The organism is Gammaproteobacteria bacterium, assembly GCA_019748175.1.
Taxonomy (GTDB): domain Bacteria; phylum Pseudomonadota; class Gammaproteobacteria; order JAIEPX01; family JAIEPX01; genus JAIEPX01.
Genome location: JAIEPX010000005.1, coordinates 1 through 57671 on the forward strand (window position 1 = coordinate 1; position 57671 = coordinate 57671).

Annotated in this window: 35 protein-coding genes (1 of these 35 running past the window's edge); 22 read left to right on the forward strand and 13 right to left on the reverse strand. The window is 38.0% G+C overall.

What is annotated here, in order from left to right; translation table 11 throughout:
- Nucleotides 1-123 precede the first annotated feature (123 nt).
- Complete coding sequence (locus K2X50_02590; GenBank protein ID MBX9586124.1) at nt 124-1491, reverse strand: L-serine ammonia-lyase; 1368 nt, start codon at nt 1489-1491, stop codon at nt 124-126.
- A 258-nt stretch (nt 1492-1749) separates the two neighbouring features.
- Between K2X50_02590 and K2X50_02595 the strand changes: the two genes are divergently transcribed.
- The gene (locus tag K2X50_02595; GenBank protein ID MBX9586125.1) at nt 1750-2631 is read left to right on the forward strand and encodes a nucleoside phosphorylase; all 882 of its coding nucleotides are present in this window, start codon (nt 1750-1752) and stop codon (nt 2629-2631) included.
- Here the strand turns inward: K2X50_02595 and rsmD are convergent.
- The 3 genes from rsmD to K2X50_02610 are packed head-to-tail and all read right to left on the reverse strand — an operon-like array spanning nt 2573 to nt 5839.
- Nucleotides 2573-3154, reverse strand: a complete 582-nt coding sequence (gene rsmD / locus K2X50_02600; GenBank protein ID MBX9586126.1) for a 16S rRNA (guanine(966)-N(2))-methyltransferase RsmD — start codon at nt 3152-3154, stop codon at nt 2573-2575. The two genes, K2X50_02595 and rsmD, sit on opposite strands and share 59 nt — an antisense overlap.
- Entirely contained in the window at nt 3151-4476 is a 1326-nt protein-coding gene (locus tag K2X50_02605; GenBank protein MBX9586127.1) for an insulinase family protein, read from the reverse strand. The genes rsmD and K2X50_02605 overlap by 4 nt, the downstream gene beginning before the upstream one ends.
- Entirely contained in the window at nt 4466-5839 is a 1374-nt protein-coding gene (locus tag K2X50_02610; protein ID MBX9586128.1) for an insulinase family protein, read from the reverse strand. Before K2X50_02610 ends, K2X50_02605 begins: the two co-directional genes overlap by 11 nt.
- A 196-nt stretch (nt 5840-6035) precedes the next feature.
- Between K2X50_02610 and ftsY the strand changes: the two genes are divergently transcribed.
- From ftsY to ftsX, 3 genes are read left to right on the forward strand one after another with little or no spacing between them, the layout of a single operon-like run.
- Complete coding sequence (ftsY, locus tag K2X50_02615; protein MBX9586129.1) at nt 6036-7034, forward strand: signal recognition particle-docking protein FtsY; 999 nt, start codon at nt 6036-6038, stop codon at nt 7032-7034.
- Nucleotides 7021-7680 (forward strand): ATP-binding cassette domain-containing protein, encoded by a 660-nt coding sequence (locus K2X50_02620; protein ID MBX9586130.1) that lies wholly within the window; start codon nt 7021-7023, stop codon nt 7678-7680. Before ftsY ends, K2X50_02620 begins: the two co-directional genes overlap by 14 nt.
- Before the next feature lie 20 nt (nt 7681-7700).
- Nucleotides 7701-8600 (forward strand): permease-like cell division protein FtsX, encoded by a 900-nt coding sequence (ftsX, locus tag K2X50_02625; GenBank protein MBX9586131.1) that lies wholly within the window; start codon nt 7701-7703, stop codon nt 8598-8600.
- A 14-nt stretch (nt 8601-8614) separates the two neighbouring features.
- On the opposite strand, the gene rpoH is transcribed toward ftsX, so the two are convergent.
- The 3 genes from rpoH to K2X50_02640 form a co-directional block, all read right to left on the reverse strand.
- Nucleotides 8615-9469 (reverse strand): RNA polymerase sigma factor RpoH, encoded by an 855-nt coding sequence (rpoH, locus tag K2X50_02630; GenBank protein ID MBX9586132.1) that lies wholly within the window; start codon nt 9467-9469, stop codon nt 8615-8617.
- A gap of 162 nt (nt 9470-9631) precedes the next feature.
- Nucleotides 9632-10144 carry a hypothetical protein gene (locus K2X50_02635; protein ID MBX9586133.1) on the reverse strand — a complete coding sequence of 171 codons (513 nt, stop codon included), beginning with the start codon at nt 10142-10144 and terminating at the stop codon, nt 9632-9634.
- 149 nt (nt 10145-10293) lie between these two features.
- The gene (locus K2X50_02640; protein ID MBX9586134.1) at nt 10294-14394 is read right to left on the reverse strand and encodes a hypothetical protein; all 4101 of its coding nucleotides are present in this window, start codon (nt 14392-14394) and stop codon (nt 10294-10296) included.
- Nucleotides 14395-14635: 241 nt separating this feature from the next.
- Here K2X50_02640 and K2X50_02645 point away from each other — a divergent pair, with 241 nt between their 5' ends.
- The 4 genes from K2X50_02645 to K2X50_02660 all read left to right on the forward strand — a co-directional run bounded on the left by K2X50_02645 (nt 14636) and on the right by K2X50_02660 (nt 19123).
- Complete coding sequence (locus K2X50_02645; GenBank protein MBX9586135.1) at nt 14636-15445, forward strand: DsbA family protein; 810 nt, start codon at nt 14636-14638, stop codon at nt 15443-15445.
- 77 nt (nt 15446-15522) lie between these two features.
- Nucleotides 15523-16431 (forward strand): glycine--tRNA ligase subunit alpha, encoded by a 909-nt coding sequence (gene glyQ, locus K2X50_02650; GenBank protein ID MBX9586136.1) that lies wholly within the window; start codon nt 15523-15525, stop codon nt 16429-16431.
- Nucleotide 16432: 1 nt separating this feature from the next.
- A complete protein-coding gene (gene glyS / locus K2X50_02655; protein MBX9586137.1) occupies nt 16433-18523 on the forward strand; it encodes a glycine--tRNA ligase subunit beta in 2091 nt (696 codons plus the stop codon).
- Nucleotides 18524-18544: 21 nt separating this feature from the next.
- Complete coding sequence (locus tag K2X50_02660) at nt 18545-19123, forward strand: hypothetical protein (protein ID MBX9586138.1); 579 nt, start codon at nt 18545-18547, stop codon at nt 19121-19123.
- 25 nt (nt 19124-19148) lie between these two features.
- On the opposite strand, the gene K2X50_02665 is transcribed toward K2X50_02660, so the two are convergent.
- Nucleotides 19149-19703 (reverse strand): thioredoxin family protein, encoded by a 555-nt coding sequence (locus K2X50_02665; protein ID MBX9586139.1) that lies wholly within the window; start codon nt 19701-19703, stop codon nt 19149-19151.
- Between the two features lie 108 nt (nt 19704-19811).
- Between K2X50_02665 and K2X50_02670 the strand changes: the two genes are divergently transcribed.
- The 3 genes from K2X50_02670 to K2X50_02680 all read left to right on the forward strand — a co-directional run bounded on the left by K2X50_02670 (nt 19812) and on the right by K2X50_02680 (nt 24117).
- Complete coding sequence (locus K2X50_02670; GenBank protein MBX9586140.1) at nt 19812-22283, forward strand: hypothetical protein; 2472 nt, start codon at nt 19812-19814, stop codon at nt 22281-22283.
- A gap of 91 nt (nt 22284-22374) precedes the next feature.
- Complete coding sequence (blaOXA, locus tag K2X50_02675; GenBank protein ID MBX9586141.1) at nt 22375-23145, forward strand: class D beta-lactamase; 771 nt, start codon at nt 22375-22377, stop codon at nt 23143-23145.
- Between the two features lie 120 nt (nt 23146-23265).
- Entirely contained in the window at nt 23266-24117 is an 852-nt protein-coding gene (locus K2X50_02680; GenBank protein MBX9586142.1) for a hypothetical protein, read from the forward strand.
- On the opposite strand, the gene bioA is transcribed toward K2X50_02680, so the two are convergent.
- On the reverse strand, nt 24114-25433 hold the full coding sequence (gene bioA / locus K2X50_02685; GenBank protein MBX9586143.1) for an adenosylmethionine--8-amino-7-oxononanoate transaminase: 1320 nt from the start codon (nt 25431-25433) through the stop codon (nt 24114-24116). The two genes, K2X50_02680 and bioA, sit on opposite strands and share 4 nt — an antisense overlap.
- 84 nt (nt 25434-25517) lie before the next feature.
- Between bioA and bioB the strand changes: the two genes are divergently transcribed.
- Genes bioB through bioD form a run of 4 tightly spaced genes read left to right on the forward strand, consistent with a single transcriptional unit; the run spans nt 25518 to nt 29068 of the window.
- On the forward strand, nt 25518-26462 hold the full coding sequence (gene bioB, locus K2X50_02690; protein MBX9586144.1) for a biotin synthase BioB: 945 nt from the start codon (nt 25518-25520) through the stop codon (nt 26460-26462).
- An 11-nt stretch (nt 26463-26473) separates the two neighbouring features.
- Nucleotides 26474-27628, forward strand: coding sequence for an 8-amino-7-oxononanoate synthase (locus K2X50_02695; GenBank protein ID MBX9586145.1), 1155 nt, complete (start codon nt 26474-26476; stop codon nt 27626-27628).
- The gene (locus K2X50_02700) at nt 27625-28383 is read left to right on the forward strand and encodes a methyltransferase domain-containing protein (GenBank protein MBX9586146.1); all 759 of its coding nucleotides are present in this window, start codon (nt 27625-27627) and stop codon (nt 28381-28383) included. The genes K2X50_02695 and K2X50_02700 overlap by 4 nt, the downstream gene beginning before the upstream one ends.
- Before the next feature lies 1 nt (nt 28384).
- On the forward strand, nt 28385-29068 hold the full coding sequence (gene bioD, locus K2X50_02705) for a dethiobiotin synthase (protein ID MBX9586147.1): 684 nt from the start codon (nt 28385-28387) through the stop codon (nt 29066-29068).
- Here the strand turns inward: bioD and K2X50_02710 are convergent.
- The 4 genes from K2X50_02710 to K2X50_02725 form a co-directional block, all read right to left on the reverse strand.
- A complete protein-coding gene (locus K2X50_02710) occupies nt 29060-29980 on the reverse strand; it encodes an aspartate carbamoyltransferase catalytic subunit (GenBank protein ID MBX9586148.1) in 921 nt (306 codons plus the stop codon). The genes bioD and K2X50_02710 overlap by 9 nt on opposite strands.
- A gap of 103 nt (nt 29981-30083) precedes the next feature.
- A complete protein-coding gene (locus tag K2X50_02715; protein ID MBX9586149.1) occupies nt 30084-30869 on the reverse strand; it encodes a helix-turn-helix transcriptional regulator in 786 nt (261 codons plus the stop codon).
- 285 nt (nt 30870-31154) lie between these two features.
- Entirely contained in the window at nt 31155-32126 is a 972-nt protein-coding gene (locus tag K2X50_02720) for an acyltransferase domain-containing protein (GenBank protein ID MBX9586150.1), read from the reverse strand.
- Nucleotides 32127-32284: 158 nt separating this feature from the next.
- Nucleotides 32285-33352 carry an MC/SLC25 family protein gene (locus tag K2X50_02725; GenBank protein MBX9586151.1) on the reverse strand — a complete coding sequence of 356 codons (1068 nt, stop codon included), beginning with the start codon at nt 33350-33352 and terminating at the stop codon, nt 32285-32287.
- 82 nt (nt 33353-33434) lie between these two features.
- On the opposite strand from K2X50_02725, the gene K2X50_02730 reads away from it, so the two are divergent.
- From K2X50_02730 to K2X50_02760, 7 genes are all read left to right on the forward strand, one after another.
- The gene (locus K2X50_02730; GenBank protein ID MBX9586152.1) at nt 33435-34331 is read left to right on the forward strand and encodes a hypothetical protein; all 897 of its coding nucleotides are present in this window, start codon (nt 33435-33437) and stop codon (nt 34329-34331) included.
- Between the two features lie 12 nt (nt 34332-34343).
- Nucleotides 34344-35660, forward strand: coding sequence for an MFS transporter (locus K2X50_02735; GenBank protein ID MBX9586153.1), 1317 nt, complete (start codon nt 34344-34346; stop codon nt 35658-35660).
- 46 nt (nt 35661-35706) lie between these two features.
- Nucleotides 35707-36183 carry a hypothetical protein gene (locus K2X50_02740; GenBank protein MBX9586154.1) on the forward strand — a complete coding sequence of 159 codons (477 nt, stop codon included), beginning with the start codon at nt 35707-35709 and terminating at the stop codon, nt 36181-36183.
- A 119-nt stretch (nt 36184-36302) separates the two neighbouring features.
- Nucleotides 36303-38099 (forward strand): ABC transporter ATP-binding protein/permease, encoded by a 1797-nt coding sequence (locus tag K2X50_02745; GenBank protein MBX9586155.1) that lies wholly within the window; start codon nt 36303-36305, stop codon nt 38097-38099.
- 136 nt (nt 38100-38235) lie between these two features.
- Nucleotides 38236-38505 carry an acyl carrier protein gene (locus K2X50_02750; GenBank protein MBX9586156.1) on the forward strand — a complete coding sequence of 90 codons (270 nt, stop codon included), beginning with the start codon at nt 38236-38238 and terminating at the stop codon, nt 38503-38505.
- Nucleotides 38502-54317 (forward strand): amino acid adenylation domain-containing protein, encoded by a 15816-nt coding sequence (locus K2X50_02755; protein ID MBX9586157.1) that lies wholly within the window; start codon nt 38502-38504, stop codon nt 54315-54317. Before K2X50_02750 ends, K2X50_02755 begins: the two co-directional genes overlap by 4 nt.
- Nucleotides 54310-57671 carry the 5' portion of an AMP-binding protein gene (locus K2X50_02760; GenBank protein ID MBX9586158.1) on the forward strand. 877 nt of this gene lie beyond the right edge of the window, so 3362 of the gene's 4239 nt are visible here — the first part of the coding sequence; it begins with the start codon at nt 54310-54312; its stop codon lies beyond the right edge, outside the window. The genes K2X50_02755 and K2X50_02760 overlap by 8 nt, the downstream gene beginning before the upstream one ends.

Genomic DNA, 57671 nt, shown 5'->3' on the forward strand with positions numbered 1-57671 from the left:
AGCTTCCTTTCACGATGAGGGGTTTTAGGGGAGAGAATCGTGATTCTCCCCCCTAAATATAAAAAAGGAAGCATCTCGCGACAGCCTTTTCGGAATTTGTTTTTGTATAAGGCTAGAGCCAGGCTAACACTCAGGTACATTCACAGCCAGACCGCCTTTGGCGGTCTCTTTATAAATGCTTAACATGTCTTTACCTGTTTGTTTCATGGTGGCAATGACTTTGTCGAGTGATACTAAATTTGCACCTGTTTCTGCGAGTGCGAGTCCTGAGGCATTGATTGCTTTAACTGCACCCATCGCATTTCTTTCTATGCAAGGAATTTGTACTAATCCATGAACGGGATCACAAGTCAGACCTAGATTGTGTTCCATCCCAATTTCCGCCGCATTTTCAACTTGAATGACAGAACCACCGCGTACCGCCGTTAAAGCTGCAGCAGCCATCGAACAAGCCACACCCACTTCACCTTGGCAACCCACTTCTGCACCCGAAATCGATGCGCGTTTTTTATATAATATAGCAATGGCACCCGCTGTGAGTAAAAAATCAATGATATTTTTTTCTGACACATCTTCAAAAAAAACGCGGTAATATTCTAAAACGGCTGGAATAATTCCTGCAGCACCGTTTGTCGGTGCCGTGACGATACGACCACCCGCCGCATTTTCTTCATTAACAGCCATGGCATAAACATTGATCCAGTTCATCATTTCAGGGTGATGATGATGAGGCTTTCCTTTATTAGATATTCGTTCATAAAGGTCCGCAGCTCTACGTTTCACATTAAGACCGCCCGGTAATATTCCTCTTGTTTCACAGCCTTTTTGAATGCAGTTATGCATAATTTCAGCGATAGAAAGTAATCGTTCACGAATTTCATTTTCAGAGCGCCAAACAGATTCGTTGGCCATCATTAATTCAGCGATAGTAATATTTTCTTTTTGGCAATGTGAGAGTAATTGTGCGCCCGTATCGAAAGAATAAGGTGTTTTATTATTGTGAGAAGGTTCGTGATCAAATTCCGCATCCGTAACAATAAAACCACCGCCCACTGAGTAATAAATTTCGCTCGATAAAACAGAATTATTTTGATCCTTCGCTGTAAATTGCAAACCATTAGGATGTTTAGGAAGAGGGTCGTCATGGAAAAGCATATCCGCGTTTTTTGAAAATTTTATTTTTTTTGTATTATTTAAATTGAGATGTTCTTCATTACAAATTGTAAGGAAACGAGGCACGATATACGCAGGATCGACGAGATCAGGAGAATATCCTTCAAGGCCGAGTAATACAGCCTTATCGGTGCCGTGGCCTTCGCCCGTAAGCGCCAATGAACCAAAAAGTTCAATTTGAATCGATTGTACTTGCTCGAGCTTATTTTCAGCGCTAAGTTTTTTTACAAATGCATTGGCGGCCGACATGGGGCCAACCGTATGTGAGCTCGAAGGGCCAATCCCAATCGAAAATAAATCAAATACACTGATATCCATCACTTGCCTCAATCAACAATTAATTAAAAGGAGACAAGAGCGTACCACGCTCTATTGTCTATGCCTACCCTGCTGACTTCGAGACATTGTCAGATGCTCGATAACGCAAAATATTGCCCACTAGGCCGAGGCGTATGTGGTGATCAATGATTGCCATACTCAAGATGTGCCCCTATCATTGGAAGCCTTGGTATTTTATGCTAAGTTGGACTGGAAATTTTGGGTGAATAGGTAACCGCTAACACTAGAGGACATTTTATGCGCATTTCTGAATCCGAACTCATATTAAACAAGGATGGTAGTATCTATCATTTGAATTTGTTGCCGGAAGATTTAGCTGATTGTGTGATCCTTGTCGGTGATCCTGACAGAGTCCCTCTAGTATCACGCTATTTTGATCGCATTGAAATCAGAAAACAAAAACGGGAACTAGTAACGCACACCGGTTACGTAGGCAACAAACGCATTAGCGTTATTTCCAGCGGGATGGGCGTTGGTGGAGTCGATATCGCCATGAATGAATTGGATGCGTTGGCCAATATTGATTTTAAAACTCGCACCGTCAAGTCTGATATCAGAAGTCTTCAAATTATTCGTCTTGGCACTTGTGGTTCACTTCAAAAAAATACTCCTATTGATAGTATTGTTGTTTCAGAACGAGCATTAGGTTTGGATGGGCTGGCAAATTTTTACGATATCAACTACAACAACGATGAAACACGTTTCAGGCAAGCTATTATCGATAAATTTGAAGGCCATCCTGCTATTCAACAGTGCTACGTCGTTGAGGGTGATGCCGCATTAACAAATTTATTTAGAGGAAGCGAAGCTATTATCGGAACCACAGTAACCACGGGCGGTTTCTATGCGGCACAAGGTCGAGTAATTCGCGCTCAGCTTAAAATAAAGGATTTTATCGAAAAATTACAACAACTCAACATGACAAATTTTGAAATGGAAACTGCGGCGATTTTTGCTTTAGCAAAAGTATTAGGGCACCGCGCATCTTCTGCCTGCGTAGTGGTTGCCAATCGTGCTGCACAAGAATACAGCAAAACCCCAGAAGAGTCCGTTGATAAAACTATTCGTTTTTTAATTGAAAAACTGAGCGAACCAAATGGTATCCCACCTGCCCAGTGAATTTAGATTTTAGAACTTCCCAATCAGCCGGGATGGGGAGAGGGGAAAGCTCACGCTCGGCTTCAATGTAAACTAAGGCGTTTTTGGATAATAGATTCGACTCGATTAACCAGGCACAGCATTTTTCAATGAGACCCTGATGAAAAGGTGAATCAATAAACACAATAGAAAATTGATGGTTAGCTAATTTTTTGCTGAGTGACTGAGAAGGCGCTGCATCATGAATCAAGTTAATATTTTTTGCGGATAATTTTTCAGCTGTGGAATGCAAGTATTTAATCACTTCAGCATTTTGATCAACGAAAGTAACAGAAGCTGCACTGCGAGATAAGGCTTCAAATCCAAGCGCACCGCTTCCTGAAAATAAATCTAAACAATGAGCATCTTGAATATCGTTTTGTAGCCAATTGAAAAGGGTTTCGCGAATTCGATCACCGGTTGGACGCAAACCTGCACTATCAGGAAAAGAAATGCGACGGCCACGCCAGCGACCGCCGATTATGCGAAGTTGATTGTCGTTCAAAAGATGCTATTTCCAACGGTAATTGTCACTAGGTTTTTAGGGTTAATGTGACGCTGAAACGAAGCTTTGATGTCCTGCGCAGAAACTTTGCGCACATGATCACGATAGGTATCTAAATAATCGAGCGGCAAACCATAGGTTGTGATATTGACAACATTGGCCAAAATGGCTTTATTGCTCGCTAATCGAAGCGCAAATCCATTGATAAGATTATTTTTGGCTTCATCAAGTTCTTCTTCTGAAGGGCCGTGAGAAATATAATCAGCTAGAGTTTCACGCGCAATTTTGATTGCATTTTTGGCTTGTTCATTGCGAGTTTGTAATCCAATCATAAAGGGACCTTGCAATTTCGTGGCATCAAAATAGCTATAAACACTATACGCTAGCCCGCCTTTTTCACGCACAGTTTTGTATAATCGTGATGTTAAAATTCCACCCCCAAGAATTTGATTGCCTACACTGAGCGGAAAATAATCGGGCGACAGTCTAGGTATCGCACGTTGGCCAATAAGAATATGAGTTTGAGCGGAAGGGAAGCGAATATTTTTTACAGATGAACTATGAGATAAATCTGATAAGTTCAGAACGTTTTTCTTATCGCCGTGTGCTAAATCTCCGACAATTTTTTGAGCTAATTTTTCAGCTTCTGGACGGCTGATGTCACCGACTAAAACGATGTGTGCATTCGTAGCGGTATAATAATGTTTGTAAAAACGAATGAGATCTTCAGCTGATAATTGGCGTACGGTTTCAACAGTACCTAAAGAAGGTTCTGAATAGGGGCCGTTATTGTAAAGTGCTGAATAAAAAGCATGTTCCGCGATAGTTCCAGGTTCTTGCTCTTGTTCTTGCAAAGCACGTAGAACTTGTTGTTGTAATCGTTTGAAATCTTGATGAGGAAAAGTCGGGTTATTGATCACATCAGTGAATACATTGACGGCAGGATCTAGAAATTTTTTGTCAGACATACTGCGCAGAGAGACAGTCGCATAATCTAATTCGACACCGGATCTAAATTGAGCCCCGACATCTTCGAATGCTTGAGCAATTTCATCTGAACTATGAAGTTTAGTGCCTTCATCCAGCATCGCATTAGTTAATGTAGCAATGCCACCATGTTCGCCATCAAATGATGAGCCTGCGGAAAAAACAACGCTCACATCAATGATAGGAATTTCATGCATAGACACAAAATAAACAGGGATTCCATTTTTTGTTTGCCAATGTTCAATGGGAACAACTTGTCGATTTGTCGGTTGTGCTGAAACAATTGTAGTCATAATAGTCATCCAAATTACCGTTAATACTCGTTTAGTGAACATGACCTTCTCCGGCAGTTGAAGGTGCTTGCGATTCTTTACCTGTTAGTGGTAAAGGTTCTAGAACAGCGATCGTCAGTCTATCTTCAATCAAATATTTTTTAGCCACTTTTTGAATTTGTGCTGGAGTTACAGCCTGAATATTTTTAACGTAGTCTTCGCTTAAACGCCAAGATAATCCTACTGATTCTAGGCCCCCAATTTCATAGGCCTGATCAGCAATTGAATCTTTTTTGTAAATTTTTTGCGCCACAACTTGTGCTTTTACACGTGCTAATTCACTGGGCGTGACTAACTCTTTTTTGAGTTTTTCAATTTGATTTAAGATCGCGAGTTTTACATCAGCAGCGTTATGTTTTGCTGCAGGGGTTGCGCTGATTGTTAGTAATGAATCGAGACGATCAAAAGGTGAATAACCTGCGCTAATGGAGCTAGCGATTTCTTTTTCTCGTACTATTTCTTTTTCAAATCGTGCGCTACGACCACCATCTAAAATCCCTGTTACCACGTCCAATGCATAAACTTCCCAAAGTTCTTTTGCAGTTTTTGCTGTGGGGACATTATAGCCCATGACAAGCCAAGGTAATTTAGCAGGTGTTTTAACGACAATTTCACGCTTCCCTAGAGGCACAATTTCAGGTGTCTCTTTTACGGGTGTGAAATTTTTAGCGGGTATTGAACCAAAATGGCGTTTGGCTAATTCAAAAACCTCATCAGGAACAACATCGCCTACTACGACAACCGTTGCATTATTGGGTGCGTACCAATTTTCGTACCACGATTTGAGATCGGCAAGCGTAAGCTGATTAATATCACTCATCCAACCAATGATGGGATGATGATAAGGACTCGAAATGTGAGCTGCCGCCATAAATCGTTCGAGGGTGAGTGATTGTGGATCATCGTCTGTGCGTAAGCGGCGTTCTTCCATCACAACTTGATGTTCTTTAGTAAACTCTGCTTGATCAAAAATGAGATTTTGCATGCGATCGGCTTCTAATTCAAAACTGATGGGTAATTTGCTTTTTTCAAATAACTGATAATAACCCGTGTAATCATCGGCAGTGAAAGCATTTTGTTGACCGCCATTATTTGAGACAATCGTAGAAAGTTGTCCAGGGCCAAATTTTTTGGTGCCCTTAAACATCATGTGCTCAAGCATGTGAGAAATTCCGGTGATGCCTAACGGTTCGTAACTTGATCCAACTTTGTACCAGACCTCAGAGATTACAACAGGGGCACGATGATCTTCTTTTACGAGAATGCGAAGGCCATTGTCTAATTGATATTCGTGAACCTTGGCGTCTGCTCCGAGTGATAATGCGCATAAAGTTGCTAAACCAGTATACTGTAAAAAGCTTTTCATAATTCCTCGCTAAACTTGAGAATTGCATAAACATTGAGACTTAAGGCCGGACAGTGTAGCATCACAGGCACTTGTAAGAAAGTCCAGCCAGACCTCTCTCTACGTGCAATGCGACCCACCCGGGGGTGGAGCTTTCACCCAAGGGTGAGTCTCTGTGAAAATATACTCTTGTAGAACGGTGTTGAGGCAAAACACGATGCTAAGATTTTTAAAATCAAATAAAGATCAAAATGATGCGAATCCGGAAAAAACGGGACTTTTTGCACGTTTGCGATCGGGACTTAAAAGAACACGTCATCAACTGACGGACGGGTTATCCACGCTTTTTTTGGGCAAAAAAGTTATCGATGCCACTCTTCTCACCGATATCGAAACTCAGTTGTTGCTTGCAGACGTGGGTATGGAAGTATGCACATCAGTTATTAAACAATTGACGCAACAAATTGCGAGAGAAGATCTTAATGATCCTCAACAATTATTACTTCATCTCAAAAATATTCTTGCGGATGTGCTTAAACCCTGTTCGGCTCCGCTGATTTTGAATGAAACCCAAAAGCCGACGGTAATTTTAATGGTGGGCGTGAATGGTTCGGGTAAGACAACCACCATCGGTAAGCTGGCGAAAAAATTTACGGATGAAGGTAAACAAGTGATGCTTGCTGCAGGAGATACGTTTCGTGCGGCTGCAGTAGAACAATTGCAAGTATGGGGACAGCGCAATAATGTGCCAGTGATTTCACAGCAGCCGGGTGCTGATAGCGCTTCGGTCATTTTTGATGCTCTTCAAGCAGCGCAAGCGCGCGGAGTCGATATTTTAATCGCGGATACAGCGGGACGTTTGCAATCACAAACTCACTTGATGGAAGAACTCAAAAAAATTAAACGTGTATTAACGAAGCTGGATCCTAATGCGCCTCATGAAGTCATGCTTGTGCTTGATGCAACGGTAGGACAAAATGGTCTGCAACAAGCAAAGCTTTTTTTTGAAGCAGTCAAAGTGTCGGGAATTACTCTGACAAAATTAGATGGTACCGCAAAAGGCGGAATTATTTTTGCCATTGCAAAGCAATTAGCGACGCCCATTCGTTTTATTGGCGTTGGTGAATCGGCGGAAGATCTTCAGGTTTTTGACAGTAATGCCTTTATTGAGGCATTATTCACACCTCAATCGGAGGAAAAACATGATTCGGTTTGAACATGTAACTAAAGAGTATCCTAATGGGCATGTTGCCTTAAAGCAGGTCTCTTTTGAGCTCAAGGATGGCGAGATGGCTTATGTGACAGGGCATTCCGGTGCCGGCAAAAGCACATTATTAAAAATTATCGCCTTGTTAGAAGATTGTTCAGTGGGTAAAGTATGGTTAGGTCATCATGCTATTGCCAATCTTCATCGTCAGACCAAGCCACTCCTACGTCGTAGGATGGGCGTTATTTTACAATCCCCAATGCTTTTTCTTGATCAGACTGCTTTTCAAAACGTTGCTTTACCTTTAGTGATTAATGGTGCTCCCACCAAAGAAATTCCGCGCCGTGTTCGAGCTGCGTTAGATAAAGTGGGTTTGTTAAATAAAGAAAAAGTACTTTGTAGTAATTTATCGTTGGGAGAACAACAACGAACTAATATTGCACGGGCTGTTGTTAATCGCCCAACAATTTTATTGGCCGATGAACCCACAGGAAATCTTGATCCAGATCTTGCTAATGAAATTATAAATTTATTTACTGAATTTAATCGTATCGGAACAAACGTATTAATCGCTACACACAATTTATCGTTGATTGATGAAAATCAGTACCGCGTATTGCATTTAAATCAAGGTAGATTGGTCAGTTGTGATTAAATTATTAATGGAGTGTATTGATGAAACATCAAGGCTTAAAACAACTGTATAATATTCTCACAATTTGCCTTGACCGTATTGCTCAATATCGATTGGCGAATTTGGTGACAGTGTTGTTGCTGACAGCTACGCTGAGTTTACCGGCATTATTTTGGTTAGTGACGGCTAATTTAAATAAGGTCAGTCATCAATGGTACAATAGTACGGAAGTGAGTGTTTATTTAAAATCTGAAACAAAAAAAAGCGATATCGAAAATCTCATGGCGCAACTGCATAAAGATCTCAGTGTGGCCGAAATTCATTATATTTCACCTGAAGAGGGGTTAAAAGAAATGGCTCAGCAATCTAATTTGCAGAGCGTTTTGCAAACACTCCCGAATAATCCGTTGCCGGGTGTTATTGCGGTTAAACTCAAACCTACTGAAAATTTGAGTGAAACAGCAAAAAAACTTCAAGCGACCCTTGCCCCTAATCCTATTATAGAGACAGTGCAAATTGATAGTTTGTGGTTGCAACGATTGCAAGGCATGTTGTCCACTTTAAAGAAACTCAGTTTTATTTTGGGCATTTTATTGATAGTCGGAGGAATTCTCATCGTCAGTAATAGCATTCAATTAACGTTAGAAAAACATCGACATGAAATTGAGATTTATCAATTGGTCGGTGCCAATAGTCTTTTTATTCGCGCACCTTTTTTAATTTCAGGATTATTTATCGGACTTACTGCAGGAATGTTAACATGGGTTGTCGTCAATTCGATTTTGTTGTGGTTATTGCCGAATGTCGATAATTTAGCAGCATTATATCAAAGTACTTTTCAATTAACCGATTTTGGTTTTGTACAAGGTATCGTTTTATGCTTGGCCAGTGGAGTATTGGGAACTGTTGGCGCTGTTGTCGCATCACGAGATTTCGGATAAAAGGGCAGATCTAGTTAAGCCGCTTCTTCGATCACTTTTTTCACTTTCATCATGGCATGTTTTTCAAGCTGTCGAATGCGTTCTGCTGAAACATTATATTTTGCAGCCAAATCGTGCAGAGTCAACTTGCTATCATTTAACCAACGATGTTGTAAAATGTCCAAACTGCGCGGATCTAATTCAGCTAAGGCTGAGTGAAGTGATTGCTCCCGTTGTGATGACCAATCACGTGACTCAGCAGCGTGGGCTGGGTCGAATTGATGAGACTCTAGAAATTCAGCGGGCGCTGATATGTCGTCGTCATCATTAGAAGCGCGATCAAAAGCGACATCGCGGCCATGAAGTCTTTCCTCCATACGAGACACTTCGATTTCTTTAACGTCGTGTTTATGCGCAAGCAGTTTCACTTCACTACAACTTAACCAATCGCGTACTTTATTAGCTTTGCGCAGATTGAAGAAAAGTTTGCGTTGAGCTTTGGTGGTAGCTACTTTGACAATACGCCAGTTGCGTAAGATGAATTCGTGAATTTCGGCTTTGACCCAATGCATAGCAAACGAAACTAATCGTACGCCTTTGGTGGGGTCAAAACGTTTTACGGCTTTCATTAAGCCAATCGCGCCTTCCTGGATAAGATCTGATAAAGCGAGGCCATAGCCTAGATAACCGCGAGCCACACTGATAACATATCGCATGTGGGACATAATCATACGTCGAGCGGCTTCGTGGTCGCCAGTTTTAGCAAAATGAAGCGCCAGCTCTATCTCTTCTTCAGCGGTCAGCAAAGGGATTTGTTGGGCCCAATGAATATAGCTTTCTAGGCTCCCCATTGGGACCGCTAACTCCAATTTCTGTAGACTATTTGACATAGACTTCTCCAGGACTCTAATTGAATTGACCCATTTTAGCAGTCTTTGCTGGAGAGTGCTAGCTTTTTATTGCTGTAAAAGTGCGTATTTTTACCTAGTAAAGGTAGAATGAACAGGTGAGGGTAAGGGGTCACATCAAGCTTAGATCTGACCCCTTCAGGACTATTTACCAGGAGCGCTGGGCGGAGCACATTTGCAATCGAAGATATTGCTAGTGCCAATGGTTTCAATGACTCGGCCAGACAACGTGGTTTGAGTGCTTCTTGGAGGCGGAGTAAAGGTTGGAGCTTTATTGACGTTTACAGAACCCTTTTCATCAGTTTGTGACTGAAGTGTGTCGCTACCCATTTTGTCTAGGTCACCTTGTGTAGGCATGACCGATAATTTATTCCAACTTTTGTCCGCATCTGCCTCTGCGAATGAGCTATAGGGTTTTTCTGATGTGCCGTCTCCACCGGGAGGAACGCAGCATCTCGCATACGCGACTTTTTGTGGTTTTTGGGCTGGAGGCTCATCTTTAGCTGGTCCAGATTGGCTTTTGCCGGCATTTACGGTTGAACTTGGACTAGCTCCTGAGCTTGAACCCCCACTTGAACTGCTTCCCGTAGACTGTTGAGCCTGTACAGAGACAGTACATACTGCAAGCAGCACTGCTAATGCTAATTGAGTTTTCATAATTCCCTCCTTAAAGTGATAGTTACAGAAGAACACACCAAAGCTAGGTGTGAACATCTCCCTACCCTAAATTATAGCTTACTACCGAGGATTTTGCCGGGTTCCCCAATGCAGTGAAGTAGGGATTTAATCGCGCCTATCAGTTAAAGCTATTTCCTTGAAGTGTATACGGTAGAGGTAGGCTGTATGGCTGTGGCATCTTGACTTAAAATTTGATTGTTTGGATACGCTCTAATGTCGATCACAGTGTTTTCGTGTTCGTCGGCAGATTTTCGAGGTTGTTTATAATTTTGTTGCGCACTAAAAAGTGTAATTGAACGAAGAGGACTTTTAAGGGGGAATACGCAACCAATATCACGAAGCTCAGTTTTTAATGATTTAAAAAATTCACCTTGTTTTGTATTCTGAAAACCCATCGTTGCGACCATACAATCAGGGCATAGGTAATTTTTTGAAAAGGCATTGAGCACAACTGCGTATATTTTGCAGCCTCTGGAAAACTGTATATTAGCGTGAAGAGCATCTAGAATATGTTTTATAATGTGGGGTTGTTGCAAATGATCAAATAATGCCGGCTCAGAATGATGAAAATGTTTTTCAAAATCGTATTCGTCAGCAGAAGAATCTTCTGATCGAAATAATTTTTCGATACCTTCTTTGCTTAGTGGTCGCCCAGCGTTATTAACATTGTCAACTGCGGTACTTTTTATGTCCTCTGGTGCCGCATCAAATCGCGCAAGAATTCGGTCCCGCGCATCCGGACTACGCTTAAATTTTTTAAATGTTGAAGTGGAATTGGGTTTTTCGATAATTTCTTCGGATTGCCACGCATGTGTGGGATGATATTTCGGTGTGAATGTCATATTCACTTTAACGGCTACTCGAGGCAAGTCACTGCCTGGTTGGTGTTCCCCTTTTGAAACTATGAAGGTAAGGCTTGCGCTAAGATAATTACCTTCGCTTTTCATTTGTGCGCGAACCTCATTTTGTAAAAGCGCATGTTCTTCGTTGAATGATTGAACTAACTCTTGATTTCGCCCAAAACGGCAACCGAATCGTATGGTGAGGTTTTTTACCCAGTGCACATCACTTGCAAGAGAAAATAATCGTTGTTGAGAGCGGGCTTCAAATAATGCTTCGATTTGTCCTTTTAGGGATGCGCTATTTTTTTGGCCGGGTGCAAATTGATGATCGCGCGCCATTTGACGCGGAGTTCTCCCTTCAATGTTAGTGCTATTGAAATCAACATTGGGTTGAATCAGAAGTCGAGCTAAGATCTCAATTTGGCCGAAAAATACAGCATAATGCAATGCACTCCAACCAGCAGAATCAACATGTGCTAAATTACACTGAGGTGAGGTCATTATTACTTTTCCAAGTTTGTATAATCCACGAGAGATTGCTTTTTGCAAAATTGAACATTGAGCCCGTTGATTGTTGAGATCGTCAACAATGTGATTTGGGTTAGCGCCATGTGATAATAATATTACGGCTGCTTCAGCGCGAATTCGATCAGCATGAGGATTATAGTTTGAATCTTTAAATCCACCTGTCAGACAAAATAATGGAGTTTGATCAAAGGCGTCGACAGCATTAGCAGCTTGTGGATTGGCGGATAAAACAAAATCTACTAATTCAATGGATCCAGCAATATCAATGTGTAAGCAGGCGAGATGAAGAGGTAATTGTAAAAATAAATTAGTGATTTTTGCAGATTCTTTGTGACGATATACTACATGGAGACAATCATATGCACTGTGTGTTACTGCGATATGCCAAAGAGAATTGCCATCTTGGTATCGATGTAATGGATCCATATCTTTTATACATTGTCCTAATAAACCGCTCTGATTATTTAATGTGGCAAAATAGGCAGTTTTAATTGCTTGAGATTGATTATAGAGAGAGGTTTCAATGGTATTTGGAGTTATTTTTGCTTGTTTAATTTCGCCCGGCTTCTCCAAGGCTTGTTCACCTGCTTCATCGTTAGAGTCAAGAGTTCTTTTAGGTGCTGCTTTTGATTGTGAATTTTGTGGCGCTAAAAATTGATCCATTCGCATATTTCCTTTTGGAGGAGCAGCTTCTTTTTTTATTTTTTTGAGATCGGATTCACCGCCTTTGGTTGGCGTTTTTGAAGAAAAATAAAATTGTGGGTTTTGAAAAAGTTGAACTAATTCAGCAGAAGAATCGGCGGGAAGTAAGTCGATGGATGCAATCCCAGCTTTATTGACTAACAGAGGATGACAGCCACATTTTATAAGGCACTCGACTAATTCAAAACTAAAAGGTTGTTGTACTAGTGCAACGTGTAGTGAGGTATCGCCGTTGTCGTCAGTACACAGTGGGCTTACTCGATTAGCAAACATTTTTCGAACTTGAGGTATTTCGTTTCGTCTGACATGTGTGAATAATTTAGCGCGTTCTTCAGCGTTTCGAGCAACAAATTTGTCTATCATATCAGTAAATTGTTTTTTATAGGCTGTTACAACCTGTTGACCATTATAGCCGCCTACCTTATAAGTATTTTTATAGGTATGGTGGCTAATTTTAAGATCAACAATTGAATAATTGCTTTTTTTAAGAGTGTCGATAAATGATTTAACATCATTTTCGAGTAAACAACTAGATTGCAAATTTAAACGGGCGATATAACTGTTTTGTGATAATAAGCGTGTAATTGCAGGTAAAGCCGTCGTATCAAATCGGTTTCCGCCGAGGTAAAGGCTTGAAACCCGTTTGTTCGTTTCTAATGTTTGACACAAGGAATTAATGCCGTCGTTACCGATGAGGTTGCCGTGTAAATTTAGCACAGTCAGGGGAGGATTGTTTTTTAGCCACTGAGTCAATAACGGTATGTCAGAATCACCGAAACCAACTGAAATGAGTTGAAGTATTGTAAAATTGGGATGATTGCTAACAATATCAATAATCTTTTTAATCACACGAGGTGAGAGTTGCATGTCAGAAATTATTAGTGATCTTAATGAAGAGCATCCACTTCTTTCAAGAGCGCAAAAAATCTCAAATAATTCAGGTTCAGGCATTGTTAATTTTTGAAAGTGAATATGCCTTACAGCTCGGCATGTTTCCAGTTTCCTAACAAATATATTCGATTTGAAAGGATTAAATGTGAGATCTTCGGCGAGAATTCTTTGAGTAGTACCGCCTTCTTCAAACGAGTGTAAGAATTTATTAACCTTTAATTGGTTGGGAATTCCTGCATTATACGTAGAGTCTTGGTTTGATAGCTTCTCAACATAACTCGGTTGTGTGCCATGGGAGACTTCTTGAATACTGAGATTATTTTCTAGAAGTTCGGCAATAGGCTTATATTCTTTGCGCTCGATATCACATGAAAAATGTAATTGAGTTATTGTGCAGTTTGGTAGGACGCGCTGAAAAATTTCTGGTTGTATTTCACTTAGCTCTAGTTTCTCAATTTTATAAGGAGATTGTAAGCAACTTATAAGAGCACTAATTTGCTCGGAGGAGATATTAGGCGGTACCTTTAGACAGTTAGTTCTTCCCTGATTAACTTCGACCAGTGAAGCATTGAACTTTAATGAAGAAAACAGCCTTGCCACAGTAGATTGTAATGTATCATCGGATCCTCTAGTGCCAAATAATTGAGATTTTGATTCTTCTTCATGTTCCCATCCGAATTCCGCAAATTTGTGTAAGGAAATTTTCAAAATACGTGTGTTGATAGCTAGAATTCTTGCTAGGCGAGTTATTTGATAATAATGGGTTAAATAGTTAGTAAGGATTATTGTGGTGATGTTTTGATGGGAGGCCAATTCCGCGAAATAGCTATCAAACAATAATATTCGTGGGTTTTCAATAACGACATTCTGTTGGGCTGGATCAAACAATTGTTTGTTTTGTGGGTTAGCCATTAATGCATTTTGTTCCAAACTCGCAGATATACTACTTTCTTTTGTAGTGTTTGTTTTTGCCTTTAAAGGTAAGGTTTTATTGTAAAGGGCGACTTTTACAAGCCTTGGGTTAGACTCTACCAGATCGCATAATCTGACCATTTCTCCTTCTGATAAGGGTGTTTTAATATGCAAAGCCGTAATACTGTTGTTATTTTGAAAGGCTTCTGCGAGTCGGGCGTCTTTGAGTAAATTTGGATAATCCTGAAGTTGACAGATTGGGTTAGAATGATTTCTCAGCTTCTGAATAGCTGTAAGCGCCTCAGCATTCCTTTGCCCGCTTTGTTGGCTTTTGTCAGCAGTCCATTTTTGCATATTTGCCTCTTATAATGTCAGAAAAAAACAGAATTTTCGATTGCATGCGTGATGATCCTAGCATTAAACATTGTTTTAAGGCAAAGAAAGCTTAATCAATGACCGTAGAGGAGATCTTTATCCGGGTTACATACAATAGCTTTTGAGCGCTTCAATCTCTATTAGGATAAGTGTTTCGCACTTGACTTAAATGCACAGCGTGATAGGGTACCATTTTACCAACTTAACCGAGGAACTGACCGTGAAGACATCCAAAATTGCTATTAGTGCCGCATCTACGCTTGGACTAGGGTGCATTACTATTCTATTTTTATGGTTAGCAGATGCTACAGCGACGCCGACGGCTACACCTGCTCCAGCAGCTAATTTCAGCGCTGATCAAAAGCAACAAATCGAGCAAGTCGTGCATGATTACCTCGTTAATAAACCTGAAGTTTTGATAGAAGCGTCCAAAGCACTTCAACAAAAACAAATGGCTGAAGTGTCAACAAAAGCGAAAGATGCGATCGCAAAAAATGCGGTGGCATTATTTAATGCTGCTCAAGCACCGACATTAGGTAATACTAACGGTGACGTAACAATCGTAGAATTTTTGGATTACCAATGTGGCCATTGCAAATCAATGTCACCTGTTATTGGTGAGCTCATTAAAGCAGATCCAAAAGTTCAAGTAGTCATTCGTGGTCTTCCGATTTTTGGTGAATCTTCAAAAATTGCAACGAAAGCAGTGATAGCAGCTAACAAACAAGGCGCAGAAAAGTTTGCAAAATTTAATGATGCACTGTTAGCAAGCACTGGTCCATTAAACGAAAAGAGTATTTTTGCAGTCGCTAAAAAATCTGGATTGGATGTTACCAAGCTCAAAAAAGATATGTCATCTAAAGAAGTGGAAGATCAAATCAATGAAAATTTTCGTTTAGCACGTGAACTGGGCTTGATGGGAACACCCGCATTTATTTTAAGTAATCGTAGTTACAGTAAAACAGAATTTGTTCCAGGTGCGACATCTAAAGATGAGTTGGTAGCGCTCATTGCAAAATTACGTAGTTAATCGCTAATTCTTTTGAGGGGAAGATCCATATTCTTCCCCTTCAATTGTTCTAGGATCCCTTTTTAATCGAGTGACCGATGCCAACACTAAAAGCCTTACCAAAAACCTTCCAAGAACTTATTTCAAGACTCAATGAGTTTTGGTCTAAACAAGGTTGTGTGATTGTTCAGCCTCTGGATCTTGAAGTAGGAGCGGGTACTTTTCATCCGGCTACTTTTTTACGTGCTATTGGTCCTGAGCCTTGGTCCGCAGCGTTTGTTCAGCCGTGCCGTCGTCCGACGGATGGACGTTATGGTGCCAATCCCAATCGCGCGCAACATTATTATCAGTACCAAGTCATTTTAAAACCATCACCTAACGATATTCAGGAAATTTACTTAGATTCGTTGCGTGAATTAGGCATTGATCCTCTCGAACACGATATTCGTTTTGTTGAAGATAATTGGGAGTCACCTACACTGGGCGCATGGGGTTTGGGTTGGGAAGTGTGGCAAAATGGTATGGAGATTACACAGTTTACTTACTTCCAACAGGTCGGAGGTTTGGAGTGCAAACCTGTGACGGGAGAAATTACTTACGGTCTCGAACGAATTGCGATGTATCTTCAAGGTGTTGAAAGTATGTATGATGTTTTGTGGACTGAAAGCAATGGCCGACGAGTGACTTACGGCGATGTTTTCCATCAAAACGAAGTTGAAATGTCTAAATATAATTTTGAACACGCCGATATCGAACATTTAAAACACTTATTTTCAAATTATGAGAAACAATGTCACGAATTAATTGCATTGAGTTTACCATTGCCCGCTTATGAAATGGCTTTAAAAGCATCGCATACTTTTAACTTATTGGATGCGCGGCGTGCGATCAGTGTGACTGAACGTCAGCGATTTATTCTGCAAGTGCGGAAATTAACGCAAGCCGTTGCGCAAAGTTATTATGAAGCTAGGGAAAAATTAGGCTTTCCATTATTGCAGGAAAAATAAAATGCCAATCTTTAAACATGACAAAAAACCGCTAGATTTTCTCGTTGAAATTGGTACCGAAGAATTGCCCGCGAAAATGCTGCCCATTTTAGCCAGTAGTTTTTGCGAAGGAATTAAAAACGGCTTGATTCAAGCTGAATTACAGCATGAATCTGTTGCGTGGTATGCGACTCCTCGTCGTATGGCTGTTATCGTCAGCGCATTAATCAATCAACAACCGACTCGCCACATAGTGCGATTTGGCCCTGCAAAACAAGCTGCTTTTAATCAAGAAGGAGAGCCAACGCCGGCTGCTCTTGGATTTGCACGATCCTGTGGCGTTGATTTGAAAGACATTTCATTTAAAGAAACCGATCAGGGTGAGCGATTGTATTTTGAACAGCAACAACCGGGTGCTGCCACGCAGTCTTTACTTGCGTCTATTGTTAATGAGGCATTAAAAAAATTACCGATTCCAAAACCGATGCGTTGGGGCGCGAACGAGACGCAATTTATTCGGCCTATTCAATGGGTTTTGATGTTGTTTGGTCAAGAGGTGATTCAAGATCCTGTAATGAGCGTGATACCGACACAGCAAAGCTATGGTCATCGGTTTCATCATCCTGGTAGCATTGCTATAAAAGAGCCTTCTACTTACCAAAAGCAATTGTTGGAAGCGAAGGTGGTTGTCGATTTTAATGACCGCAGAAATGCTATACGAGAAAAAATTCAAGCGAGCGCGACTAGCCTTGGTAATCCCATTATTGATGAGGCGCTGCTGGATGAGGTCACAGGATTAGTTGAATGGCCCGTCGCATTATTAGGAAAATTTGATCCAAAATTTCTTGTGGTGCCACAAGAAGCTTTGATTTGTGCAATGCAAGTGCACCAAAAAAGTTTCGCAGTACAAGATAAAGAGGGGAAATTACTCCCACATTTTATTACGATTAGTAATATTGAAAGTACTAATAAAAATTCTGTAATCGTGGGTAATGAGCGAGTGATTCGTGCACGATTATCTGACGCTGAATTTTTCTTTCAAGAAGATATTAAGCACAGTCTTGAGCTTTTTGTAGAGCAATTAAAATCAGTTGTTTTCCAAGCAAAATTAGGTAGCCTTTTTGAAAAGACCGAGCGAAATAAACAATTGGCTCGGGCCATTGCGCAGCTTATTAAGGCGGATCCTTCACAAGCAGAACGTGCAGCGCATCTCGCCAAAGCTGATTTAGTGACGAAAATGGTCGGTGAATTTCCGGAGCTTCAAGGGATCATGGGGCATTATTACGCTCTTTTGGCTAAAGAACCTCAACATGTTGCGTTGGCGATTCGTGAACATTATTTGCCACGATTTGCCGGCGATGTTTTGCCGGAAACACTCGAAGGGTGTGCGCTTTCTTTAGCGGATAAATTAGATACCTTAGTGGGAATTTTTGGCGTGAATCAGGCTCCTACTGGCGATAAAGATCCTTTTGGATTGCGTCGTGCTGCCCTCGGAATTTTGCGCATCACAATTGAAAAAAAATTATCGCTAGATCTGCGTCAATTGTTGGAAGTTGCTGTTAGTCATTATCATGTTAAACTGCCAAATGAAAATGTTTTAGAAGAGACATTGAATTTCATTGTGGAACGTTTAAGAACATGGTACAGCGCACAAGGTGTTTCTGCGGATATTTTTGCTGCTGTACATGCGCGATTCCCTACCAATCCTTTGGATTTTGATGGACGCATTAAAGCGGTTCAACATTTTAAAACCTTGCCGGAAGCTAAATCGCTTGCCGCAGCGAATAAGCGTGTAAGTAATATTTTAAAAAATCAAACGAACAATCTCGAAAAAGTGAATCCACAGCTTTTTGAAAACGATGCTGAAAAAAATCTTGCTCATTTGATGAACACAAAACAATCTGAAATTACCTCCCTTTATCAATCAGGTAATTATGATCAAGCTCTTACAGAATTAGCCTCATTACAAACACCTGTGGATCAATTTTTTGATCAAGTGCTGGTGATGGCTGAAAACCCAAGCCTACGTGATAATAGACTTTTGCTTCTTTCACAGCTTCGCAATATGTTCTTACAAATAGCAGATATATCCTTGCTCTCAGAGCAGGGATGATTGAAGATTGGGGCTGTTGATATGAAGAAGAATGTGGATGCTGCAGGGAATGAAAATTACGATAATCGAATCAATAAGCTTCAAAATTCAGCTTTACAAGAAGCGGTTCAAAACGCTCTGCATGCTTTGGGTTCAGTGCATAAATTGTTACCTGCAAATGAAATTCATGCAAAAGTTGATATTTCAGACGATGAAAACGAAACGCTGATTGCTTATGCTGAAAAGCCTTTAGATAAAAAAAGGGAAAATAAATTTAATCTGATGCTAAAGAAATACTGTGAAAATTCTTATCCTACAACACATGAACTCGGTCAGATGCTGGTTATCGTTGGAATTTTAGCCATTTTTACGAGTTTCATTTTATTATCTGTTACAATTCCAGTCGTTGCGAGTACTTTGTTCGTTAGTTCTGTGGTAAATAGTTTGTTAATTGCCGCTGTTATTACAGGTACCTTGGGCAAGGCCGCAATCAGCGTGGGAATGGGTATGACATTATGGTCTCGTCCTGATATGAATGGGCGTGCCTTATTAGATGTTCGTGAAGAATTGCATCCAGGATCTTATGATGCAGATCCGTTTGGGTCCTGTGATTTTGCTTGAAGTGATAGGGTGACCCAGCACTCCTTTACTTCCACTTAATGTTGCATCCGATCGAAGATTTTTGATCAGAATTAATGGGTGTATTGGATAGTAAATGATCTAGTGCTGCTGTTAAATCTTTTCCTGTGACTGGTGATTTATTGCTAGGTGTTGCATCATCAAATCGTCCGCGATACACGCAAGCTAATTTTTTGTCAAACACGAAAAATTCTGGAGTGCATGCAGCATCATAGGATTTGGCTACGTCTTGATTTTCATCATATAAATACGGGAATGTAAACCCAAGATCAATTGCATTTTCTTTCATTTTGTTCGGCGCGTCAGCAGGATAATTTTGAGCATCATTAGAGTTGATTGCAATAAAAGCGATGCCTTTTTTTTGATAATTTTTTGCGACTTCTACTACGTGAGAAATAATATGTTGCACATATGGACAGTGATTACAAATAAACATTACTACTGTTCCTTTGTCCGATTTTAAAGAATCCAGTGATATTGTTTTTCCAGAAATAGTATCTTTTAAAGAAAAGCTGGGGGCTGAGGTGCCTAAAGGCATCATGTTTGATGGCGTTAGTGACATAGTATTCTCCTGTAAATCAATCCTTTCCTCACTATTCTACCTTCAGCGGCAGAATCTAGCCAATAGTCTATAATTGTAATTGTGAAGAACACTGTATGGGGGTAGCGTATGAAACAGCGTAGACAATGGTCTGGAGATCTAGAAGAACTGTGGTACATGGCCAACAGGCGCTTAAGAACTTGGGAGTGGGCAGCTAAACTAGGCATAATCCCACTAGATAAGAATTATCGAAACTTCAAAGAAAGGTTAACAAAAGTCCGTGAGAATTTGGATAATAACGCAGCTAAAGAAATGTTAAAAGCGTTTCTAAACGATGTTGATCTTCATTTAAAAGGACGCCTAACAAATTATTTGGGGAAAGTTGAAAAAATCAACAAAGGAATTGTTAGCGGTGCTGTTAAGAAATTATTAGAGGATGCCAAAAATAAAGAAAATGATCCGATTATTTTGATATATCTGGCTAATGCATTCCATAAAATTGCATTGTCTGAAAAAAAGGATGTTACGGTCAGTGAAAATCTTAATTCGATAAAATCGGATGTTGAAGCAATGCTCTATCTATTTAAAGATGGAAACCTCGGTGGGGCGTTGGCCAATTTGAGAACAATTATTGCTCAAATCGAACATCTGGGATTTACTGGAATTGATTCCGCTGTGACATTGGCGGCAGTGATGTATGATCAAGAAATACCACCAGATATGTTTGATACCTTATTTGCAAAGGCACGTCAGCTTGGATCAATAAGCGGTAATGATCCGATATTTTTATATCTGCTTGATCTGAGAGAGGGTGCGAAATATGCCAGTCTGGTTAAAAAGTATTTTCCAAAAGACAAACTTGACAAGGGTAATGTTGCAGAAGTTGAGCTTGATATTGCTGAAATCGAATCATTGTTGACCTCTTCGGGACAAAAATTACAACATTTAGCTCCAGAGAAGATTATTTCAGAGATTCTGCCCGAGCTTGAAAACCCTATTGATAAATTGATTTTTATTCAAGATGAAATACAGATGCGTGCTGATTCGTTATCCAAAGATCCCGAAGGGCTAATTTTATTGCGAAATGAAATGCGGAAGATAATCAGAGAAAATCCAAATGACGAAGAGGTAAAAAAATGGGTTCTTGCTACACCTCTTGATAAGGGTAATGATTCAGAGGATGAAATTGATTTTCCTGTGTCTGGTGAAATTGAATTAAAACTGGTGGGTAAGAATTCTTTGGGAACAGGATTACAAGATTTAACTCCAGAGTTACTTGTTTCAGAGATATTGCCAGGAATTGAACGCCCTGTTATGAAATTGGAATATATTCAAGAACAGGCAACATTATTTTTTGATTCATTATCTAAAGATCCCAAGTGGCTAATTTTATTGCAAAATGAAATGCTGAAGGTAATAAGAGAAAGCTCAAAGGATGAAGATGTAAAAAAATGGATTCTTAGTTCACCTAGAGAAAAAAATAGCTTATTGGATTGGAATGCGTCACGTTTTTTACTTGATCCTCGCTCTAAGGTCCAGCGTGAGCTCATGAATATTTATTCAGGTGATAATCAAATGCTTTTAGGATTAATATTCAGAGATTCAGGCGGTGGTGATCCGTTTAAAGTGAACGGTCCTGTAGATGCTTTAAAGAAAATACTTTTCGGTGCTAATACGCAAATTAATAATATGCCGATTGAAGATATTAAAACCTATATGATTGCTCACCCTGAGCATGCTGGATATTTTTTGAAAGAAAGATCGGGGGTTTTAAGTGGTAGGGATTTTAGAAAAGAATTAGAGGGAAGTTATGGGATTCAAGGTAAAGCAGCTAAATCTGGAATCTCAACCAAAGAACAGATTCAGAGAGTTCAAGTAAGTCAGTCAGGATCAGCAGAAGTTCGCGAAAATAAAAATGAAGCCATGTCAGAATCGGCGGGTAGGTCGGAAGGAATTGAATTGCAAGAAGTTCAAGGAAAGAAGCGCGCGGAAAAAGAGATGCCTGTAAAAGATATAAGAGATAAACTCCCTGAGCCGACTATTCCAGAAGTTGTTCCAATGGAAACGCAGGAGGTTCAGGTTGCGCAATCTGAGGAATCAGATAATGATAAAGCCTTTCAAATTATCAAGGACATTGAAGATATTTTAGAAAAAAATTCAAATATAGATTCTGGAAGACGTAAAGAAGTGGCGGTTCAAATAGGTTTCTTTAAAAATCTGATCCAAAATCCCGGTCAAGCTAAAAAAATTAGTTCGGCGTTAGATGGGATAAAAAAAATGTTAATTGATGAGAGTGCTGATCAAGCGGTGCGAGTGAGTCGAGTTTTGACAAAAGATAGATATTTTAAACGTCGTATGGATGTTAATGATATTACGGGTTCAACTGCAGCACTTGATGCAATTGAAAAGATTAATGAAGTGCTAGATCAGGGAACTAATTTAGATGTCGATAGAGTCAAAGAAATAAAAACGCAGATAGATTTTTTATATAAAGTGATAAAAAATCGACAATGGCATGAGGATGATCATGCGCCGTTATTAGAATCGATTGAGAAAGAAGTGAGCGAAGCAAAAATTTCGGGTGGCGATTTAAAAAAGTGACCATAACATATTATAATATTGTTGACTTCATAATGCAGTTGGGTCAGTATTATTCAGTGTAAAATTCATGCAATAATCTATTGAGGATACTATGAAAAAAGCCATTTTATTTTTCAGCCTTTTATGCGTTTCAAATGGTGCTGCACTTGCGGAAACCAAATGTTTTATGGCAACAGAAAATAAACATATTATGCAGAAAATCGGTCATTGTCAGGAACGTCAGTCTCCGTGTTCAACATTTAAAGTGGCCATTAGCTTGATGGGTTATGATAGTGGAATTTTACTCAATGAACTTCAACCTGTTTATCCCTATAAAGTAGGCGCGCCCACGGTCGTGGAAGCGTGTAAACAATCGCAATCCCCTTCTAGTTGGATGAAAAATAGTTGTGTATGGTATTCTCAGGAAGTCACTCAAAAACTGGGGATGAAAAAATTTCAAAATTATTTAGAAAAATTTAATTATGGTAATCAAGATGCTTCTGGAGAAAAAGGCAAGAATAATGGTCTCACACATGCTTGGTTGGTAAGTTCGTTAGAAATTTCTCCTGACGAACAAGTTCAATTTTTGAAAAAGTTATCAGAAAACAAATTACCTATTTCTAAAAAATCTCAAACCCTTACAAAGCAAATTATGTTTGTAGACAATTTGGATGATGGTTGGAAGCTGTATGGAAAAACCGGCAGCAAAGATACTCAGGCCGGTTGGTTTGTGGGTTGGATAGAAAAAGGTAATCGTAAAATTATTTTTGCGCATTATATTGAAGACAGCAAAAAAATGGATTCCTGGGGTGGGCGAAGAGCGAAAGAAGAAGCCCTTCCTAAACTGAAGCAGTTGATCAAAGCTCAGCATCTCCCGGGTTAGGATTTTGGGTATTTTGGCGCTCAATGCTCTGTATTTATGGAGGTCCCAAGCGGTAGTCTGAATTGTAGGCTATAATGTAGGTGATAGAGCTAATAGATGACCATAAGGGAGTGCTGTGTCATGAGGTTATTTACCACAATATTGATCGTTGGAGCAGCGATTTTGGGGAATTCCTATGCTGAAGATCGCGATCAAGATAGGGGGCGACACGGTGGACAGAGAGGGCAAGATCAATCCTCACAAATTCGGCAAAATCAAACTGTTGTTGCACCGCGAGTTCAAACCAATCAGCCCGTTGTTGTTCCGCAAGTTCAACAATTTCAGCAGACAAGTTCGACTGTTGTGCGAGAAAGGCAGCGACCTGTTGTGCGGAAAGTACAAGAATTTCGTCAGTCAGTCAGACCTCAAAGAACTGAAATTCGAAGAAATGAAGTGTCTAGAGTTCGTCAACAACGTGAACCTATAGCACAGCAGTTTCAAAGACCTGTTCAACCGACAATAATACAGTCTTCACAACAAGATCGTCGCGATTTTTCAAGAGCTGACCGAGAAAGACATCGTCAAGACAGAGGACATGGGTGGAGACATAACCAACGTGATAATACTAACAACTACTATTACGGAGGTAGTAGTGGTACTTCCACCGTTTATCCATATTTCGGTTATCCCTATTTATCCACACCGTACACCGGATTTTCCTCTGGAGCTTACCCAAATCGGTATTTTATTTGTTATACGATAGATCAAGCTGACGAAGACAGTGTTCATGTTTCTTGCCCGTATGGAACTGGTTGGTACAGCACTTCACCTCGATATGATACGTATCAATATCGAAGTGCTTATAGACCTGAATACGTTTGTCCTCAATACGGAGCGGATCAATTTATTGAGTTTAGTTCAAGTTCTGAGGCGAATAACTGGTGGAATCAAAATTGCGATGAATGGATAGATAATCCAAGCAGTGATTATTAAGCAGTTACAGACTGAATCGCTTCTAGAGTGATTAATTTTAATTCGTGTAAAATTTTTTCATCGATATTTAAGGGTGGAAACCAGTAGAGAGTATTGCCTAATGGGCGCAATAAAGCGCCTCGTTTTATGGCCTCTTGAAATATTTTGAACCCTTGCCTTGGTATATTTTTTTCTTCAATTAAATCTGCGGCGACAATAGCTCCAATACCACGAAGATTTTTTAGTTTACCTGTTTGATCAGCGATGTCTTGAAAATCTTTCATCATAATTTTCTGTAAATAATTAGCACGTTCACAAAGAGCTTGTTCTTTAATGACTTCTAAGGTTGCCAGTGCAACACTTGCAGCTAGGGCATTTCCTGAATAAGTGTGTGAGTGTAAAAAAGCTTTCCCAGTTTCATAATCGTCATAAAAATAGTTATATATTGTATCCGTTGTGATTACTGCACTAAATGGCAACCATCCTGATGTGAGACCTTTAGAAACACATACAAAATCAGGTTGAATGTTGGTGTGGTCGCAAGCAAGCATTTTTCCTGTACGTCCAATGCCAGTCATAATTTCATCGGCAATAATGTGAATATCGTGAGCTTTTGCCCAAACAGCTAATTTTTCTAAAAAATCTTTGCTAATAATTTTCATGCCCGCTGCACCTTGAACGATGGGTTCGATGATCAAAGCAGTTGCCGTATCGCAGTAATGTTCTAAACTTTTTTCCGTTTCAATCCAAAAACTGTGAGCATCATTCCAAATGGGATCGTCAGTGTTTGCAACATAGGCTGGTTCTATAAAAGGAGTTTTTAATAATGCTGATTGATAAGGAGCGCGATAAATTCCTAGATCACTAACGCTCAAAGCGCCTAGCGTTTCACCGTGATAAGCATTTTTTAAGGCAATAAAATGTGTTTTTTTAAAATTACCTTCATTAACTCGAGCATGCAAACTCATTTTGAGTGCAATTTCAACTGCTGATGAGCCATCACTTGCGTAAAATACTTTGCTCAGATGTGGCATCAGTTGAGATAATTTTTCGGATAAGCGTGTGATGAGATGGTTTGTAGTATTTGCGAGATCAATATGTTCGAAGCAATCTAGCTGTTTTAGCAAAGCATTTTTGAGAATTGGATGATTATGTCCAAGCGATTTACACCACCAACTTGATATAGCATCAATAATTATTTCACCATTGGATAATTCTAAATAACTTCCGTAGGCGCGCTCAATCACTAAAGGCTTATATAGCTCGTGGTCTTTCATTTGGGAGCAGGGGTGCCAGATAAACTGGGCGTCTTGAGGGATGTCGCTATTTTTATTCATTAGTAAACTCAATAATAATATATGGTTGACTAAAAAGAGATTAGCATATACGATGCTTTCGGTGCAACATATTAGGAAAAACAAATGAGCAGTATCAGTTGGAGTAAGAGCTCTGTACTAGAATTATTTGAGATGCCAATTTTTGAATTGGTGCACCAGGCCTACTCTGTACATAAAGAATATTTTGATCCACAAAATATGGAATATTGTACACTATCGAATATTAAAACAGGCGGGTGTCCTGAAGATTGTACCTACTGCCCTCAAAGTGCGCATTATAAAACAGATCTAAAACGAGAAAAATTGCTTGATCGAAATACTATTATTGAACAGGCAAAAAAAGCTAAAAAAAATGGAGCTAAACGATTTTGCATGGGGGCTGCTTGGAGAAGTCCTCCAAAAAAAGGTTTTCAAGAAGTGTTGCAAATAATCAAGGATATTAAATCACTTGAATTAGAAACTTGTGTTACATTAGGTTTATTAAATGAATCGCAAGCCAATGAGTTGAAATCAGTAGGTTTAGATTTCTATAATCACAATTTGGACACGTCTGAGAAATTTTACCCCACAATTATTACCACGAGAACCTATCAAGATCGTTTAGATACTATCAATCATGTTATTAATGCTGGGATAAATGTGTGTTGTGGAGGAATATTAGGGCTTGGGGAGACTAGGGAAGATCGAATAGAAATGCTAATGCAATTAGCCAGTTTTAATGAACCGCCGAAAAGTATACCGATAAATAAATTAATACCCATAAAAGGAACCCCGCTCGAAAATAACAATGAAATAGGGAATTTTGATTTTATAAAAACAATTGCTGTAACACGCATCATGTTCCCACGCTCTATGATTCGCTTGTCAGCAGGTCGAGAAAATATGAGTGATGAGTTTCAGGCTTGGTGTTTTATGTCCGGGGCGAATTCAATATTTATCGGCGATGTATTATTGACAGCGCCCAATCCCAGTTACTATAAAGATTGTGACTTGATGAAAAATCTAGGCATGAAGCTACCACAAATTTGAAAAGGACGAGTATTTTGTTAGGTAAAAACAAGCTTAAGCTTGAGAAATGGAAAGCAAATGCTCTATTAAGAACAAGACATTCAATTCGTAAATCAGAACGAAATACTGTGATCGTGGAGAATAATTCCATGATAAATTTCTGCAGTAATGATTACCTAGGGTTATCAAAAAACCCACAAATTATTGAAGCCTATTCAAGAGGAATTGATGAATATGGATTGGGCAGTGGTGCTTCAGCCTTTATTTCAGGATATTATTCAGCGCAGAATGAATTTGAAATTGAATTTGCAAATTGGTTGGGAGTTGAAAAGGCAATATTGTTCAGTTCAGGGTACCTGGCAAATATAGGTACAATAACAGCACTGGTCGATAGAAAAAATAGTATTTTGTCGGATAAATTTTGTCATGCATCAATATTAGATGGAATACAATTATCAAGGGCTAAGCATTTTCGATATCAACATAATTCTTTGATAGATTTAATACGATTGGCACAGTTAAAAAAACCAGATTTAATAATCACTGAAAGTGTTTTTAGTATGAAAGGCAGTATTTCGCCTATTTCAGAAATTACTTCATTGGCGAATTATCATCAATCAATGGTTGTAGTAGATGATGCACACGGTATAGGTGTATTAGGAAAATGGGGCAGGGGGATATGTGAACATGCAAAGATCAATCCTAATCAAATTGATTGTTTAGTGGCGCCCTTAGGAAAAGCCTTTAATGCGATGGGGGCTATGGTTGCTGGAAAAAAAGAAGTTATTGAAACTGTGTTGCAGTTCGCGCGTACCTATCGTTACACTACGGCGCTTCCCCCAGCGATAGCATGCGCATTGTTGATAACATTAAGGATTGTTAACGAACAGATATGGCGACGTGAAAAGCTAATAGAATTAACAGAATTTTTTATTAGCAAAGCACTAGCTAGAGGTTTGAATCTATCCTCGCTAGATCCAACCCCGATAAAGTCAATCATAATTGGTAATAATATTAAAGTGTTGGAACTTCAGAAAATAATGCTAACTAAGGGATTTTTTGTTTCATGCATACGGCCGCCTACAGTTCCTGATAATCAAGCGTGTATTCGAATATCGCTCAATTGTATGCATCAAGAGTCAGATATTGTTCGTTTGATAGATAGTATTTGCGAGTCCATCATATGACAACGTTGATTAAAGATCGTATCAAGCGAACATTCAATAAGGCATTTAAAACATATGATATTCATGACTGTGTTCAGAAGAAAATTTGTGAGAAGTCAATTGAATTGCTATGTCAAAATAATAGAGAATTTCAGGGCATAGCGGATTTTGCAAGTGGCACAGGAAATAGCACATTAGCTCTGATAGAAAAAATCCGATATAAAAAAATGTATTCCATAGATATTTCAGAGAATTTGATGGAGATCGCAAGAATGAAACTTGAAGGTAAAGATATAGAGTTTATTGTGGGCGATTTCGATGAAAGATTATTGCCTGAAAATACTCTGGATCTAATTTTTTGTAATATGGGCCTGCAGTGGTCTTTGAATATTAATAATGCCCTCTCTTTATTTTATTCAATTCTGAGAAAAAATGGCATATTAATATTTTCGATTCCCCTAGAAGGTACATTTATTGAGCTTAATCAGTGTTATAGAAATAAACAACGATTTGGATGGGAAGTGAAAACAATTTTAAGGGATTTAAACTTACAGTCGATCCAATGCCATCATTTCAACTATATTCAAGTTTTTGATACGCATCTTGACGCTTTAAAATCTATAAAAGGAGTTGGAGCGAATTGTATATTAGATCGAACCGGTATAAATCAGATAAACCATCTCGGTAAAAGAATGAAAAACTTTTTTCTCGAAAAAGAAAATATCTCATTAACGTACCACATTGGCATTTTCATTGCTAAAAAAGGAAGTGTCTAATATGGCTAATGTATTTATAACTGGAACAGATACCAATGTAGGTAAAACGTTTTGTACTGTTGCACTGCTTCATCAGTTGAATATGAAAGGCTATAAAACCTTTGGATTAAAACCCGTCGCGTCTGGTTGCTTTCTAAATGAAGAGGGTCAGCTTGTAAATGAAGATGCGCTCGCGATACAAAAAGCAGCATCGATAAAGAGAGGCTATCAAATAATTAACCCCATTTCATTTCAGGAACCCATCGCTCCGCATATTGCAGCCAAGAAAGTGGGGGGGTATCTTTCTTCTAGACTCATTATTGACGTAATTACGCGTTCGATTCAACAAGAAGCGGATATCAATATCATTGAAGGTGTTGGGGGGTGGTCAGTGCCTATTAATGATAACGAACTTATGTCAGACGTTGTTATTAAATTGAATTTTCCGATTATTTTGGTAGTGGGCATTCGACTGGGTTGCGTGAATCATGCAATTTTAACGGCTCAGAAAATCATGCAAAACAAAGTAACTTTTTTAGGATGGATAGCAAATTGTATTGATAATTCGATGTTGGAACTGGATGAAAATATTCAATCAATTGCTGAATGGATACCGGCGCCATGTTTGGGAATTATACCATACTGTATAGAGTCTGATAGTATCCCTAAAATTGAAACCGATTTAATTTTATCGCAACTATTGTAGAAAATGATTTAGAACGGCCATCCTAATTGCCACCCCATTCGTGATTTGTTTTAGAATGACAGATTGAGATCCATCAGCTACTTGGCTTGCTATATCGATTTCACGATTGATAGGGCCTGGATGCATAACAATGGCGCCTTTTTTAGCGTGTAGTAAATTTTCTGGTTTGATGCCGTAATGCTGAAAATAGTCGGAAAAATTTGGCATATCGGCATCTTGCATTCTTTCTTTTTGGATGCGTAAAACAATAATTACATCCACGTCTTGTAGCCCTTCATTTAATTGACTGAACTGAGAAAATTCCTTTCCGATGAATTCAGAAGGTATAAGTGCAGCTGGTGCGATGAGTCGAATATCTTTAATACCCAATTTTCTAAATAACGCTATTTGTGATCGTGCAACGCGAGAGTGGCTAATATCGCCAACGATGGCAATGCTCAAAGTCATAAAATTTGGATTATGTTGTTGAATTGTCATAACATCTAATAGAGCCTGCGTTGGGTGAGCATGATGGCCATCGCCTGCATTGATGATTGAAATAGTCGGCGGCAGATTTTCAGCCAGAAATTTCGGAATCCCCACTTCGTGATGACGCACCACAAAGGCATCGATTTTCATTGCTGTAAGTGCTCTAAAGGTATCGAGCAGTGATTCACCTTTTAACGTTGATGACGTACTAACGTCAAAATTGATTACTTCAATGCCTAATCGTTTCGCGGCTAATTCAAAGCTGCACCGCGTTCTTGTGCTAGATTCAAAAAAAGCATTGCATAGAATTTTTGAATCAGCTTTAGATTGATTTTTCCAGTGAGATTTATTGAGGTATTCATTACCAGCATTTAATATTTGAAAAATGACATCGAGAGAAAGAGATTCGATATCCAATAGATGACGAAGGCCGAGTGTTGACATGACTACCCTGATTAAATTAATTCAATCGAATCAGTATGGCATTACTCCGTACCCTCGTCAACTATCTCCCTCCCGCGGCTTTTTTTAAGTTCAACATAAAAAATTAACCTTCAATTCTATAGCAGGATAAAAATATACTCAGCAATTCAATATTGCTATTGACAGAAAACTTTACCTTGATGTTCATAATATGATTTTCAGCGGTGCGACTTGAAAAGTTTAGAACCCTCGCTATTTCTTTCGCAGATAATCCTTTCGATAACATCAGTAAAACTTCGAATTCTCGAGGAGTTATTTTATTTCCATCTAGGTATTCGCTCAGGCCTATCGCTGTAAAGAAATTATCCAGAGCAATTTTCTCGTCAGAATAATGATTCTTATAGATTAAGTATAATGACGCGGAAGAGAGTTTGCTCGTGCTCTGAGTGCCATATACTAGGATGTATTTTTTTTCAATTGATTCAATGCTGAGAGGGTAAAAGTTTAATTGTAGCTCATGTAAACTGCCATCTGAATGAATTAGAGGGTATATTTTCTTGTCTAATATTTCATGATTATCTTCGATAGCTTTTTTTTCATGTATTGATATCGTTTCATCTATTAGATCAGTTACTTGAATTGATTCATTATTGAATATAGCCTTAAAATGGTTGTTGATATAGATATAGCGATTATTTTCAACGTCTTTTAAATAGGCTAAATTAGGCAGTATTGCTATAAGTGTACGTAAGTATTCAAATTGTAAAATAGTATTCTTCAAATCACCGTAACTTAAAGCGATGGTTGTACCATTATGATTGCTATTGTGGGCATTATTTCGCATATTCCTAAATGAATCATTTTTAGTGCAACTAGCTTTAGTAAGTGCTCGTTCGTTTCTGGTTGGCATAATCTACTCCATATGTTAAAAATTCAAATTTCTAGAATTACAGTCTAAACGATCCATTGCTATCAAAACATCCGTATGAATTACGTAGTTTTTAATCAGAAAAGGGATTAAGAAATCAGGTCACTATCAAAACATCCGTATAAAATACGTAGATTTATAACACTAATGTGAACAATGATATGAGGCAATCTACGTTTGACTTGTAGTGAATAAAGCCTCGCAAGTTCAGAGAAGCTAGTCTTCTTCTCGAGACTAGGGTGATGTAATTTTAGAAATATCAGGTGTCTATTGTTGAAGCTGTTTGATGAGATCCGACTTTAGTGCTGACGTGTTATATCTCTCTTTAGATAGGCTCATCGTCGAGATAATTTTAGATTTGGAGTATGGTTTAATATAATACTTTGCAAATGTAGTAAGAGTATCTGTGGGGCCTATGTCGATATATTGATACTGGCCTTGATTTTCTAGAAATTCGAGTGTTTCTTGAAAATGTAGAGGCGTGCGTATAACTTTATAAAAGTGACTGCTATCTACAGAATCGATAAAATTACATATTGTGGATGATGCAACAGGTATTTTAGGTGATTGAAAAACCGTTGTATCGAGAATGGCGCTTATTGGCTCAATGGCAGGTTCAATAGCGCTAGAATGAAAACCATAATGAATAGGAAGTCTGAAATAATGCACGTTTAATGAATTAAGACGATTGATTAACGTCGATTCAGAGCTATGTGGGCCAGCAACTACAAAATGCTGTTTAAAATTTTTAGACACTAACTCGATTTGAGGGATATTCAACTCGGATGGCAGATCTCTCTCTCGCTCAGAGACTATGGCATACATAAAGCCATATTCGCAAGACGCAGAAACAATTTTCGCTTGATGTAGAATAAGCGTGAGTGCTTGATCCGGATTGATGGATTCCGCAGTAGTTAAAGCACAGTATTCACCCAAGCTATAACCTAGGACAATATCAGGATAAATGGACAGAGATTTTAAGGTCTGTACCATAGCGTGCTGAATCATAAATATTGCAGGATGCGTAACTGCTAATGTATCTAGATTATCGGTAATAACCTTATTCTGATCATAAATGGCAGTCAGTACAGAATAACCGGCGATGGATTTGACCAGATCATCGAGATGGTCCAAAGCTTTTCTGAAGACTGTATTCTCTTGGTAAAGAGAGTGGCCCATATGGTAATACTGTGAACCTTGACCGGTGAACATGAATACGGTTTTTAAATTATGAGACATTAATGTTTTCCTTGGAATAAAGATAAATGTATATCTTTGTAATCATCTGGGGGGTATTGGCCTTATAGAAAAATATCAATAAGGTACATACCCCCCCCCCAGACGAATTTTCAGAACGCTTTCTTATAACCCTTCAGATTTTTATATTTTATCAGATCTTAGTTTTTTAGTGTGTGGGTTGATTCTGCATCTGGAACTAATTCCGGATGATTGCGACGCTGTTGAAAAAATGTCCCAATCATATGCATCCCACCGAGCATAACACTGGAGTGTAAGCCAAATTTTAAAACACGACTGCCAGTGGATTGGAATAGATTTTTTTCACTATAAGCTTTTATGAGGTGTTGCTTTAAAGATAAGGGTTTCGCGCTATAGTCACCCATGACCTTAGTTTTTAAAACATCAGCGGGCGTAGTAATTAATTGTGAGAAAATTCCAGTGAATAATCCTCCAATAAATGCTGTGTACGGTTTTTTAATATCTGTCCATTCTTTAAGATAAGTATTATTTGAATCTAGACCATATTGGTAGGCCCTTTCTTTAAATATATCAGTTCCAGCGAGAACAAATGGCGAATGTAAAGTCAATTTTAAAGTCATTGGGATAAATCCTTTAAAATGATAACGTAATTTACTGGTAGGATTTTCAACCTTGATTTTGAATGTGTCACGAATTCTCTTTGCTTCAATTGGTGTTGCAATGATTGAGCAGAATATGGCAGTAATCAGACTGCTGTTTACAGCATTCATTGTTTTATTTTTTAGTCCTTGAGCATAAAAAACTTCTTTCAAAGCTTCATAGGAACCATAAACAATTATCGCGCCAGGAGGTGTAGACATCACCAATGGCCAAGAAAGTCCCCGATAAAAACCAGAGGCGCCATAGTTTTTATAAATAGTACGACTTGTAGAAAAAAATTTTGTGTTGTTTTGTTGTTGAAATGTAATTACGGTATCTAGCGGATGCGTGATAATTTTTTCAAAAAAAGCTACGGTTCCTGGTGCTACCCCTGCTTTATAAAACAACCGAGATTGGAAGCTCTGTGCATCATAACTTGGTAGGTTGTTCTCTTCCCTGGATAACATGGCATCATCTTTTTTCATAATATCTCCTTTTAACGTTAAAAAATTAATATTGATTAGCCAATCAGAAAGTTCTTTCTCAAAAATAAGTAAGGATTCAATTTCTGAAAGGTGAGTGATTTTTATCTTAGTAAGAATTTCCAATCTATCTGTAGATTTACGTAGTGATTGAGCAGTTTTTAGGTGTTATTTTTTGATGATTGTAAATTATTAACAGGAGATTGATATGAAAACGGATTCTAAATATTTGTTCGCTTATTTAGCGACGGTCATTGGGGTTAGTTGGGCTATACTAATAAGTTGGGTGGCTTTTTCCAAAGTTTTGACACCGATTTTAGGCCCATTAGAGCTGACACATCCATTGATCATTTTTATTCTGTACCTACCGTCTTTTATAGGTTTGATGATTTCCTACATCGCTGGCGGGCGAACAGGACTGAAAAATATGGCTTTGAAAATTATTCCACGAAAAGAAGATCTTTTCTGGTTTCCGGTAATTATTGGAATATTTATTGTGTTTGAATTGGTGTTGCACTACGGTTGCCGTATTTTTGGAATCCCATTGCCTGAAATTACAATGACTATTCCTCATATAATTTTGAAATCTTTGTGGAATTTTATTGAGGAAGCTGGATTAATTGGTGGGGTGTTTGGATGGATAGGCTTTGTTTTACCAACTTTGCAAGGAAAGTTCAAAAATAATATTTCTGCCGCTCTATTGACGGGGCTTCTATTTGGTCTTTGGGTGCTTCCGGGGTACGGTGTGTCCTCCGTTCAGAGTTTAGTATCCTATGGCCTCTATGTAATGCAGTTGATGAGTTTTTTGGTCTTTATCAGTTATATTTTTAATGCAACGAAAGGCGGCTTAAGCTTCTATTTGCTTGCTTTTTGGTTAGCTGCAACAGGTAGCCATGTTCAATTGTATTATTTTAATATCCCTGTTCAACTGATTGAGATTTCATTCTTTTGTTTGGTGGCAACGCTGATGCATTTTATTTTCAAGTCGCTAAAACACAATTATCCATTAGCCACTTTCCCGGATTATATTTTGAAAGATAACAAAGCGGTAAAGATCAACGATCCTCTAGATCGAAACATTGCTTCATCACCGTATGCTTCTTAAGGAGAAATGAAAATGATTAAAAACACCCCCTTTTCTTGCTTTCTTTTGATCTGGACGGGCGATTTTATTTCGACGATAGGATCAGGTTTGTCGGCATTTGCTTTGGGGGTGTACGCTTTCGATCGTACAGGGCTTGCGACAAGTACGGCCATGGTTGTGTTATGCAGTTTTTTACCCGCTTTTTTGTTTCGCCCATTAGGAGGAGTTCTGGCCGATAGGTTTAATCGTACTTTTCTTATGTTGGTAGGAAATATTGGATCTGCGGTAGGTATTGGAGTGACGTTTTTATTATTAGATAAAAGTGCGTCCAATTTGTTTTTTATATATCCGGGAATTATGCTTAGCTCAATTTTCTTTGCTTGCCAAAATCCTGCTTATAAAGCATCCGTCTCTGATTTTCTTCCCGAAGAACTTTATTCAAAAGCGAGTGGATTACTGCAGCTATCAAACGCGGGTCAGTTTTTGATCGCCCCTTTTCTTGCCGGAATTTTAATGTCTATGTTTTCAATAAAAATTGTGTTGTTGATTGATGCGTTCACATTTTTGTTTTCAGCAGCGTTAGTGTTACTTGTAATTTTGCGCTTTAATATTCCGGAAAAAAAACATGCTGAAGTAAAGAAATTCTCGATAAAGGAAGATATTTATTTTGGTTTAAAAGTTATATTTAAAAACAAAGGGATTGTCTTTTTAATATCAATTGTAGCACTATTGTTGTTCTACGTAGGGCTATTGCAAACACTTTTGCCTCCTATGGTGCTTTCATTTAGTACGGCGAGTGTATTGGGGATTTCGCAGTCTGTGTGTGCTCTAGGGATGTTAGCTGCATCCTTCTTTATTACTGTTGTACAACGCAAGCAGAGTAATCGACGTATATTATCAATTTCCTTGTTTTTTATGGGCATATCGTTTTCATTTATTGGGATCGTCCAAAATATTTGGTCAGTTATTATTCCAGGAATCATATTTTTCTCTGTTATTCCATTCGTGAACAGTAGTGTAGATGTTTTAATTAGAAAGAATATTAGCAATGAAGCTCAAGGACGAGCATGGTCTCTGATTTCTGTGTTTACATACTTAGGTGCAGTTATAGCTTACGCTAGCGCCGGCTTTTTGGCCGACAAAGTTTTTAACCCTCTTTTTCTACCAGGTGGAATACTGGAAGGATCTTTTGGAAAAGTTTTCGGAGTAGGTGCTGGGCGAGGAATTGCCTTTATGTTTTTCTTATCCGGAATTTTAGTGAGCTTTCTCTCAGTAGTGGTCTATAAATCTAGACGAATTGTGGAGTTAGAAGAAATATCTTTTTTGCGAGAGTCTGTAGGAGTCGAATAAAAAAAGATATCTTATTTTTTAAATTAATTTAATGAAGGAGGTTTTTATGTTTTTTTTAGTATTGTGGGGTTTGGGTCTTCTTGCGTCGGGACTATACTTTTTATTTGTTGGTGTTCCTGAAACGTTAGCAGAAATAAGTAGCGTTATTTTGCTTGACCAATTTATTTTTACCTTTGGTTCGCTTGGTATTATCGGGATTTTTATTAATGTTTTTTTTGCTCAAAAAACATCCACGATGCTTGGATGGCCGGGCGGACCTTATCAAATTAAATATGGTTTCTCACAGTTATGTATCGGCCTGATGGGTGTTTTGGCAATTTGGATGAGGGGTCCATTTTGGGCTGCAACACTGATCAATATGTATATATACGGGTTAAGTGGATTTTGGACTCATACGCAAGAAATGCTTAAAAATGGAAAAGCAGATGCCAGTAATGTCGGCAATATAATTATGAACTTTTTTTATCAATTATTTATTACACTTCTTTCAATTTTCGCTGGAGGAATTTGGATATTTAATTAGGTTTTAGTAGGTAAATGTACGTATTTTTTAAATTCGTATTTTATCTTTTAATCGTCAACTGTTTCTCGGGTGTTGGAAATATCCGAGAGGTGAAATTGATAAACAAATAGGAGAACTTTATGCGTGAATTTATGGAAAGTCTTTATAAGATGAATCCAAGTAAAATGGCAGCAGTGCATGTTTTAGACATGGTGATTGCTGCAAACAAGGTCCTTTTACCATTACCAATCATCAGCGCTATTGCTGAAGCTGGTGAAGAAGGTATTTTTGGCTCTGTTGCGGGTGCGGCAGGTATGAGTCTTTTGGGGCTCGCTATGAATGTAGTTCTTCCGCGAGTACGGGACTATATTGTAGGCGAGGTTCGACATAATACTCAAAAAGAAATAACTCTAAACATGGTGGATTCTGTATATAAAAGAGAGCTTGATACTATGTTGGGAGCTCCAACAGGTTCCTGTGCATTAATTACATCAAAGAACTATGGTTCTGTCGGATTAATTGCACCTACTCTTTATTCAGACATATTGCCGATCTTTACAGAAACATTTGGCTTATCTGCTGCTTTAACATATTACTACGGACTAGTAGGGGTTGCTCCAGTATTGATTTTAGCGGCTTATTCCGTTTCGGCTTTCTTAAGAGAGAGCATGAGCTCAAAGTTGAAAGAAGAAAATTCGTTGCTCATGAGAGAATCTTTTATGGTTCTAATGGGCGCTATCAACAATTATCAAATAGCACATCAATACGGAAACACAAAATTTGAACTCGATAAGCTAAATAAAGCGCTATCGAAAATGGAATCATCTTACAATCAGGTTCAAAAAGAAGGTGAGAAAAATTCATTATTCTTATCTAGCTTGAGCCAAGTAAGTATCGTAGCGGTTATTCTTTATACGTTGATGAGAAACCCGAGCGGTGTCCTTAAAATGAAAGACCTATTACCATTCATTTACTATGTTTTCCGTTTTAGTTCACTTTTAGATTCTCTTCCATCAAAAATAAATACTTTGTACATGGGCTTGCTCGATACAAGACTTATCTCGAACTTTTTTGATACAAAGTCTTCTATCGCTGAACCAGTCAACTCTAAATATATTGGAATGAAATCAGCGCCAAGAATTACTTTCGAAAATGTTAGTTTTTCTTACGGTGAGAATAAGCCTAGTCTGAGTAATATCAGTTTTACGGTTGAGCCTAAACAGAAAGTGGCAATAATGGGGTCAACTGGATCAGGTAAATCCACATTATTGAAGTTATTGCAACGTTTTTATAATTTTTCAGGAAAGATTTCATTAGATGGTAATGATATTACCGCCATCTCAACTGAAGATCTTAGGTCTAGTATTTCAGTGGTATCTCAGGAAACTGGATTAATGGAAGGAACCATTCTTAGTAATATTAATTATGGTGATTTAAAAGCACAAGAAGGAGATATCCTTTCTGCAGCTAAGCACGCGGGTCTAAAATTCGAGAAACAACGGTTTTTTGGAAGCGTCCAACAGCAAGGTTCAAATTTTTCTGGTGGAGAAAAACAGCGGATTGCAATTGCTCGAGCATTATTGAAAAAAGGGGCGCACATATTCTTGTTGGATGAACCTACTTCAGCTCTTGATCACGAAACTTCAAGAGAAGTTCTAAAGACACTTGATCAGTTGACGGGTTTCGCAACTACTCTAATAGTAACACATGATCCAAATGTGGCTGTGAATGCAGATCGTATTGTTTATTTTGAACATGGCAAAATTGTAGAAACTGGAACTTATAAAGAACTGATGGATCTAAAAGGCTCATTCTACAAACAAGTTTTGGTTCAATGCGATAAGTTAGGGGTTTCTGTTGAGGATATCAAACCCTTAAACAAGCGTGAAGAAGACGAAGCTGTAGAATATCTAGAGTGGAGAAACTCACGGGTCTAAAAACATTTCCTGAGAAGTGTTTGATTTGACTAGCCATGTTTTTTGAAAACATGGCTAGTCATTTTAATCGAGGATTAGGTTTTTAATTGCCGAATCTTGTTTGAACACTAAGACGCAAAAATTTGTTGGAGAGTTTATGATGAATGCAAAAAATGACGAAGAAATAATGGGGTTAATCAAGGAGCAAATTGGGGCTGTCGTAGGTTTTGATGCGTCTGATATTGATGATAATCAGAGTTTTATGAAAATGGGGATATCCTCTATCAAGACATTTATGATCACCAATCGAATATCAGATCAATTGGGAATTGATTTGGATCCAACCGCAATGCTCGAGTATAAAAATATTGCTTCTCTGTACCAACATATTGTCGAACAATTTTATCAAGGAGCGTTTGCAAAATGAGTCAATTTATTAAAAATTTTGATTTATCCACCACTCAAAAAGCAATGCTTTATGATAGCTATATGACCGATCCTATCGCTTATAATCTTTCGGCATGCGTTCATTTTGAGAATGTGGATGAGAAAGTTTTTGAAGAAAGTTTAAACATCTTGATAGCTGAACAAGAGGTATTACGTTCTAAGGTCGAAGTGATAGGTGATTCTCACCGCTTAGTAATTTGCGATACGATTTCGAATCCTCTTGAGCAGATCGACTTGTCTGATCCATTGCAAGATCAGAGTACAAGAGTCACAGATCTAATAGAAAAAGAAATATCAGAGCCTTTTAACCTTGAAAATTCACCATTGTTTCGAGCCAAGCTATTAAAGCTGTCTGAAAAAGAGCATATTTTCGTTTTTTGTATCCATCATATCATTTTTGATGGCTTATCAATGAATATTTTACTCGAAAAGCTGGTTAAGTATCATGATAAATTATCACAAAAATCAATTGTCCAGGTTTTAGTGAATTCTGAATTTTCTAAGTTTGTTGAATCAGAGAATGAAAAAAATTCAAAAGGTATTTGCGAGAATAAAAAAAAATTATGGGATGAAAAGATAAGGGATGGTGTTCCAGCTAGACTTCCAAAAGATTTCTCGGTAGATCAAAAAAAAGGCTTCGCAAAAGAAATTCGTTTTCGTATACCCAAGGAGGTTTCTCAGCGTGTTGAACAGCGATGTGCTGAGTATGAGGTTACGATATTTTCATTTTATTTTACGGTATTTTCCATTTTAATGCGACGTTTTACATCGTCAGAAAGGCTGCTTCTAATTACCCCTTTTTCATATCGGTCTAGTGTTGAGCTTGAAAATACGCTCGGATGTTTTATTAAGATGCTCTTGCTTCCGGTAGTAATCAAAAATGAAAACAATTTTTCTGAGGTTCTTCATGCGGTTGGTGCTGGGCTGATAAATTCTTATATTAATTCGAGCTATTCACCAAATTTAATTGTTAGTGATAATGTTGGTTCAAACCCTGAACTTTCATCTCTTTTTGATGTTATTTTTGTACATGATGTTTATGAAGAATTTCAGTGTAATGGTGTCAAAGCTAAGATTGTTCATCAAGATGTTGTAACTTTTCCTGGTGATATTATGTTGGTTCTTAACAATTCCCCTGAGGGAGATTTTTTAAAAATTCAATATAAACCTGACGTTTATAAAGAAGAGACTTTAGATGCTCTTGGAAGAGATTATTTAGATTTTCTAAACCTATTTTCGGAAAATCTAGAATTAGGACTTGAAGATATTTTAAGTCTTTCTTCACAGAGTCAAAACTCGTGCTCGAAAGAAAATATTAGTGAAAATATATTGCTCACAGCCGAGGAAAGAGATCAGCTGCTTTTTGAATGGAATCAAACACAGGCATCATTTCCGAACGGTAAAACCATTCATCGTTTATTTGAAGAGCAGGTAGAAAAGACGCCTGATAATATAGCAGTTGTATTTGAAGACCAAAAACTCACGTATAAAGAGTTAAATGAAAAAGCTAATATTTTAGCTCATTATCTTCGAGAGCTAGGTGTTGAAACAGAAACCTTAGTTGGAATCAGTGTTGAGCGCAGTATAAATTTGATTGTAGGATTATTGGGGATATTGAAGGCGGGTGCAGCGTACGTACCATTAGATCCGAATTACCCTCTAGACCGATTAACCTATATGTTAGACGATACTAAAGCCACCGTATTAATTACACAATCGAATTTTCAAGAAAAATTAGGGGGTGTACGAAAAGGATTTGAAGAGAGAGGTGGAAAAATTATTGAATTAGACCGAGGGTGGCCTGAAATAATTACGGTAAACGAAGGAAAAGAAATACATGGTAATATAGATCCGCAATTAAATCTAGAGACTGATGTTAATGCAAGAAATTTAGCCTATGTTATTTATACCTCAGGATCAACAGGAAAACCGAAAGGTGTGCAAATTGAGCACGAAGGTGTAGTCAATCTATTGTCGAGTTTATCAAGTAAATTACAAATATCAGAAGCAGATAAATTTTTACAATCAACGAGTGTTGGATTTGATATTGCAGCGTTAGAGATATTTATGCCGTTACACAACGGAAACCCTGTTATATTACTTTCTCAGACATTCATGACAGACGATACTAGCGCAATAATTCAGCTCGTGAATAATAAAGAAATTACCGTTATCCAGGCTACTCCATCGCGTTGGCAATTATTGGTTGAAGCAGGATTTCAGCCTCATTCAGAATTAAAAATGATCTGTGGTGGAGAGGCGTTGCCCCAGTCATTGCAATCAATTTTGACAAAATACAACGTGTTACATCACGTTTATGGTCCCACAGAAACGACAATTTGGTCTACTTACGCATTATTAAAAAATGAAGATCGCTGTAGTATTGGGTCAGTTATTAATAATACTACCTGTTATATCTTAGATCCTAACTTGTCACCTGTTGCAGTAGGAATAATAGGAGAATTGTATATAGGTGGTGTCGGTGTGGCTCGGGGCTATCTAAATCGTCCAGAATTAACATCTGAGCGATTTTTAGAAAATCCTTTTTTAAGTGAGCAGGATAGAGCCGAAAAGAAGGCTAATGGAGAGGTAACCTTACTTTATCGTACTGGAGATTTAGTCCGGTATTTACCCAATAGGAGTATTGAGTATATTGGCCGCATTGATCATCAAGTGAAAATCAGAGGTTTTCGTATTGAATGTGGTGAAATTGAAACGGTTATTAGACAACATACTTTGATAAAAGACGTCGTGGTAATTGCACAAGAAGATGCCCACGCTGAGAAACGTTTGGTCGCCTATATTATTACAAAATTGAGCGACGAGGAAAACGAACAAGAACAAAAAACACAAAAATTAAATCAATTAATTCATGAGATTCGGCATTTAGTTGAAAATCAATTGCCCGATTTTATGATGCCATCTCACTTTATGGCACTGGAAAGATTTCCTTTGACCCCCAATGGGAAATTAGATCGAAAAGCCTTGCCTATACCAACAGAGGTCTATCGTTCAGATGAGCAGAGTTTTATTGCGCCTGAGAGTGAATTAGAGAAAAAAATAGTTAGCATTTGGTCTGAAGTTTTGAAAATTGATGCCAATAAAATTGGTTTGGATGATAATTTTTTTGATGTAGGGGGTAATTCATTTTCCTTGATAAAAGTCAATAATTTATTTAAAAAAGAAAATTTAACTTTACCTCTTAAAAAACAGTTTGAATTAACTACTGTGAGATCTATTGCTAATTATTTTGCTCATTTGCATTCTGGTGAGGTCTTGATTGGTAAAGGGAAAGATAAAAAAACAAGTTTTCGTGAAATCGAGAAGTCTACTGACTCTCTTAATCGTGACATTGCTATAATTGGGATTTCGTCAAATGTTCCAGGCGCTCAAACGGTACAAGATTTTTGGAAAAATTTAAAGTGTGGAAAACAAACGATACATTTCTATGACGATGCTGAATTGCTTGAAATGGGAATCTCTCCTGAAACGCTGAATTCACCGAATTATGTTAAAGCTATTGGACGAATAGAAGATATAGATCATTTTGATTCGGGATTTTTTGACTATACGCCTGCGGAAGCAAAATTAATCTCACCACAATATCGTATTTTGCATTCAGGATTATGGAATGCTTTTGAAGATGCTGGGTATTTTCCAGGGTCTACGGAATCTTCTATTGGCCTTTTTTTGAGTGGTTCAGATGATTTTGATTGGTATCAAGACTTTATTACTAATGAAAATGACTTTAGTCTTAAATACCAAGGATTTACTCTAAGCACGAATCATTTCTTAGCGACAAGACTTGCTTACAAATTTAATTTAAAAGGGCCGGTATTTACGTCTTTATCAGGCTGTTCGTCTTCACTGCTTACCGTTCATTTGGCTTGCCAATCCTTAATTTTAAAGGAATGTGATATCGCAGTGGCTGGAGGTATTACCATTTCATTACCGAATAAAGGTGGATATTTTTATAAGCCCGGTTTGATGTTTTCTCCTGACGGATATTGTCGGCCTTTTGATGCAAAAGCAGCAGGTACCTTTTTTTCCAATGGAATGGGTTTAGTTGTTTTAAAAAGGCTTGAAGATGCCAAGAAGGACGGTGATCATATTTATGCTGTAATTAAAGGTTCTGCAGTTAACAATGACGGTTCTCAAAAGCTTGGATTTACAGCTCCTAGTGTTCAGGGGCAAGCGGAATGTGTTCAAAAAGCCTATCAAGTGGCTGGCATTAATCCGGAAACAGTGAGCTATGTTGAAGCGCATGGTACGGGTACTATTATGGGTGATCCCATTGAAGTAGAGTCCTTAACTCAAGCTTTTGATACGGATAAAAAACAGTTTTGTGTCTTAAGTTCGGTTAAAGGAAATATTGGGCATGCTGATACAGCGGCTGGTGTTGTTTCGTTGGCAAAAGTTGCATTAAGTTTGAAGCACAAATTTATTCCAGGGACAGCAAATTATCAGGCACTTAATCCTAAAATTAATTTAGATAGCAGTCCATTTGTTATTCGATCTGAAGGCATGGAATGGAAACGAGAAAATGCTGAGGTATTGCGTGCGGGAATTAATTCATTTGGAGTAGGTGGAACGAATGTGCATATGGTTTTAGAAGAAGCTCCTTTATCTGAAAAAAGCAGCCCGCCTACCGCCATAAATCTATTAGTGTTTTCAGCAAAAAGCCCAGCAGCTTTGATCAGCACTTCAGAAAAAATAATCGAGTTTATTTTTGAAAATCCGGTTATCAATATCTCTGATGTATCTTGGACGTTACAAGTTGGCAGGAAAGAATTTGCATATCGTAAATATTTAATTGTAGATAATGCTTTTTTTCAGCATGATAAAGAGGTTGTCTTAACGTGTCTTAACGCAGCAAAAATTTATAAGACAGATATAATAAAGTCACGCTCTAATGATCCCATAATTCAAGAATTATTGGAGAAAATATCTTCGAAAGAAGCCTGTTCACTTAAGGAAATGCGTCACCTCTATCATGAACTTGGAAAATTTTGGGCTATCGGAAATGAAGTGAATTGGGAAAAGCTCAAGCAAGATTCGCGCCGACTGCGAATATCTTTGCCAACGTATGAATTTGATCCTATTCCTTATCCCATCCGTGTGAAATTAAATGGAGAGGAGACAGTTAACCAAGAAAAAGAAACGAATAATACAATGTTATCTGATGGAAGTAAGGTACAGGTTAATATAAAAAATTCAAATGATTGGGAAAATAAAGTTATTGAGGCTTATAAAAGTGTTTTAGGTCTAGATGTTGTGGATTTAGAGCAAGATTTTTTTCATGTGGGTGGTGATTCATTAAAAGCGATTAATTTGATGTCAGTCATTAATACAAAGTTTGGGCTGAGTATCGATATTAAAGAATTATTCGATTATTCAACACCAGCAAGCCTAGCAGAATTTATACGTAATGAAAACTCTCAGGGTCTTTCGAATACGACGATAATTGCCCTGGAAGAGAGGGAATGTTATCCCCTGTCTTCGGCTCAAAACCGTATGTATACGTTGTATATGCTTGATAAAAAGAATATTGCTTATAATTTGTCTTCCGCAACCTGGATAAAAGGAAACTTGAATAAAGAAAAATTTGAAAAGACTTTGCAGAAACTGGTTGCTCGGCATGAGCCACTAAGAACGCGTTTTGAAATGCGAGATAACAAGCCTGTACAAGTGATCGATAAAAGTTTTGATCTTCCGCTTAATTACTCTGAAGAAACGGTACGCGGAGATGAGGATATTCATAGAGTAGTCCATGATTTTATTAGGCCTTTTGATCTTGAGAATGAATTGCCATTTCGAGCAGAGTTGATAAAAACAGAAGAAAATACATATTTATTTTTAGTGGATGTGCATCATATTGTTGCCGATGCTACTTCAATGGAAATAATAGCCGATGATTTTAATAGCTTATATGTTGGTGATTTGGTTCCACTTGCTGTTCAATATAAAGATTTTTCAGACTGGGAAATAAAATCACTTAATTCGGACTCTATAAAAAAACAGGAAGAATTCTGGTTAAATTATTTGTCTGGTGAATTGCCAAAATTAAATATTCCACTGGATTTTGAGCGGAAGTCTTTAAGGGGTTACCAAGGAGATCGGATTTATTTTACATTTGATAAGGCATTGAGTGAAAAAATTATCCGGCTTGGAAAGAAAAATAACGCGACCTTGTTCATGACGTTGTTGACGGCTTGGTCTGTGCTATTGGCACGATATTCAGGCCAAGAAGACTTCATCCTCGGAGTCTCTGTTGCAGGTAGGACCCTAAGTGATGTGCGTGAGATGGTGGGTATGTTTGTAAATATGCTCCCGATAAGAAATTCAGTGAGCCCTGAAAAAAGATTTTGTGATTTGATGAAGCTGGTTAAAGAAAATGTATTAGACGCTTTTCAAAACCAAGATTATCCATTTAATGCATTAGTTCAAAAGCTGAATCTTAATAGAGATATGAGCCGAAATATTTTATTTGATGTGTGTTTCGATTTTCAAAATATGGATTTTAATGATTTAAGTGTCGAAAATATACAATTCATCCATCAGCCATTCAAAACAAGGTGCAGCACATACGATCTTTTACTGACCTGTCAGCAAGATAAGGACAATGGACACATTAAAGGGTTTATGGATTACAGTACCAGCTTATTTAAAAAAGAGAGGATTGAAAGTCTAATTGAAGATTTCAGAGCGCTCTTAGTTTACGTGGTTGAGAATGAAACTGAGACTGTGGGAAATATGGAAATTCTTTCTCACCAGCAAGCTGATTTTCAATCACAATGTTATGGACAAGAAGTAAAGTTAATTGGAAGGAATGTACAAGAGATATTTGAAGCATCGGCAAGTAAGTTTTCAAATGAAATTGCCATTATAACGGCTGATCAAGAAACTTTAAATTACGAAGAGCTTAATAGAAAATCCAATGCCTTGGCATGGAGTTTGCTTAATTCAGGCGTTGAAAAAGGAGAGCTTGTTCCGATACTCGTAGGGCGAGATCAATACATTTTAATATCCATGTTGGCAGTAATGAAGGCCGGAGCTGCATTCGTTCTGATCGATCCACTGTTGCCAATTGAAAGGATATCGCACATCCATACAGAGTGTCGAGCTCGCTTTTTGTTAAGTACGAACGAGCACGCTCAAAAAATTAATAACACTAATAGTGTAATTATCTTGGATGAATTTGATTATACTGCTAATACAGAAAATCCAACATCGAGAACAGATTTAAAAGATTTGGCTTATGTTATGTTTACCTCGGGTACGACAGGCTCTCCTAAAGGGGTTATGATTAGTCAGGAGGCTGTTATCAATTTTATTTCTGACATCAATTCAAGACGATTTTATCAAAATACGAGAGATCGAATTATCAGTTTAACTACCGTGTCATTCGATATATATATATTTGAATCTTTAGTGCCTCTATGCTTGGGGGGATCTATTTATATTGCGAATGAGAAAGAACAACTTGATCCGCTATTGGCGAGCGAGAAAATTGTTAAAAATCAAGTTACGCATATTTTAAGTACAATTTCACGAATAAAGAGTTTTGTAGAGAATCCTGCATTTTCTAAAGCATTAACCCATTTGAGATATATATTTACTGGGGGTGAAAATTTCCCGTTGGGTCTCCTTTCTCATTTGAAGTCTGCTACTTCAGCCAAAATTTATAACATGTATGGACCTACCGAGACAACGGTGTGGTCCACAACAAAGGATTTAACGAATGAAAATCAGATCAGCATTGGAAAACCGATTGCGAATACTAAAATATATATTACGAATCCAGAGGGAAAATTGCAGCCTCTGAATGTCTATGGTGAACTTTATATAGGTGGAAAAAGTGTTGCTCAGGGCTATCTTAATAATACAGAAGAAACACGTCGTAAATTTATTTTCCTTGAAAATGGTGAGCAGGTTTACAAAACAGGAGATCGAGGGCGGATTTTACCAAATGGCGACATAGAGTTAAGTGGAAGGTTAGACACACAGGTTAAAGTACGTGGTTATCGAATTGAGCTCGAGGAAATCGAAAAGAAAGTATTAGAATATGATGCGATTGGCCTTGTAGCGCTTACCGCTTATGAAGATGAAAATAATGCAAAGCAATTAGCTTTATATTTTTCATTAAAACACGGAGTTAATAATTTTAATCTTAGTGATTTTAAGCGCTGGCTGAAGTCTCAACTTCCTCATTATATGATTCCGACGAGTTTTAATCATTTATTAGAAATGCCTGTATTACCGAGTGGAAAAGTGAATAAAAAAGATCTTCCCACTCCTGGAAGTATAAATAGTAGAGCAGAAACGAAAGAGTGCTCTAACTTGAGTAGGTCTGATCTCAAAAGTACCTTACTTCAGTTTTGGAGAGAAGCATTATGTATCGAAGAAATAAGCCTTGACGATAATTTTTTTGATTTGGGTGGCAATTCATTACGTTTAATTGAGCTGAATAATAAATTGAGTAAGGAATTAGGTTATTCCATACCACTGCTTCAGTTATTTCAGTTTCCAACCATCAACTCATTCGTAAAGAATATTTCAGAATCGCAGGTTAATTTTCAGGAGCCTATAACCGAAATTCAGGAAACTCCAGTATTTCGTAAAGAAGATATCGCCGTTATTGGTATGGCGGGAAAATTTCCTCAAGCAAAAGATTTGGAGGAATTTTGGAGTAATTTAATAGATGGACGTGAGTCAATATCCCAATTTACTGATATAGAACTTTCAGAATCTGGTATTTCTCATGACATTTTTTCCAAGCCCGAATATAAAAAAGTGAAAGGTTTTCTAGAGAATGTCGAATATTTTGATGCCGAATTTTTTGCTTATTCCTCAAAAGAAGCAGATATGATGGATCCTCAATCAAGGGTTTTGCATCAATGTGCTTGGGAGCTACTTGAAAATGCCGGCTATGATCCTTCACGTTATGACGGTCGAATCGGTTTTTATGCAGGTAGCGCGTCTAATTTCATGTGGATTAAAGATTTATTGAATGATCCTGAAGATGTATTGAAGGCTTACGATGCTCTTACTTTTAATGAGAAGGATTTTCTTACTACTCGACTTTCTTATAAATTAAATTTAAAAGGACCGAGTTATAATATTCAAACAGCTTGTTCTACCTCTTTGGTAGCTATTCACCAAGCGGTTCAGTCTTTGAATAGTGGTGAGTGTGAAATGGCTATGGCGGGTGGCGTGGCGCTTTCATTTCCGAGAAAAGAAGGTTATCTCTGGCACGAAGGAATGATTTTTTCACGAGATGGTCATTGTAAGCCATTTTCTTCCGATGCCAGTGGTATTGTTCCTGGAGATGGCTGTGGTTTAGTCTTGTTAAAACCCTTAGAAGCAGCGATCCGTGATAAAGACCATATTTATGCCGTTATAAAAGGTTCTGCCATCAATAATGATGGAAATGAGAAGGTGGGATATACCGCGCCGAGTATTAGTGCTCAAAAAATTGTTATTGAAAAAGCTCTAGAGAAGTCAGCTATTTCACCGGATCAGATAAATTATTTAGAAGCTCATGGAACAGGTACTGCGATAGGTGACCCGATCGAAATTGAAGCCTTAAAACAGGCTTGGAACACAAATAAGAAAAATTATTGTGCCTTAGGCTCTGTGAAAGCCAATATTGGCCATCTAGACACTGCTGCAGGAGTGGCGAGCTTTATAAAAGCAGCTCTAATGCTCGAGAAAAGAGAATTACCGCCTTTGATCAATTATGAAAAAGAAAACCCTCTTATCAATATTAATGAAAGTCCATTCTATGTTAATAAGCAGGGTGATAAAAATCTGGATCCCAATCTTATTCTTCGCGCAGCGGTAAGCTCGTTTGGCATTGGTGGGACAAATGCGCATATTATACTAGAACAAGCACCACAAGTTTTGGATTCAGCGCTTAATTATGAAATTGAGATTTTGCCATTTTCGGCGCGTAATTTAGAAGCCTTGGAAAATACGGGTCAAAAATTGTTTGATTATCTTCAGAACCATCCGGAGATTTCATTAAGCGATGCCGCGTGGACGTTACAGATAGGCCGTAAAGCATTTGATTATCGAAAATCGTTGGTTATAAAAAATAGGCAATCTCGCTTCGAAGATATAAATATCGCGGCGTTTTTAAAGTCGAAATCGGGTGCTATATTAGATAAAAATCCCAATATTGTTTTAATATTGTCTAGTGAAGACCTTCTGCTAAAAGAAATTTTTAGTGGTATTTATCATCAGGCTTCAAAAAGTAAATTAACGTCCTATTTTAAAAATAGTGTAGACGCAACGTTAACAAAATTCCCAGATGAAGAAAAATCGCATCTAATATCACTCTTGCAAGGTGAATCCGGTGGCTCGAACTATTGTGAGGCAAAATCGAGCGCTGTGTTTTTATTTATGGTTAATTTTACCTTTGGCAAAATGTTGATCGATTTAGGGATGATTCCAGAAGCAATAATAGGGCAAGGAATAGGTGAAGTGGCTGCCTTAGTGCTTTCAGAGAGTCTCTCATTCGAAGAGGCAATAAGATTTCTTAATGAGAATTACGAGAAATTGGCTAGCTTTAACCCTGGGGAACTTGCGAGAGAAATTTTTGAGAAGAATTCTCATGTAAGAGGATTGAGTAATATAGCTTCTCAATATGGATTTCGAAGTCCTAAGATTCGCTTAATTTCTAATAGCCAAGATCCAATATTATTTAACGAAAAGGTACTTAAAATTGAAGTCGGTCCTGGACAGATCATTTTAGATTCCTTAGAAAACACGGATCGTAAAAGATCATTTCAGTTACTGGCATTAACAAAAGAACCTGAGAAATCTGTGATTCATTTAAATAAGGTGGTAGGTGAAATATGGGCTGCGGGTGTGGATATTCATTGGGAGAAAATGAATGTGGATACTTTGCCAAAAAGAGTTCCCTTACCCAGCTACGCTTTTATGCAGGAATATCATAAAGATTCTATAAACCCGATTGCAACTGGTAGAATTGATGTGACTCCTACTGCAATAGAAAAGCCGAACGTCCATGAAAATTTTAAAACCGGATTTCTCGAGATTTGGGTGAACCTTTTTGGTGGTTCATGCCCTACTCCCGATGACGATTTCTTCAAAAAAGGAGGAGATTCATTAAAAGCAGTTATACTCGCTGCAAATATCGAGAAAACCTTGGGTATTAAAATTTCCATTAATGATATTTTTAATAATTCTCAGTTTTCCAAAATGGAAGATTATTTAATGTCTCTTTCCTTAGTGTCTGAAAATAAAAAGATCGTTGCGCAGACTAAAAGCGAATTCTATCCTACGTCATTCGCGCAAAAAAGAATGTATGCTGTCCATGAGTTTCTGGGGGATTCTCTGCCGTATAATTTAGGTGCTGTCTATATCTGTGAAGGAAAGGTTGATAAAAATAAAATTCAGGAAGTGTTCGATATATTAGTGAAAAGACACTCAGCATTTCGAACTGAATTTAAAATAATTGACGGTGAGCTTGTACAAAGGATTCGTTCAGATATTGAATCGGTATTTGAGTTTGAGGATTGCCAAGAAGAAATAGTGGACCAAAAAATCCAGGAATTTATGCGGCCCTTCAATTTGTCACAAGCTCCTTTAATTCGCATTAAATTGATCAGTATTAATCTTGAAAAACACATTTTCATGATGGATTTACATCATATTATTTCGGATCAAGCATCTATTGGTATTTTGCTCAGTGAGTTTGAATCATTATATATAGGAAAAACACTTAGACCTGTTTCTGCAGAATATTATGAATATGCGGCTATACAAAATGCAAGGTTGAAAGATGATATTGGTTCTAGACTGAAGGATTACTGGCTCAAGCAATTTTGTGAACCGCCTTCTCCTCTGCCTTTGCCGCTCGATTTTCCTCGGTCTGAAATTAGGGCGTTTTCAGGGGATCGAGTTTCCTTAAAATTGGAGAGTGGGTTAAGTAAAAAAATTAACAGCCTGGCAAAAGAGAATGCTTGTACGCCTTATATGATATTTATGGCGGCACTAAAGTTGGTGTTGTGGAAATATACTGATCAAGAAGATGTTGTGGTAGGCACAGCAACGGCTGGTCGTTCTGACCCAGACTACTTTCATGTGATCGGTATGTTTGTGAATACGCTAGCCATAAGAACTGTTTTAAACAGTTCTTGGACCACAAGAGAGTATCTATATGCTATAAGAGCTAAAATGCTAGGCGCTTTTGAAAATCAAGATTACCCACTCGAATTGTTGATACAGGATCTTGGTCAAGGAAAAGATCTTTCGAGAAATCCGTTGTTTGATGTTGTTATTAATTATATCGACATGGGTAATCAGGATTTTTCGATAGACGGACTTAGCATGAAGCCTCATCAAAATGTTCCCGTTTATTCGAAATTTGATTTGACCTGGACAATTGAGAAATGCTCTGAAGATTTTTATGCCGATCTAGAATTTGATTCCGCATTATTTAAAAAAGAAACGATTGAGTTAATCGTAGATCGATTATCAAAATCTCTCGAATTTATCGTGGATAATATTAACGAAAATATTTCTAAGTTTAGTTTTTTATCCAATAAAGAAAGGGATCATTTGTTATATCAATTAAACAGTACAGAAAGACAATATCCAAAAGATAAGACTATACCGTGTCTTCTTGAGGAGCAAGTTGCTCTGCATGGCGATAAAAACGCCCTTATCTGGAATGATGAGAAAATGAGCTATTTGGAATTTAATAAACTAGCTGACAAAGTTGCAATGACTCTTCGCAGAAAAGGAATTGAGTCAGGAGATAGAATAGCACTTAGGCTCGAGCGTTCTCCGTTACAAATGGTCTCCATTTTCGGGATATTAAAATTGGGCTGCACCTATGTTCCTATTGACACACAATTTCCAGAGTCTCGAGTAGAGTTTATTCTAGAGGATAGTTCTGCAAAAGCGTTGATCACGACATCAAAATTTAAACAAGAGAAATGGAATAACCGCTACTTACAGGTTTTTTTAGATACTGATCCTGACTTCTTAGATGTTGATATTGAAGATAAGGATTTTAGAAAATCAGCGTCTACATGTCGAAGTGAGGATGCAGCCTATATTATGTATACCTCAGGTTCTACAGGTAAGCCGAAAGGAGTCATCACAACGCATCGAAATATTATTTGTACAGTCAGAAACACAAATTTTATTGAGTTTTTGCCAAGCGACTGTCTTTTACAGTTGTCAAATGTTTCTTTTGATGGGTCGACATTTGATATCTTCGGAAGCCTTCTCAACGGAGCAAGTCTGGTATTGACGGATGACAGCAGCTTAAGAGATATGTCATTGTTATCTAAACTTATCCAAAAACAAAACATCTCAGTACTATTTATAACGACCTCCCTCTTTAATGCCTTAGTAGATTGGGATTTAGCATCGCTAAAAAACCTAAGAAAAATCGCATTTGGTGGTGAAGCGGCTTCCGTGAGTCATGTACGAAAAGCTTTGAATTTCTTAGGGTCAGATAAGTTGATTAATGGCTACGGCCCAACGGAAACGACGGTTTTTTGTACGTACTACCATGCCAATAGTCTAGAAGAATTAACCGAGAGTGTTCCAATCGGTTATCCGTTAACAAATAAACAAGCCTATATTTTAGATAAACAAGGGCAACCCGTTCCAGAGGATATCCCGGGTGAATTATGCATTGGCGGAGATGGTATAGCAAATGGCTATTTAAATCGTTCCGAACTGAATTGTGAAAAATTTTTAGATAATCCTTTTAGACCTGGTGAAAAAATGTATCGGACTGGGGATAGAGTAAAGCGCTTAAAGAGTGGGGTTATTATCTATTTGGGTAGATTTGATTTTATGGTAAAAATTCGAGGGTATCGAATTGAGCTCGGAGAAATCGAAGAGTCAATGAAGTGTTTGAAAGGTGTTAAAGAAGCTGTTGTACTTGCGAGAAAAGATGCTTATGGAAATGATTATATAGGCGCTTATTATACTGTGAATAACGAAGTTCTTGGTCATGAGATAGAGGCTAAAAAAATACAAGAGTTTCTTAAAAGCAAAATCCCAGTATTTATGATCCCATCTCGTTTCAAATGTTTAGATAAGATTCCTTTAAATTTGAATGGTAAAGTCGACTTTAGTTCTCTTCCGCCTTTTGAAGAAGAGGTAAAAGAAAAAAGGCCTGCTACAGAAGTATTAAGCTTTACTGAGAGGCAAATGCTTAAAGTGATGAGCCAAGTGTTGGATAATAAGAATTTAGCAGTAGATGATGACTTCTTTCAAAGTGGAGGACACTCTATAAAAGCAATAGCGTTTACTATGGAAATTTTGAAATACGGAATTTCAATCAAAGTGAATGATATCTATCAGAACCCAACGGTAAAAAAACTATCTAAGATGTATTTATCTCGTTCTGAGAAAAAGAAAGAGATTGTTGATGATTTACACAATGTCAATCGTTTAGGAGATAGTAATTCCGAATGTGGGCTTGAAAAGGTAAAAGAAATACCTTCGAATTTGCTTTCTCAATGGGACTCATTTTCGCAGATAATTTTGACAACTAAAGTTCTGAATCGTTTTTCGCTATCTGGAATTCAAGAATTTCATTTAAAGTATCCACGCCGAATAAGTGGTTTTACAATGGAGCTGCTTGCGAATATTTCTGAAACTACTCTTATGTCTGCTATTGCGAAAATGGTAATCGATAATCAACTTTTACATTCCATTATACAAAGAGAACCGGATTTGGAATGGGTTGAGTACGATCTAGTTAATGTGCTCGATAGGCTCAGTGGCCATATTCCTTTCCTGGATATCAGTGCCTATGACTCGCAAGCAAGAGAGGAAATTTTAAGTGATATTTATAAGAGTATCGTGTCCAAGCAATATCAAGAGGCTGAGCTGCCATGGCGTATCTGCTGTTTACGCATAGCGGGAGGTGAATACCGGGTTATTTGGGGTTTTGATCATATTGCGTTTGATGGGATGAGTGCGGATGTAATTCGTTCTCAACTCGAAGCTATTGTTTTTAATTCATTGCCGAGTGAGGAACCTAGTAAATATGGTGACTATGTTGCTTTATTAAAATCGGGCCCTCAAAATGTAACTGAAGACGATATTATGCAAAAATTTTCATTGCAAAAATGGTGTTTTATTAATAAAAGCTTGTCGGAAGAGTTATCAAAATCTCCTGATCCTGAGTATAAGAATTTTGAGCTAAAATTCAATTTGTTACAATACAACATTCAAGATCCTTGGGAATTTTCATTTAACTTTGTTGTAGATGTTTTAAAAGACTTTTATCAGTCTCAGGTGCTCCCTCTTGCTTTTATTAATTATGCAAGAAGTTACTGTGGTACGGATTTCTACAATTCCATTGGTGAGTTTTTAGATATCATACCTGTTTACGTTGATAAAAAAGAATTTTCTATTTTATCCTTGCTGCAACTTGCAAGGTCGTGCGGAATTAATTTTGCTTCCTTGGTCTTTGATCCGATTTTGTCGGTAAAATACTCAAATATAGCGCGGTGTTTGGCTCCGTTTTATAGGGAAGATGGAAGCAATCTGGTGCTGCCACTCTTTAATTTTCAGGGTTTTATTTCAGATGAGAATAGAAAGCGATATCGCTCGCTTGGTTTGGTATCGAGTGAAAATTGTTTTTCAAAATTCCTGATAAATGTGAATTATGATGAACAGAATCTCTATATTCATTTTTTATTTGCATCTGGAGAAATAGTAAGACTAGAAGACGTGGCTGAATTATATGTTAAAAATAAACTCATTACTAAGGAGAAATGCTATGCCTAAATTGGCGATTAGTCACGGGGAACCACTTTCACTTCCAAAGGAGTACAATACTTTAGGGGAAATGTTGCTTTATGTAAAAAACACGTTCCCAGATCACGGGCTCACTTTTGTGGATATTTCAGGGAAGGAAGAATTTTTTTCGTATCCAGACTTAGTGGATCAGGCGACTCAGTGTTTATATCACCTTCAGCAACAAGGTCTTAAGCCTGGCGATTTGTTGATCGTTATCATCGATAATAATCTACAAGATTTTTATGTGCATTTTTGGGCATGTATTTTAGGAGGAATTGTTCCAGCTCCGATTACTCAGCCTTCTTTTGAGAAAGATTCCGTGACTTTATTAAAACTATATAATGTATGGAACACCTTGAATAAGCCAAAACTATTAGTAGAAAATAAATATATTAAGTATTTTGAGGGTCTTCAAAGTGAAGATCGTTTTTCAGGATTATCTTACTTCACATCACAGAGTTTTCGTGATGGCCAACAAAAAATATCTGAAAATCATATTGGTCATCCCACTGACTTGGCTATTCTCCAATTTTCATCAGGTAGCACCGGTGACCCGAAGGGTGTACAACTTAGCCATAAAAATATCATTTGTAATTTAACAACCACTCGCAATAGTTTTGGTTTAACTAGCGAAGATAAGGTGTTTTCTTGGGTGCCTCACACTCACGATATGGGTTTATTTTTGCAATATCTTACCTCTGTAACCGCCGGTTGTAATATTTATATCTTTTCACCAATGACGTTTAGTCGATCACCCTACCTTTTTTTGAAAAAAGTAAGTGAGCACAAAGGAGCGTTCTTTTCAACGCCTAATTTTGGTTTAGACTGGATGATTAAAAATATTCCGGATGAGAAGCTGGATTCTTTAGATCTTTCAACATTGAAATTTATATTAAATGGTGCAGAGCCAATTTCGTCAAACGTCATAAATCGTTTTGCTCAAAAATTTCAACGATGTGGATATTCGCAAAATAAAATGTTGGCAGCTTACGGAATGGCTGAAGCCACGGCTATGGCTACCCATGTAAAGTTAGGGCTAACCCCCCCGGTAGAGAAAGTGGATCGTATTAAGCTTTTGAACGAGTCTGTAGCGATTACGACTGGTCCCGACGAAGTTAACAGCGCTGCTGAGTTTGTGCATGTCGGTTTTCCGGTTCAGGGGGTAAGCATCCGAATTGCTGATTCGGATGGAAATACAGGGGTTGAAAATCAGGTTGGTGAGATTCAGGTTAAAGGTGAGCAAGTAACTTCAGGATATTTTAATAGGCCAGACCTTCTTAATGAGATGTTTGATGGTGAGTGGCTGAAAACGGGTGATTTGGGCTTTATTACGAATGGTTCTTTGGTGGTTACCGGTAGAATGAAAGATATTATTTTCGTTCGAGGGAAAAATTACTTTGCTCATGATCTAGAAGAGCTTCTTTTTTCCAAGGAACTGGTTCAGCGTGGAAAGCTACTAATTGCTGGTTATTTCAATACGACACGTCAGGAAGAAGAGTTACTCGTTTTTGTTCAGCATAGGTCGGGAGCGGAATCCTTCTTGCCGACTTATAAAGCAATAATCGTAGCACTTCGTGAATCTCTCGGTATTGAAGTTACTCACGTTATTCCTGTAAAATCAATATCCAAAACGACTAGTGGGAAATTGCAACGATTTCCTTTGATAAAGTCTTATCAAAACGGACATTTCTCTGCAATAATCGAAGAAATTAATTCGCTTCTTTGCCCGAAAAAGACGCATATTGAAAGTGTGAAGTTTTCTGAAGATGAGCTTGAGCATGTAATTAGAAAAATCTGGTCCGATATTTTGCGAATCTCTGAGATGGAAATTTCTATTGATGATAAGTTTTTTGCGTTGGGAGGAAATTCTCTTAAAGCCTTCAAATTGTTAGAAGCAGTTTCTAATCATGTGGGTTTTGAATTAGATCCTGAAATGTTGGTGCTATGTCGTACTATTCGAGAAATAGTTAGCTATTTAAAGTCTCATCATGGACTTTGTCAAGAAACAGAATGTAATGAAGTTCTTGTGAGTTCTCAAAAAGGTCTCGATCTAGATAAAACTATTGCGATAACAGGTATGGCATTAAGGCTTCCTGGTGCAGTAAACCCTGAGGAATTTTGGAATATTCTAGAGGAAGGGACAAGTAAGATTGCAAAAGTCAGTAAAAATCGAAAAAAAATGTCTGGCGAAATTGAGTGGGATGATTGGATGGGGGAGCTAGGAAATATCGACTATTTTGACAACGAATTTTTTGAGATTAATGAAGAAGATGCGGTTTTCACGGATCCGCAGCAACGTCTAATTTTAGAATTAGCTTATCAAGCGCTTGAAGATGCTGGTGTTATTCCAGGCTTAGATTCGGAGCGAAATATCGGTGTTTATTCTGGTGTAAGCTTGAATACATATTTTGAGTTGTTGGTAGCGTATTTAAAAAAGAATGGCGTTGAAAACGTTCCATCAAATGCGTTAGTAGGGAATCTTTCGAATATGATTTCAGCACGTATATCTAGTACATTCAATTTCACTGGCCCAGCTGTTGCGATTGACACGGCCTGTTCATCATTTTTTGTGGCCCTACATCAGGCAATTACCGCTTTAAGAGGCAATGAAATTTCGGGCGCAGTTGTTGCAGGGGCTAATATATTGGCGACTTCAAAAATTCATGCATTATCACGTAAAGCAGGAATTTTGTCTTCTACTCAATTTGCTCAAGTATTTGATAAAGATGCTAGTGGCACTGTTCTTGGGGAAGGTGTCATTGTATATTATTTAGAGACATTAAAAAATGCGATACAAAATGATAAAAATATATATGGAGTTATTCGAGGAATAGCCGTTAATAATGATGGAACTTCGTTTGGCATTATGGCGCCTAACCCCCTTGGGCAATTTCGTGTGTTGACGGAAGCCTATGAAGATGCAGATTTAAGTCCTGGTGAAATAGATTATATTGAAGTCCACGGAACTGGGACTGCGATTGGTGATCCCATAGAGTTCAATGTATTGAAGAAATTATTTTCGCGTTATCGCGACTTTAATGGTAATAAAATTCGCCTGGGCTCAGTAAAAACGAATGTTGGTCATTTGCTAGCGGCTGCCGGTGGGGTTGGTTTGGCGAAAGTTTTGCTTTCTTTTAAAAATCGAAAATTTGCACCCAGCTTGCATGTGAATAATATAAGTCCTGCTTTGAAAATTGAAGATTCTCCGTTTTGGATTAGCCGAGAGCTCGCACCTTGGATTCGTTTCAAAAACCAAAGTCGAAAAGCGGCCATTAGTTCATTTGGGTTTGGCGGGACAAATACGCATTTGGTTCTAGAAGAGTGGACCGATGACCGAAAAGT

Coding starts and splice junctions, on each gene's coding strand:
- K2X50_02590 (MBX9586124.1), bottom strand. CDS start 1,491: ATGGATATCAGTGTATTTGATTTATTTTCGATTGGGATTGGCCCTTCG.
- K2X50_02595 (MBX9586125.1), top strand. CDS start 1,750: ATGCGCATTTCTGAATCCGAACTCATATTAAACAAGGATGGTAGTATC.
- K2X50_02605 (MBX9586127.1), bottom strand. CDS start 4,476: ATGTTCACTAAACGAGTATTAACGGTAATTTGGATGACTATTATGACT.
- K2X50_02610 (MBX9586128.1), bottom strand. CDS start 5,839: ATGAAAAGCTTTTTACAGTATACTGGTTTAGCAACTTTATGCGCATTA.
- ftsY (MBX9586129.1), top strand. CDS start 6,036: ATGCTAAGATTTTTAAAATCAAATAAAGATCAAAATGATGCGAATCCG.
- K2X50_02620 (MBX9586130.1), top strand. CDS start 7,021: ATGATTCGGTTTGAACATGTAACTAAAGAGTATCCTAATGGGCATGTT.
- ftsX (MBX9586131.1), top strand. CDS start 7,701: ATGAAACATCAAGGCTTAAAACAACTGTATAATATTCTCACAATTTGC.
- rpoH (MBX9586132.1), bottom strand. CDS start 9,469: ATGTCAAATAGTCTACAGAAATTGGAGTTAGCGGTCCCAATGGGGAGC.
- K2X50_02635 (MBX9586133.1), bottom strand. CDS start 10,144: ATGAAAACTCAATTAGCATTAGCAGTGCTGCTTGCAGTATGTACTGTC.
- K2X50_02640 (MBX9586134.1), bottom strand. CDS start 14,394: ATGCAAAAATGGACTGCTGACAAAAGCCAACAAAGCGGGCAAAGGAAT.
- glyQ (MBX9586136.1), top strand. CDS start 15,523: ATGCCAACACTAAAAGCCTTACCAAAAACCTTCCAAGAACTTATTTCA.
- glyS (MBX9586137.1), top strand. CDS start 16,433: ATGCCAATCTTTAAACATGACAAAAAACCGCTAGATTTTCTCGTTGAA.
- K2X50_02660 (MBX9586138.1), top strand. CDS start 18,545: ATGAAGAAGAATGTGGATGCTGCAGGGAATGAAAATTACGATAATCGA.
- K2X50_02665 (MBX9586139.1), bottom strand. CDS start 19,703: ATGTCACTAACGCCATCAAACATGATGCCTTTAGGCACCTCAGCCCCC.
- K2X50_02670 (MBX9586140.1), top strand. CDS start 19,812: ATGAAACAGCGTAGACAATGGTCTGGAGATCTAGAAGAACTGTGGTAC.
- blaOXA (MBX9586141.1), top strand. CDS start 22,375: ATGAAAAAAGCCATTTTATTTTTCAGCCTTTTATGCGTTTCAAATGGT.
- K2X50_02680 (MBX9586142.1), top strand. CDS start 23,266: ATGAGGTTATTTACCACAATATTGATCGTTGGAGCAGCGATTTTGGGG.
- bioA (MBX9586143.1), bottom strand. CDS start 25,433: ATGAATAAAAATAGCGACATCCCTCAAGACGCCCAGTTTATCTGGCAC.
- bioB (MBX9586144.1), top strand. CDS start 25,518: ATGAGCAGTATCAGTTGGAGTAAGAGCTCTGTACTAGAATTATTTGAG.
- K2X50_02700 (MBX9586146.1), top strand. CDS start 27,625: ATGACAACGTTGATTAAAGATCGTATCAAGCGAACATTCAATAAGGCA.
- bioD (MBX9586147.1), top strand. CDS start 28,385: ATGGCTAATGTATTTATAACTGGAACAGATACCAATGTAGGTAAAACG.
- K2X50_02710 (MBX9586148.1), bottom strand. CDS start 29,980: ATGTCAACACTCGGCCTTCGTCATCTATTGGATATCGAATCTCTTTCT.
- K2X50_02715 (MBX9586149.1), bottom strand. CDS start 30,869: ATGCCAACCAGAAACGAACGAGCACTTACTAAAGCTAGTTGCACTAAA.
- K2X50_02720 (MBX9586150.1), bottom strand. CDS start 32,126: ATGTCTCATAATTTAAAAACCGTATTCATGTTCACCGGTCAAGGTTCA.
- K2X50_02730 (MBX9586152.1), top strand. CDS start 33,435: ATGAAAACGGATTCTAAATATTTGTTCGCTTATTTAGCGACGGTCATT.
- K2X50_02735 (MBX9586153.1), top strand. CDS start 34,344: ATGATTAAAAACACCCCCTTTTCTTGCTTTCTTTTGATCTGGACGGGC.
- K2X50_02740 (MBX9586154.1), top strand. CDS start 35,707: ATGTTTTTTTTAGTATTGTGGGGTTTGGGTCTTCTTGCGTCGGGACTA.
- K2X50_02745 (MBX9586155.1), top strand. CDS start 36,303: ATGCGTGAATTTATGGAAAGTCTTTATAAGATGAATCCAAGTAAAATG.
- K2X50_02750 (MBX9586156.1), top strand. CDS start 38,236: ATGATGAATGCAAAAAATGACGAAGAAATAATGGGGTTAATCAAGGAG.
- K2X50_02755 (MBX9586157.1), top strand. CDS start 38,502: ATGAGTCAATTTATTAAAAATTTTGATTTATCCACCACTCAAAAAGCA.